Genomic DNA, 54,061 nt, shown 5'->3' with positions numbered 1-54,061 from the left:
GACACTTCGCCATCAACCTCGTCCGCGCCGTCGCCGACAAAAAATCCATCAAGCTCAGGAGAAAGGTCGCTGGGTGGGACGGCCGATACCTCGCTTCAATCCTCGGCTTCTCTTCGCGTTAACCTGGATTCGGAGCCCTGGAACTACCGCCCGCGCCCGCCCACCACGCGCGGCGGGCGGGGCCGGCAGGCACGGATCCCCGGCAGAGCCGCGCCGTGGAGCCGGAACCTCGGTCCAGCCCCTTCCGGAGAGGGGGAGGCCCGGCCCAAGGGACTTGCGTCCCGGCGTCGTCGGCCTGCCGGAGACCCGGGACGGGCGTCAGGCAATCAGCCAGTCATCCGCACCGGCATGGTAGCCCAGGAGCGTGATCGTTCCCTCGCCCCAGTCGAATACGGTGTCGGCATCGACGATGGACATCGCCACCTCGCCCGGCCCCATGCCGACGAACTCGAGAAGATCACGCTCGCTGAAATTGGACACGCGGTCGTTTCCCGTCGTTCCATTGGCAATCTGTATGGTGTCGCTGTCGCCGGAATACGAGGGGTTGGCGGTCAGCCCATAGTAATCATCCCCATTTCCCCCTACGAGGATTTCATCTCCGCTCCCAGAGTTGAAATCATCGTCACCGTCACCACCGACGACGGTCAAATTTTGACGGCTTCCATTGTAATAGAAAATATGATCCTCGTCGCCGTTTACCTCGATCCTTTCAATGCCATGATACAGTACACTCGGCCCGCCAGTGTCGGCCCAAACGTCAGCCGTGGTCCCGACTTGTATCAGAAAGCCGTCGTATTCACGTTCGGGATGATCCTCTCCCCAGAAAATGGTGTAGGTCGGAACGAAGGGTTCGTCGCTGTCGTAGGGATAGCGGACATTGTCGGCAAATCCCTGGTTGTTGATACGCAGGGTATCGTAGCCGTCACCTCCATCGAGCTGGCTGAGGTCCCGCTCCCAGCCGTCGATGTTGCCGATCACGTCGAACAGTATGAGGTCGTCGCCGCTTCCTGCATTCAGCAGGTTGTCGCCGCGACCGGCATCCAGGATGTCATTGCCGCTTCCAGCGAAGAGTTCGTCGTCACCCTCACCGCCGTACAGCTCGTCGTCGTCGTTCCCACCACTCAGATGATCGGCGCCGTCCCCTCCGAAGAGCATGTCCGTACCGTCATGCCCGTACAGTTCGTCGTCACCGGACCCGCCGTCGAGCAGGTCGTCTCCGGCCCGACCGAAGAGCAGGTCGTTTCCGTCTCCTCCCAGGACCACGTCATGTCCTTCCTCGCCGTCGAGGAAGTCGTCGCCGTCGTCGCCGCTCAGGATGTCGTCGCCGATGCCGCCGAACAGCGAGTCCGAGCCGTAGTAGCCGAACAGAACATCATGCCCGGCATTGCCGAAGAGATAATCGTCACCACCGAAGCCGACCATCCGGTCGTCCCCGTCATATCCGAACATATAATCCTGACCGTTGGTACCATTGAGGGTGTCGGCGTTCCCGGTTCCATAAATCGTTGCCATGCGCCACCTCCTTGTTGGATTATGAATATCCGACGAATTTTATTGGCAGTCGGGCTTCCGGCCGCCGTCCCCTATTATCGATCGACCTCAAACGCACGCTCTACCGGTCAATAAGATGCCGTCCCATCTCATAAGATGCGTGCATACCCATTTTTATGTTTCGACTTGGAAATATTCGAACATTCACTTCACTGTTGCCAGGGAAGAGAAGCATTTCATCTGAATACTTGAGTGTGTTTAAAATTCGCTCCCGGCCGCGTGGCGGCGTCACTGCTCGCGGAACGCCCGCCGGAAGCTGTCGGCGAGCGGCTGGACCAGATAGTCCAGAAGCGTCCGCTCGCCGGTCTCGATGAAGGCCTCGACGGGCATGCCCGGCCTCAGCCGGACCGCGTCGAGCATTGCCACCTGGCGGGCGTCGACCTCGATCTCGGCACGGAAGAAGGGCTGGCCCGTGCGCTCGTCGGCGAGCGCGTCGGCCGACACGCGCAGCACCCGGCCGTCGAGATGGGGCGTCGTCCGGCTCTTGTAGGCCGAAAGCGCGATGCGCGCCGGCAGCCCGGGATGGACGATGTCGATGTCGGTCGGGGCGATGCGCGCCTCGACGACCAGCGGGTCGCCCTCGGGAACGAGGTCGAGAATCTCGCCGCCGGGCGGCACGACGCCGCCGAGCGTGTGGTAGCGCAGGTTCAGCACGATCCCGGACTGCGGGGCCACGACCTCCCGCCGGCCGAGCGCCACCGTCGCGGTGGCCAGCCGCTCCTCCACCTCCGCACGCCGCACCCCGGCCTCGCGCAGCTCCAGCGCGGCCTTCTCAACCTGGCTGCGCCGGGCGTTGAGGATCTCCATCTCGGCCTCGGCGATCGCCTCGCGCGCCTGGGCGATGCGGTTGGCGTAGTTGCCCTGCTGGCCGGCCAGCGACGCGGCCTGGCGCTCGAGGGCCAGCAGGCGCGGCTTGCGCTCCAGCCCCTTCTCGACCATGGCGCGCACGCCGGCCACCTCCTCCGCGACGAGCGCCAGCTGGTCGCGGCCGGCGGCGAGCTGGGCGTCGAGGGCCGCGATCTGGGCCTCGAGCTGGGCGATGCGCCGGCCGAGCACGTCGATGCGCCCGGCCAGCGCCTCGCGGCCGCTCTCGAAGATCCGGCGCTGGCCGGCCAGAATCTCGGCCGGGGCGCGGTCCAGCCCGGCCGGGAAGAACAGCTCCGCGCGCCCGTCGCGCTCCGCCTCCAGGCGGGCCTCTTGGGCACGCAGCGCGAAATACTCGCCCTGGAGCAGGCCGTGGAGCGCGCGGGCCTCCAGGTCGTCGAGGCGGACCAGCACCTGCCCGGCCTCGACCCGGTCGCCCTCGCGCACCGGCAGCTCGGCGATGATGCCGCCTTCGAGGTGCTGGATCGTCTTGCGGCTGGTGTCGACCGCGACCACGCCCGGCGCGATCGCCGCGCCGGCCAGCGGCGCGCGCGCGGCCCAGGCGCCGAAACCGCCGAAGCCGAGGGCCAGCGCCGCGACCCCGGCCAGCACCGTGCCGCGCACCGGCGGGCGGTCGGGGAGCCCGCCGGTCATCGCGCACCCTCGCCGGCCGGCCGCGCCGGGACCGGGCGGAGGCTGCGGCGGGTCAGCGCCTCCAGCACCTCCTGGCGCGGCCCGAACCGCTCGACCCGGCCTTCGGCCAGGACCAGCACCTTGTCGACCGCCGCCAGCGTGCTCGGCCGGTGGCCGATCACGACGACGGTGGTCCCGCGTTCGCGCAGCGTGCGGATCGCCCGGTTGAGCGCGACCTCACCTTCGCCGTCGAGGCTGGCGTTCGGCTCGTCGAGCACCACCAGCCGAGGGGCGCCGTAGAGGGCGCGGGCGAGCGCGATGCGCTGGCGCTGCCCGCCCGAGAGCTTCGCGCCGTTCTCGCCCAGCTCGGTCGCGTAGCCGTTCTCGAGCCGCAGGACCATCTCGTGGCAGTTGGCGAGCCGCGCCGCCGCGACCACCGCCTCCGGGTCGACCGGGCCGAGGCGGGCGACGTTCTCGGCGACCGTCCCGGCGAACAGCTCGACGTCCTGGGGCAGATAGCCGAGATGGCGCGCCAGGTCGGCGCGCGGCCAGGCGAACAGGTCGGCGCCGTCCAGGCGGACCGCGCCGCGCGCCGGCGCCTCGACCCCGACCAGCAGGCGGGCGAGCGTCGACTTGCCGGCCGCCGACGGCCCGACGATGCCAAGCGTCTCGCCGGGCGCGAGCGAGAAGGACACGCCGTCGAGCACCGGCCGGCCGCCGGGCGCGAAGGTGAAGGTAATGTCCTCAACCGCGAACCGGCCTTCCGGCGTCGGCAGGGCCATGCCGGCGGGCCGTCGTTCCGGCCGGTCGAAGAAGGCCCGCAGCCGGCGCTTCGCCTCGCGGGCGGCCACGGCCTGGCGCCAGATCGAGATCGCCTGTTCGGCCGGGGCGAGCGCGCGGCCGAGCAGGATCGAGCCCGCGACCATCGCCCCCGCGGTCAGCTCCTGGCCGAGCACCAGCCAGGCGCCGACGCCGAGGATCGCGACCTGGACGAACAGCCGCGAGAACTTGGCCATGCCCAGCACGAGGCCCGCGCGGTCGGCGGCGCGCGTCTGCAACATGACCGCCTGCGCATGGTCCCGCCCCCAGCGCCGGGCCAGCCCGGGCACGAGGCCGAGCGCGTCAACGACCTCGGCGTTGCGGTAGCCGGCCTCGGCGGTGCGCAGCGCGCGCCGGGCGGCGGCCTCGGCCTGGCGGAGCGGGACATGGGTCAGGCGGTCGTTGGCGACGGCGAGCGCGAACAGCACGGCCGCCCCGGCCAGCGCGACATGGCCGAGAACGGGGTGCAGCAGATAGGCGACGGCGAGGTATACGGGCACCCAGGGCAGGTCGAACAGGGCCAGCATGCCCGGCCCGCCGAGGAAGCCGCGCAGCACCGCGAGGTCGCGCAGCGCATCGGCCCGCTCGTCGCCGCGCCGCAGCGCCGCGTCGACCGACCGCGCCAGCGCGCCCGGCGCCACCACCCGCTCGGTCCAGGCGGCGACGCGCACCAGGACGCGGCCGCGCACCACGTCGAGGACGGCGAGCAGCAGCAGCGCGCCGGCGGCGAGCAGGGTCAGGTACACCAGCGTCTCGACCCGGCCGGACGACAGCACCCGGTCGAACACCTGCATCATGTACAGCGCCGACGTCAGCATCAGCAGGTTGACCGCGAGGCTGAACCCGCCGGCCGCGACGAAGGACCCGCGCGCACGGGCCAGCGCCTGCGCGAAGCTCGTCTCGCGGAGATCGGACATGGAGCCCCCTTCCAGCCACTCCGGAAGGAGGCACCGAGGCAAACGCCGCTTCAAGGGTGCAGACGGCGAGGCCCGCGGGCGCAGGTCATCCGTCCGGAGGTGTTAGCGGGCAGTTCGTGACCTTTGGCGATCCGCCGTGTTCCGGCCGGACGGCCCGGGCCCCGCGTCCTAGTCCGCGAACGGGTCGTGCATCAGGATCGTGTCGTCGCGCTCGGGGCTGGTGGAGAGCAGCGTCACCGGAGCCTCGATCAGCTCCTCGATGCGGCGGATGTACTTGATCGCGGTCGCCGGCAGCTCGGCCCAGCTGCGAGCACCGCGCGTGCTCTCGCTCCAGCCCTCGAAGGCCTCGTAGACCGGCTCGACCCGGGCCTGGGCGGACTGGCCGGCCGGCAGGTGGTGCAGCACCTCGCCGTCCAGGCGGTAGCCGGTGCACACCTGCAGCTCCGGCAGGCCGTCGAGCACGTCGAGCTTGGTCAGCGCGATGCCGTGGATGCCGCCGACCTTGATCGCCTGGCGGACCATGACCGCGTCGAACCAGCCGCAGCGCCGCTTGCGGCCGGTCACGGTCCCGAACTCGCGGCCGCGCTCGCCGATCAGCTCGCCGATCTCGTTCGCCTGCTCGGTCGGGAACGGGCCCGAGCCGACGCGGGTCGTGTAGGCCTTGGTGATGCCGAGCACGTAGCCGACGGCGCCGGGACCGGTGCCGCTGCCCGCCGCGGCGCTGCCGGCCATGGTGTTCGACGAGGTCACGTAGGGATAGGTGCCGTGGTCGACGTCGAGCATCGCGCCCTGCGCGCCCTCGAACAGGATGCGCTTGCCGGCGCGGCGGAGCTGGTCCAGCCGCTCCCACACGACCGCCGAATAGGGAAGGATGCGGGGCGCCACCTCGGCCAGGCGCGCCAGCAGGTCGCCGGCGTCGATCTCCGGCGCGCCGTAGCCGCGCAGCAGGGCGTTGTGGTGGTGGAGGAGCTGGCGGACCTTGTCCTCCAGCACGTCCGGGTCGGCGAGGTCGCACAGCCGGATCGCCCGGCGCGCGGCCTTGTCCTCGTAGGCCGGGCCGATGCCGCGGCCGGTCGTGCCGATGCGCTGGGCGCCGCGCGCCTCCTCGCGCGCCTTGTCCACGGCTTGGTGCACGGGCAGGATCAGGGCGGCGTTCTCGGCGACGAGCAGGCTCTCGGGCGTCACCTCGACGCCCTTGGCGCGGATCTGGTCGATCTCGCCCAGCAGCGCCCACGGGTCGACGACGACGCCGTTGCCGATCACGCTCAGCTTGCCCGGGCGCACGACGCCCGAGGGCAGCAGGCTCAGCTTGTAGACGACGTCGCCGATCACCAGCGTATGGCCGGCGTTGTGGCCGCCCTGGAAGCGCACGACCACGTCGGCCCGGCTGGACAGCCAGTCGACGATCTTGCCCTTGCCCTCGTCGCCCCATTGGGCGCCGACCACCGCGACGTTCGCCATCGATCACTCTCCGTAAGGATACCGCCGGGACGCGCCCGGCGGGTCTCGTCTCATTGAAGCTCCGCGACCCGCCCGCCGTCCAGCAGATGGGTGCAGGACAGCCGCCGCGCCTCGGCGGCGGCATCGGCCGCCGGTTCCAGCCCGGCGACGGTGACCCAGCCCTCCGCGCGCAGGCGGTGCCCGTCCGCGGCCGGGGTGCCGAAGGGCAGGAAGACGCGCGCCGACGGCCGGGGGCCGGGGACCGCGCGCAGGACCGTGTCGAGATAGAGGGTGAAGCCGGTCGACGGCTCGCCCTGGGGCGGCCCGCCGGCAAGCCCCCCCAAAGCGCCGGCCCGGTAGCGGCCGCCGCGGCCGAGCTCGCCGCGCACGCCGCGGGCGAACAGGGTGAAGCTGACGCCGGTCTGGTACTCGAAGCCGCGGTGCTCGACCGGGTCGACGGTCAGCTTCAGTTCCGGGTCGGCCGTGCGCAGCAGCCCGATCACCGTCTCCAGGCGGACGTGGTCGGCCTTCGCCGCTTCCGGCAGCGCGATCTTCGAAAGCCGCTCCAGCGCGCGGTCGGCCGGGCCGCTGGCGGCCATCAGCGCCAGCGCCAGCTCGGCGGCCGGGCTGCCGACGGCGGCGACGGCGGACGCGTCCTTGCGGTCGAGGGCCGCGCGCAGGTAGCGCGTCTCCTCCTCGTCGAGCGCCATCGCCCGGCACAGCGAGGGGACCAGGGTCGGCACGGTGAGGTCGACGGAGAGGCCGGCGACGCCGACCGCACGCAGCGCATCGGCGGCGAGCAGCACGACCTCGGCGTCCGCGGCGGGCTGGAAGGCGCCGATCAGCTCGACGCCGACCTGGCCGAACTGGCGCTCGGGGCGGAGCTGGGTGCCCTTCACCCGCAGCACTTGGCCGGCATAGCTGAGCCGCAGGGGACGCGCCTCGTTGCGCAGCCGCGTCGTCGCGATGCGCGCGACCTGGAGCGTGATGTCCGGCCGCAGCGCCAGCATGCTCTGCGAGACCGGGTCCATCAGGCGGAAGCTCTGCGTCGCCATGCCCTTGCCCGAGCCGGACAGCAGGCTCGTCTCGAACTCGATCAGCGGCGGCTTGACCCGCTCGTAGCCGTGGCGCGCGAACGCCGCCACCAGCCGCTCGACGATGCCCGCCTCATGGGCGGCGTCGGGCGGAAGCAGGTCGGGCAGTCCGGCGGGCAGCAGGCCCCGGTCGGTCGTTTCGGTCATGGCCGGCTGCGGCCTCGGCTCGGTGGACATACGGGGCGGTGTGTTAAACGAATAGCCCGGGCAGGGCAACGGAAATAGGCCGCGACGCCGGACGTTGACCCCCGCAGCGATCCACTGCCATACATGCAAAACCGTATGGCCGGGCAGCCGTGGAGCGCATCCGGGATGGATTGGGACGACATGAGGATCGCGCTCGCGATCGCGCGCCACGGCTCGGTCAGCGCCGCCGCCCGGGCGCTGCGCTCGACCCAGCCGACGGTGAGCCGCCGTTTGCAGGCCCTGGAGCGGCGGAGCGGCGTCAGGCTGTTCGACCGGCAGGCGGGCGGCCTGACGCCAACGCCGCTATGCGTCGGCCTGGTCGAGAGCCTGGAGCGCATGGAGGACGGCGCGCTGACGGTCGAGCGGCGGATCGCGGCGCGCGACACCGGCCTGCAGGGCGCGATCACGGTCACCAGCCTCGACTGGCTGGGCGACTGGGTCGTGGCGCCGGTCGCCGCCGGCTTCGGCGCCCGGCATCCCTCGGTCACGGTCGAGCTGCTGAACGACTGGCGGCTGTTCAACCTGTCGCGCCGCGAGGCCGACGTCGCGTTCCGCTTCGGCTCTTCGGGGCAGGAGGACCAGGTGGAGCGCAAGGTCGCGGACGTGGCCTACGGGCTCTATGCGTCGCCCGGCTACCTGGAGGCCCACGGGCCGCCCGATTTCGACGCCGGCTGTGCCGGCCACGCCGTCGCCGCCCTGCACGAGGGGGCCGGGCGCGTCGTGTTCGTGGACTGGCTGAGGGCGCTCGCCCCCGCCGCGCGGACCGTGCTGCGGGCCAACGGCCTGTCGGCGCATCTGGCCGCTGCCGAGGCGGGGCACGCGCTGGCCGTCCTTCCGCGGGTCATGGGCGACGCCCGGCCGCGCCTGGTGCACGTCCCGGCACCGTTGCCGGGCCCGGTGCGGGCCGTCAGGCTGGGCGTGCATGCCGACCTGCGCGCAACGCCCCGCATCCGTGCCTTCATCGACTTCGCGGCCGCCGAACTGAAGGCGCGCGCCGGGGCGCTGAACCCCGGCTGAAGGCCGTTCATACCAAAACGTATACCCCGCATACGGGGCCGACAGATTGCGCCCGGGCGTGCGGCGGCCGAATTCTCGCTGCGAACGCACCGAGCCGAAAGGGCCCCTTCCATGTACGATCCCATCCCCGCCCCTGCCGCCGCCGCGAGGCTGGACGCCGCCATCGACCGGGCGCTCGCCGAGAAGCGCATCGTCGGCACGGTCGTGCTGGTCGCCCGCGACGGCGACGTCGTCCATCGCCGAGCCGCCGGTCTCGCCGACCGCGAGGCCGGCCGGCCGATGACCGAGGACGCCATCTTCCTGCTGGCCTCGGTCGCGAAGCCCATCGTGACCGCCGCGGCGATGCGGCTGGTCGAACGGGGCCTCCTCCGGCTCGACGAGCCCGTGACGAGGTGGCTGCCCGACTTCCGGCCCCGGACCACGGCCGGCACCGCCCCGACCATCACGCCGCACCACCTGCTGACCCATACGGCCGGCCTGTCCTACGACTTCATGGAGCCCGAGGACAGCCCGTACCGCCGGCTCGGCGTCTCGAGCGGGCTGGACCGTCCCGGTCCCAGCCTGGGCGAGAACCTGCGCCGCCTCGCCGCCGCCCCCCTGCTCTACCCGCCCGGGACCGCGTGGGGGTATTCCCTGTCGATCGACGTCCTGGGCGCCGTGATCGCCGAGGCCGCCGGCGTGCCTCTTCCCGAAGCGGTGCGCCGGCTGGTCGGCAATCCCCTGGCCATGGCCGACACCGATTTCGCGGTGGCCGACCCCGCCCGGCTGGTAGCCCATTACGGCGACGGGACGCCCGAGCCCGTCCGCATGGGCGAGGAGCAGGTCGTCGCCTTCAACGGGGCCGCGGTCACCTTCGCGCCCCGGCGCCTGTTCGACCCGCGCGCCTATCCCTCGGGCGGGGCCGGGATGGCCGGCACGGCGGGCGACGTGCTGAAGCTGCTGGACGTCCTGCACGCCCGCGGCGACTTCCTGGAGCGCGAGACGGTGCGGCGGATGACCTCCCTGCAGGTCGGGCCGGAAGCCCGGACGCTGGGGCCGGGCTGGGGCTTCGGCTATGGCGGCGCCGTGCTCGCCGACCCCGCCGCGGCCGCCACGCCGCAGTCGCCGGGAACGATGCAATGGAGCGGCGCCTACGGCCACAGCTGGTTCGTGGACCCCGTCCTCGGCCTCACCGTCGTCGCCCTCACGAACACGACGTTCGAGGGCATGGCCGGCGCGTTCGCGACCGATGTCCGGGACGCCGTCTACGGCACGGGACGGTGAAGGGCATGGCGAGCCATCCCCCCGTCGATCTCGACGCCTACTGCGCGCGCATCGGCCATGACGGATCGCGGGCGCCGACGCTCGCGACCCTGGGCGCCCTGCTGGAGCGTCACGCCGCCGCCATCCCTTTCGAGGCGATCGACGTCCTGCTCGGCCGCGGGGTCGACCTGGCCCCGGCGGCGCTCGAGGCGAAGCTGATCGGCCGGCGCCGCGGCGGCTACTGCTTCGAGCAGAACGGGCTGTTCAAGCGGGTCCTGCGCGCGCTCGGCTTCGAGGTCGAGGGCCTGGCCGCGCGCGTGCGCTGGATGATGCCGCCCCATGCGCCGCCCGGCCCGCGCACGCACATGGCGCTGCGGGTCGCGCTCGCGGGCGAGGCGTGGCTGGTGGACGTCGGCTTCGGCAGCTGCGTCCCGACCTCGCCGCTGCGCCTGCGCGACCGGGAGCCGCAGCAGACCCGGCACGGGGCCTTCCGCCTGACGCCCGACGGCGGCGGGCTGCTGCTGGAGGCGCATATCGGCGGCGAATGGGCACCGGTCTACCGGCTCTACGCGGAACCGCAGCTCGACGTGGATTACGAGGCGCCGAACTGGCTCACCTCCACGCATCCCCGCTCCCTGTTCCGCAACGAGCTGCTGGTCGCGCGGACGACGCCCGAGGCGCGGCTCGCGCTGCTGGGCAACCGCCTGACCATACGCGGGGCGGACGGGGTCGTGGATCGCCGGCTCCTGACGGCCGGGCAGGTCGCGGATTGCCTGGCCGGGACCTTCGGCCTGCCGGTCGAGGACGACTGGCTGCCGCGGATCCGGGAGGTCGTCTCGCGCGGGGACATGGGCGGGGACATGGGCAGGGGCATGGCAGGTCGAGTTTCCCGGGCGGGCACGGGACGGCCGACGCCTCAGACGAGGGCCATGTAGGCGGCGACCAGGACCATGCAGCCGCCGAAGACATAGGCCTGGACCCGCAGCGCCGCGGCGCCGGTGAAACGGCGGAAGACGACCTGCCCGCCATAGATCCACACCCAATGGCACAGCAGGCAGACGAGCAGGAACACGGCAGTGATCCGGGCGACCTGCGCCGGGACGGCAGCGTCCGGGTTCAGGAACTGGGAGAACATCACGAGGATCGTCGAATGGATCTTCGGGTTGAAGCAGACCGAGGCGAAGCCGTCGGCGAAGCCCAGGGGCTGCACGTCGTCCCCGGCGGAGACCGGCCCCGCCTTGAAGAAGCTCCAGGCGAGGTACAGGACATAGGCGATGCCGGCCCATTTCAGGACCGCGTAGACCTGCGGGTTCTGCTCGAACACCTCGCCGAGGCCGAAACCGTAGACGAGGCAGAGGACCAGGTTGCCGGTCTCGAACCCGGCCCAGAACGGCACCGACCCGTGAACGCCGAACCGGCCTCCCGAGGCGGCCAGGATCGTGTTGCCCGGGCCCGGGCTGATCACCATCGGCACCGCGTAGCCCAGAAACAGGGCCAGGATCTCGAACGTCACTCCGGGTACCCTTCCGCAGCCGGCTTCCCGAGCGTATTGGAGCCGATTTCCGAACCGGAACCAAGCGGGCGGTTCTCACGCCGTCGCGCGCGACTCATGCGCCCGGCCCCGCCGCACGGAACCTCGACCGGGGTTCCCGGATTGGTGCCGTAGTCGGCCGACAGAGCGGCGACCGCAGGAGAACGAGCATGACCGAAGAGCGGAACCACGCATTGAGCGACGTCCTGGACCGACTGGAGGGCGCCGCGCACGACGACAGCATCACCGTGCAGGAGGTGGTCGAGAAGCTCGGCCGCAAGTCGTTCGCGGCGCTGATGCTGATCTTCGCGCTGATATCCACCTCGCCGGCCAGCGCGATCCCCGGCATCACGGCGACGGTCGCGGCGATCGTGTTCATCCTGGTCCTGCAGATGATCCTCGGACGGGAATGCATTTGGCTGCCCCGGTTCATCACCCGCCGGCGCATGTCCACGCAGAAGCTGTGCAAGGGGATCGGCTGGCTGCGCCGGCCCGTGGCGTTCGTGGAGCGATTCCTGAAGGCGCGACTGACCTTCCTTCTGCATCGGCCGTGGCTCTACCTGCCGCTGGGCCTGATCCTCGCGCTCACGCTGTTCATGCCGTTCATGGAAGTGATCCCGACCTCGGGGTCCATCGCCTCGGCCGTGATCGCGTTCTTCGCGGCCGGGCTGCTGACCCGGGACGGCGGGCTCGTCCTGTTTTCGCTGATCCTGCTGCTGGCGGTGCCCGTGGCGGTCTGGCAGTTCGGCTTCGCCTCCTGACCCCCCGCCACCGGACCACCGGACCGCGGCCGGACCGCGGCCGGACCGCGGCGGAGGCGACCGGGCGCTGCCCGGTGCGAACCTCCGCCGCGGACCCGCAGGCTCAGAACGTCAGCGCCTTGGCGGTCACGACGCTGGGCAGGGTCGAGACCCTTTCGAGCAGGCCGCCCGCGATCTTCTGGTCGACCGAGACCAGCGCGATCGCCGTCTCGCCCGGCGCCGTGCGGCCGAGATGGAAGGTCGCGATGTTGACGCCCGCCTCGCCCAGCGCGGTGCCGAGCTTGCCGATGAAGCCGGGCTTGTCCTCGTTGCGGATGAACAGCATGTGCGCCGACAGCTCGGCCTCGATCGGCACCTCCTCGATGCCGACGATGCGGGGCTTGTCGCCGCCGAACAGCGTGCCGGTCAGCGAGCGGCTGCGCTGGTCGGTGCCGACGGTCAGGCGGATGACGGTCTGGTAGTCGGCCGTCCCCTCGCGCTTCGTCTCGGAGATGCGGATGTCGCGCTCGCGGGCGATCACCGGGGCGTTGACCATGTTGACGCTGTCGAGCAGCGGGCGCAGCAGGCCCATCAGCACGATTTGCGTCAGCGGCTTCACGTTGAGCTCCGCCACCGCACCCTCGTACTCGATCTCCACCGAGGTCAGGCCGCTCTCGGTGATCTGGCCGGCGAAGCTGCCGAGCTGCTCGGCCAGCTTCATGTAGGGCTTCAGCTTCGGCGCGTCCTCGGCCGACACCGAGGGCGCGTTCAGCGCGTTGGTGACGGCGCCCATGACCAGGAAGTCCGACATCTGCTCGGCCACCTGCAGGGCCACGTTCTCCTGCGCCTCGGTCGTGGAGGCGCCGAGATGCGGCGTGCAGATCACCTGCTCCATGCCGAACAGCGGGTTCTCCTTCGCGGGCTCGACATCGAAGACGTCGAGGGCGGCGCCGGCGACGTGCCCGCTCTCGAGCGCCGCCTTCAGGTCCGCCTCGACGATCAGCCCGCCGCGCGCGCAGTTGATGATGCGCACGCCCGGCCGGCACTTCGCCAGCGTCGCGGCGTTGAGCAGGTTCTTCGTGCTCTCGGTCTTGGGCGTGTGCAGCGTGATGAAGTCGGCGCGCGCCAGCAGCTCGTCCAAGTCCACCTTCTCGACGCCGAGATCGGCGGCCCGGTCCAGCGACAGGAACGGGTCGAACGCCACCACCCTCATCCTCAGGCCGAGCGCGCGCTCGGCGACGATCGAGCCGATGTTGCCGCAACCGACGATGCCGAGCGTCTTGCCGGTCAGCTCGACGCCCATGAAGCGGTTCTTCTCCCACTTGCCGGCGTGGGTCGAGGCGTTGGCCTGCGGGATGTCGCGCGCCAGCGCGAACATCATCGCGACCGCGTGCTCGGCCGTGGTGATCGAGTTGCCGAACGGCGTGTTCATCACGACCACGCCGCGCTGGGTCGCGGCGGGAATGTCGACGTTGTCGACGCCGATGCCGGCGCGCCCGACGACGCGCAGGCGCGGCGCGGCTTCGAGCACGTCCTTCGTGACCTTGGTCGCGGACCGGATCGCGAGGCCGTCGTACTCGCCGATGATCGCCTTCAGCTCGTCCGGCTTCAGGCCGGTCCTGATGTCGACCTCGACGCCGCGCTCCTTGAAGATCTCGACGGCGCGGGGGCTCAGATTGTCGGAAATGAGAACCTTGGGCATGGGTATCGCCTCCAGGCGTGGCGGTGCCGAAGCCGCCGCCGAAGCGGCGGCGGCGGTACCGGGACCGTAAGTCGGGGATGGGAAGCGTCAGGCCGCTTTCGCGATCTCGGCCTTGGCGGCGGCGTAGGCCCAGTCGAGCCAGGGCAGCAGCGCCTCGACGTCGGCGGTGTCGATGGTGGCGCCGCCCCAGATGCGCAGACCCGGCGGCGCGTCGCGGTAGGAGCCGATGTCCTTGGCGACCCCTTCCTTCTCCAGGATCGAGGCCACCTTCTTCGCCAGCTCGGCCCGGGCCTCGGGCGCCAGCCGCGTCACCTCGGGATCGACGAACTCGAGGCAGATCGAGGTGCAGGACCGCGTCGCCGGGTCCTTGGCCAGGAACCCGGCCCAGGGAGAGCGCGCGACCCAGGCCGACACGGCGGCGAGGTTCGCCTCCGAGCGCGCGATCAGCGCGTCGAGGCCGCCGATGGAACGGGCCCAGTTCAGCCCGTCGATCGCGTCCTCGACGGCGATCATGGACGGCGTGTTGATCGTCTCGCCCTTGAAGATGCCTTCGTTCAGCTTGCCGTCCTTGGTCATGCGGAACAGCTTGGGCATCGGCCAGGCGGGCTTGTGGCTTTCGAGGCGGGCGACCGCGCGCGGCCCGAGCACGAGCATGCCGTGCTGCCCCTCGCCGCCGAGCACCTTCTGCCAGGACCAGGTGACGACGTCGAGCTTGTCCCAGGGCAGGTCCATCGCGAACGCGGCCGAGGTCGCGTCGCAGATGGTCAGCCCTTCGCGGTCGTCGGGTATCCAGCCGCCGTCGGGCACCCGCGCGCCCGACGTCGTGCCGTTCCAGGTGAAGACGACGTCATGGGAGAAATCGACCCCGGAGAGGTCGGGCAGTTCGCCGTAGGGCGCCTGGAGCACCGTCGCGTCCTGCAGGCGGAGCTGCTTGACGACGTCGGTGACCCAGTCCTTGCCGAAGCTCTCCCAGGCCAGCATGGTCACCGGGCGGGCGCCGAGCAGCGACCACAGCGCCATCTCGACCGCGCCGGTGTCGGAGGCGGGGACGATGCCGAGACGGTGCGTCGCGGGAAGGCCGAGGATCGAGCGGCTGAGGTCGATCACCTCGGCGAGCTTGGCCTTGCCCTCCTTCGAACGGTGGGAGCGGCCGACGAGGGCGTCGGAGAGCGCCTCGATCGTCCAGCCGGGACGCTTCGCGCAAGGACCAGAGGAAAAATTGGGGGTGCGAGGCCGCGTATTCGGCTTCATAAGCTATTCCTTCCAGAATAGTGCGACCCGGTGGGGGGTCGTGGCCCGCCGCCGATACTAGGTAGCCCCCTAGGAAAGTCAAATTATAAAGAAGTTTATAATCCGGTCGGGCGCTCAACCGCCCGTTTCACCCGCCGGTTCGCAGGCTCCGGCCGCGACCAGCAGCCGCTGGAGCCTGAGCAGCGCGTCGCGGCCCTCGGCCTCGCCGAAACGCTGGCGGTAGGCGTCCGCGAAGTCGGGTGCGGCGAGTGCGCGGCGCAGCACGTCGGCGACGAAGTCGCGGCATCGCCCCGGCGCCAGCGGCACTTTGGCGCAGGTGCGGACGAGGTGGTCGACGCGGTCGGCAAGCGGGCGGCGCACGCCGAGGACGTCGCGGCGCAGGACGTCGAGCAGCGCGTCCTCGACCTCGCGGGCCAGCGCCCCGCCCTGCCCCGGGCCGATGCCGGCCTCCTCCAGCCGGTGCAGGACGCCAGCCAGGGCCGGCACGCCGTCGGCGCGGGACGGGCCGTCCGGCACCAGCTCGCGCATCAGGACGCGCGCGGGCACCCCGCCCTCCAGCAGCGCGCGCAGGCGCCGCCGATTGGCCTCCCCCGGCGTCCGCGCGATCAGGCGCGCGAAACGGTCGAGGCGGTCGGCGGCGAGCCGGGCCGGCGCGAGGGTGGCGTCGAGGCGGTCGCTCTGCAACGCCCGGCCGGCGCGCAGCTCGATCGCCTCGCGGATCTCCTCGTCGCGGGCCAGGGCCGGGCTGTGCTCGGCCATCGACCGGGCAAGGCCGTCGAGGGCGTCCAGCTCCTGGAACAGGTCCTCGCCGGGGCGCAGCTGGGTCGGCCGATGCAGCTCCTCCAGCAGGCGCAGGCGCAGGCCCGTGCGGGTCCTGGGGGCGAGCCCCGCCCCGACCATCGCCGCGAACCGCGCCAGTGCCGCCGCGTCGCCGCCCGGCGGACCGGGCGGCCGGCCGGCGTGCAGCGCGACCAGGGTCGCCAGCACCGCCTCGGCGCGCTGCGCACCCGCCAGCTCGCGCAGGGCGGCGGGCGACCGCACGATCTCGGCCGCGACCGTGTCGAGCAGCCGGTAGTGGCGCACGGCGAGCCCGTCCCCGACCAGATCGCCGATCCGGCCGAGCTTGGCCGTCCAGGTCGGCGCATCGCCCAGATGGGCCGCCAGCGCGCGCATCAGGTGGAAAGGCGCCTGCGCCCCGCAGGACGCCTCGATCCCCGCCGCGACCGCGGCCAGCCCGCGCCCCTCGACCGCGGTGAGCGGCGTCTGCCGCTCTATCGCGCTCAGCCGGGCGAACGCCGCATGGACGAGGTCCATCAGCTCGAGCTGCCGGCGATTCGCCCGCATGCCGGTGCCGGCGACCTGGGACATGGCGGCGCGCTGGACGGCGCCCTCGAGCATGGCGTGATGGGTCGTCAGCTCCCCGGCGCTCCGGGTGGAGTGGAGCAGTTCGACCGGCGTCAGGCGGCGGGGCTCCAGGAACCGCGCGAGATGGACCGCGATGGCGGCGCGGGCCGGCTCGGCGTAGAGGTCGTCGACGGACAGGCAGGGCGCCGCACCCTCGGCCCCGCCGTCCCGGCCGGACACGGCCTCGCCGGCAGCCGCCCGCGGCCAGGCGTGCAGCACCGTCCGCTCGGCGTGGTCGTATTCGGGAAACCGCCAGCACCGGACGACACGCCCGCCACCCTTCGCCCCGTCGCGCAGGACGCCCGCCGCCATGCGCACGAGGCTGTCCGGGTCGCACGCCTCCGCCGCCAGCGTCCAGCCGTCCCCGTCCCGGGTGTGGAGCTCGTAGACGACGGAGATCTCGGGTGTCGGAAATTCGGCCATGCCGCCGGTCGTCTGGTCCCCATTTCACAAGAGTCCAGTACACATCAGGTCGAGAAGGCAGTAAATGGCTAAATGACCAGTAAAACTTCTCGCATATGCGAGACGTCAGGCGTCCGGGGTCTCGGGGCGGCGGCGCGCGACTATGTGATCGAGGGTCATGGTCAGCACCGGCTCGCCGTCCTGATTGAGACCGGTATAGGCGAACCGGATGCGGCCGCGGTCTTCGCGGCTCCTCGACGGTTCGACCGACACCACCTCGACCGCGACGCGCAGGGTGTCGCCGGGACGGACGGGCCGCAGCCAGCGCATCTCGCCCGCGGTCCCGCCGAGATTGCAGGCGGCAAGGACGCCGGTATCCATGAACAGGCGGAACACGAGGGCCATGGTCTGGAAGCCGCTGGCGATCAGCCCGCCATAGAGCGAGTTCTCCGCCGCGACCTTGTCCCGGTGGAAGGGCTGCGGGTCGTAGGTGAGCGCGAAGTCGACGATCTGGGCTTCCGTCAAGGTCGTGCCCGGTGTCTCGAACCGGTCGCCGGCCCGAAAATCCTCGAAGTACCGCTGCTGCATATCCCCGCCCTCTTCAACCCGTCGCGATCGAGACACGCCAGCCTGCCCGCGGATGCCCGCCGGAGCAAGTCCATGCCCGGCCCCATGCTCCGGCCCCATGTCCCGGCGGGGTGCTGGCCAGTGGGCATATCCTGCCCGAGAGCGCCCGGGCGCCGATCCTATCGGGTAGCATCCGCCGTGGCGACCAGCTAGCCGGAGGCAGCCCTATGAGCACGCACGGGACCGCCAACTCCGTCACGGGAACGGAGGGCAACGACGACCTGGCCGGCACCGCCGGCACCGACCGCATCTACGGGCTGGCCGGCAACGACGTGATCCGGGGGCTGGCGGGCGCGGACGCCCTCTGGGGCGGGCCGGGCCGGGACCTGCTCCACGGCCAGGAGGACGACGACTACCTGTCCGGCGGCCCGGGCGCCGACATCGCCAATAGCGGCCTCGGCGACGACATGGTGGCGGGCTGGGCCGACGGCGACGTGCTGCTCGGCTTCGGCGGCGACGACTGGGTGATCGGCTATGACGGGGACGACTTCGTCGACGGCGGTCCCGGCGACGACCGGCTCGACGGCGGGTCCGGCGACGACGCGGTGTTCGGACGGGCCGGCGACGACCGGCTGATCGCGGGCGACGGCGATGACCGGCTGTACGGGGACGGGCCCGGCCTCCGACTGTTCGAAACCCTCGTCGGACCGGAACTGGATCCGATCGCCGATCCGTTCCTGCAGAACTTCGTGCTGGACCAGGAGATCGCGGTCGGCACCGAGGTGATCGCCACCGCCGATTTCCTCACCAGCCCCGGCTCCGGGGTCGGACGTAGCGTCAACCTGTACGATCCCGAAACAGGCTCCTTGAGGACCACCATCGAGTTCCCTGGCGGTCCGAACCTCCAGGTGAACGACATATCGCTCGCGGTGGATGGCGCCACCCTGGCCATCGGCGTCAACTATTCCGAGTTCGGAGCACCGGCCGACTACGGCAGGGTATTTCTGTACGACGGCCTGACCGGGGAACTGCGGCAGACGATCGAGATGCCCGCCGGGATCGAGGCACGCTACTTCGCGACCGACGTCGCGGTCTCCGGCGACCGCGTCCTGGTCGGCTCGCCGAACGAAGGAGACACCGGTCGCGCCTATCTCTTCGATGCTTCTTCCGGCGAACTGGTGCGGACGATCGAGCACCCGGCACCGGATCCGGACTACAGCAACTTCTTCCCCGGTAACTTCGGCGCGGCCGTGGCCCTGAGCGGGGAGCGCATCGTGATCGGCGACCAGCAGAGCAGCGTCGGCGAACCGCAGGGCTTCGGTGCCGTCTACGTCTTCGATGCCGAAGGCGAGAACCTGCTGGAGATCCTGACCGAGTCCGATCCGGCCTCGGGCAGCGGCTTCGGCGCCCAGGTGGCCGTGGAAGGGACCACGGTCGCAGTGTCGTCCGGCGGCTCGCTCGGGCCGGTGCCGGCGGCGATCCACCTCTACCGCACGGAGGAGGCCGCGGGCGACGATTTCCTGTATGCAGGCGCCGGCGACGACCTGCTCCTGGGCGGCGGCGGCGGCGACCTGCTGTTCGGCGCCGACGGCAACGACACGCTCGACGGCGGGGACGGCGGCGACTGGATCGCCGGCGGGCGGGGCGACGACGAGCTGACCGGCGGCGGCGGCGGGGACGGCTTTACCTTCGGCCCGGACTGGGGCCGGGACGAGATCACCGACCTCTCCGAGGGCGACCGCGTGTTCTTCCGCGGCGCGGGCATCGACGCCCTGGCCGATCTCGGCCTCGGGGACGTCGACGGCGACGCGGTGCTGAGCCTCGGCGCCAATACGCTGACGCTGCGCGGCGTCGCCGCGGCCGGCCTCCAGGAGGACTGGTTCTTCTTCGCCTGAGCCGACGCGCGCGCAGACCCGGGCGGCTCAGACCTGGGCGGCTCAGACCTGGATCGAGCCTTCCAGGTACAGCACCGCCTGCCCGGAGACCAGGACCCGGTCGCCCGCGAGCCGGCAGTCGAGCGTGCCGCCGCGGGGAGACACCTGGCGCGCGTGCAGTTCCGTCCGGCCGAGCCGCCGCGCCCAGTAGGGCGCGAGGGTGCAATGCGAGGAGCCGGTCACGGGATCTTCCGTGATGCCCATGGACGGCGAGAAGAAGCGCGAGACGAAGTCGACGCCCTCCTCGTCGCCAGGCGCGGTCACGATGATGCCGTACCAGCCGGTCTCGGCCAGCCGGCCCTCGTTGGGAACGATGGAGCGGACGGCGGCGGCGTCGGGGACGACCAGCATGTAGTCGCGCGACAGACGCGCCTCGACCCCCTCCGGGAGATCCAGCGCGGCCAGCAGCTTCGCATCGACCGGCGCCTCCTCGCCGGGCCGGGCCGGGAGGTCCAGCGTGTAGCGGTCGCCCTCGCGGGTGACGGTGAGCGTACCGGCCTTGCGGGTGGAGAAACGGAGCCGGTCGCCCCCGACCCCCAGGACGCCCGCCAGCACGTAGGCGGTCGCCAGCGTGGCGTGGCCGCACAGGTCGACCTCCTCGTTCGGGGCGAACCAGCGCAGTTCCCAGCCGTCGCCCTGCGGCACGACGTAGGCGGTCTCGGACAGGTTGTTCTCGACCGCGATCGCCAGCAGCACGTCGTCCGGCAGCCACTCCCGGAGCGGGACGACCGCCGCGGGATTGCCGGTGAAGAGCCTGTCGGTGAAGGCGTCGACCTGGTAGATCGGAAGGCGCATCGGCCCTGTCCCCCGTGACTGGCCGCCCTCAGTCGAGCGGCGTATCGGTGAAGTCGAAGCACTGCGCGTGCCGCATCAGGCCGGCCCTCTCGTAGAAGCCGACCGCGCCGGGAGCGGAGAGCAGGATGCAGCGGACACCGGGCCCTCCCGCCTCGCGCCGGACCACGCGCAGCAATCCCCTGCCGACACCGCGCCCCTGCCACGCGCGGTCGACGGCAAGGTCGGAAAGGTAGCAGCAATAGCTGAAATCGGTGACCGCCCGCGCGACGCCCACCAGCAGCCCGGCCGCGCGCGCCGTCACGATCAGGCCGGCGTTCGCGAGCATGGCCTCGATCCGCAGCCGGTCGCCGACGGGCCGACGCTCCGCCAGGCCCGAGCGCTCGAGCAGGTCGATGAAGGCGTCGGCGTCGAGGCTGGGCTCACGCCCATAGGCGACGGTCACTGCCGGTTCCCGGTCCATCGATCCCCACATCGGTTGTCAGGGGCGCCAAAACGGCTTGGCGATCTCCCGCGCGACATCCTCGCCCGAAAGGCCGATGTCGTCGAGCAGGTGCGCATCGAGCCGCGCGAGCATCGTGCGCTGGCGCCGCCGCTCGAGCCAGACCTGCAGAAGGGTACCGAACAGGTTCCGGCTTCCCACCCTGCCGACGGCACGCGTCCGAGGGCTCATGTGAATTGTACGCATACAATCCTCCTTCACTCCGGCCCATTGGGGCCTTCGTTATGGTAACAATTTGTTTAACGCTTGCCGATGGTGGTGTTCAATCCCTACATTGTCACCATGACAAGTTGGAGACCCGAGATCGCCGGCCATCCCGGCCCGCGCTACCGCGCGATCGCCGACGCGATCGCGGAGGACGTCGCCGCGGGACGGCTGGCGCCCGGTACCCGGCTGCCGACCCATCGCGACCTCGCCTGGCGGCTCGGCGTGACGGTCGGCACCGTGACCCGCGCCTATGCGGAGGCCGAGCGGCGCGGCCTGATCGGCGGCGAGGTCGGACGGGGCACCTTCGTGCGCGGGCAGGCGCCGACGCCCCGGCGCCAGGAGGTCGAAGACCGTGCGACGCCGGAGATCCTCGACCTTTCCATCGACCAGCCGTCGCTCGGCCTGCTGGCGGAACCGGTCGAGCGCACGCTGCGTCGGCTCGCCGGCGAGATGCAGGTCGAGCGGACCCTGCGCTACCACGCCCATGCCGGCATGCGCGCCCAGCGCGAGGCGGGCGCGCGCTGGCTGGCGCGGGCCGGCATCTCGGCCGCGGCCGAGCGCGTCATCGTGACGAGCGGCGGGCAGAGCGGGATCTCGCTCGGCCTGCTGGCGGTCGCGGCGGCCGGCGACACGGTGCTGGTCGAGAGCCTGACCTATCCGGGGGTGAAGGCCCTGGCGGGGACGTTCGGGCTGCGCCTGCAGCCGGTCGCGACCGACGGGGACGGGCTGGTGCCCGACGCGTTCGAGGCGGCGTGCAGGGCCCACCGGCCGCGGGCATTGTACGTGATGCCCAACCTGCACAATCCGACGCTCGCCACGATGCCGGAGGAGCGCCGCCGCCGGATCGCCGGCATCGCCCGCGAGCACGAGGTTACGATCGTCGAGGACGACGTCTTCGGCTGCATGCTGGACGACCCGCCGCCGGCCCTGGCGGCGCTCGCACCCGGGCAGACCATCCACGTCACCAGCCTGTCGAAGTCGCTGGCGCCCGGGCTCAGGATCGGGTTCCTGACCGCGCCGGAGGCCCTGGTGGCACGGGTCGAACAGGTGATGCGGTCGCTGTCCTGGATGGCGTCCCCGCTGGCCGGGGAGGTAGCGCGGACCTGGATCGAGGACGGCACCGCCGAACGGGTGGCGGAGGCGCAACGCCGGGAGACGCAGGCCCGCCAGGCGCTCGCGGCGGAGATCCTCGGCCCCATAGCGGAGGGCACGCCTGCCACCGCCCCCCATCTGTGGCTCGGCCTGCCCGAACCGTGGCGGCGCGAGGAGTTCGGACGCGCGCTGCTGCGCCGTGGCGTGAAGGCGGCGATGGCGGACGCCTTCGTGGTCGGCCGGTCGCCCGCCCCCCACGCGGTCAGGGTCAACGTGACCGCTCCCGCCAGCCGGGCCGAACTCGCCCGCGGCCTCGAGGTGGTCGCGGAGCTGCTGGCCCGACCCGACATGCTGATGCTGTCGGTGGTGTGACTACGCCCGGGGGCCGGCGTGACTAGGCCAGGAGACGGAGCGTGGCGGCCGCGGCGAACCAGAGGGCGAGCCAGCCCAGAACGCTCAGCGCGACCAGCACCAACAGATTGGTGAGCGCCGGCCGCGGACCGCGGCAGCCGAGGGCGAGGAGGCATTCTTTCAGCAGGCGTCTCAGCCCGGCGTCACGTATTCGCTGCATCTAGCTCTTGGGGCGGAGCGGCTCGGGGATTCGGCGCACGTCCATGCGGTTCACGACCAGCCGAGACTAGCCGCGCGGCATAGTCCGTCCAAGCCGCGCAAAGGGTCTGCACCGGCGGCCCACGCGCCTGCACCACTGCCACGCGACCCACCCCGTCCGCACGCGCACGGGGTGCAACCACCCCTTCCGTTCGGATAGGCGCGCCCTGCGCCGGTGCCGTGCACCTCGCGGGACAGGATCGTCAGAACAGGTGCCGCCGGTGGAACCGGGGGCACGTCGCTCCGTTTCCCTCGCAGTCCATCGGGCGCAGTCGATCGGGCGGCGCGGCCCGTGCAGGAGGGGACCATGGAGAACCGCGAGATCTGGACCACCGCCCAGCGGTTCGTCCGACTTTACGGGCAGGCGGCGATCTTCGAGGCGATGCGGCTCGCCCACCGTCCCAACGACGAGCGCGCCGGCACGTCGCGCCCGGAGGACTGGCGCCTGGTCGCGTTCGCGGCCAGCCAGATCCTCGAGAGCGTCGAGCCGCACCAGAGACCGCACTGAGCGTCAGGACACCTCGGTCTCGGAGACGCTGATCCCGCCGGCGACGTCGTTCGAAAGCGCCCACAGCGCGGCCTGGGTCCGGTTCGACACGTTCAGCTTGCGCAGAAGGCGTTTCATGTAGATCCGCACGGTCGCGGCGCTGATGCCGAGGGTCGAGGCGATCTGGCGGTTGTTCTTGCCTACGCGCAGGGCGGACAGGACCGCCAGTTCCTGGCGCGTGAAGCTGCGGCCGAGGCGGCCGTCGCCGAGCACGGGGCGGTAGCGCTGGTTGGGCACGAGGTGCCGGGCGAGGCTGCTGGGAAACACCTTCTCGCCGAGCAGGACCAGGCGGACGGAGTGGAGCAGTGCTTCGGATGAGACCGACTTCAGCAGGTATCCCGCCGCGCCCGCCTGCAGCATGGTCGTGAGGGCCGACATGCGGAAGTTCTCGGTCAGGACCAGTATCGGCACGCCGAACTCGGTAACCATGTCGCGCACGCGCTCGGTGCTTTCACGGTGGTCGCCGGGATCCGCGATCACGAGCCTCGGAGCCGGGCGGCCGAGCAGCTTGAGGCGCCCGGCGTCGATCTCGTCCGCATCGGCGGTCACGGCCGCGCCGTGCTCGACCAGTATGCGCTTCAATCCCTCCCGGAACAGCCGGTTCGCATCCACCAGGGCGATCGGCGTGCCTTCGAGGTCGGTCCCGTCCTGAATCATCTCTGGCATTCCCCGGCGGCTGGCACGGTTCGTCTACGTTCCGAACGTGCGGTCGCCAAGAACTTACCTGAATTTTCATGTAATTACGCAGGACCGGAAAGGTGTTATGCCGCTTAAGAGGTACGATATCGACCGTTCAGCCATTGCCGGCTCCGGCCGGGCACCGGGCGGCTCCACGGTGTAACAAAAAGAAGACATCGGCATGCCCGACGCTCCAGCCGGGCGCAGGCGTCGATACCGGCCGAGGCCTCAGTCCCGGCCGAAGGTCACCGGGGGTTCCCAGCCGCGGCGCTCGCAGATCGCGAGGAACCGCTCCAGCGTCTCGGGCGTGAAGGCTTCGTCGGCCACGTCGCTGATCCGGTCCATCGTGCTGCGCCACAAGGCCTGGTCCATGCCGGTGACCATCAGCTCGTCGCGGATCGCGAAGTGAAGGACCTCGCGCCGGCGGGATGCGACGGCACGGCGGACCGCCTGGTCCTGTCCGCTTCCGAACGCCCCCGCGATCTCGTTCTCGATATAGGCGAGATAGTCGCGCCGATCCTTCAAGGTCACCTCGATCAGGCGGGAGATCAGGCAGTCCGCGAGGATCGCCGCGCGGTCCTCGCGGTCGATGGTGTCGTCGATGTCGTCGCGGATGCGGGTGCGAAGCGCGGCTTGGGCGAGCGTCGGCATGGGGCGGATCCGTTCGGTGGTCACCGCCGGGATTGTGGCCGAAATTGGTTAACGAACCTACTGCCGGTTCCATGCCCCATAAACCATTCCTTCACCGCCGGCGGCTACAGCATGCCTCCCACCTCCCGCAGCACGTCCCGGAGACGGGACCCGAACAGGGCAGCCCATGCTTCCGCTCGCCGGTATCGTCATCATCTTCGTCATGGTCTTCGGCGGCTACATCCTCGCCGGAGGCAAGATGAGCATCATCGTCGGCGCCCTGCCGTTCGAGATGATGATGATCGGGGGTGCGGCGCTCGGCGCGTTCCTGATCTCCAACGGGGCGGCGGTCCTGAAGGGGGCGGCGGCCGGGCTGAAACAGGTCGTCTCGGGACCGAAATGGAACCGGGACGACTACCGCGACCTGCTGTGCCTGATGTTCGTCCTGACCAGGACGATGAAGTCCAAGGGCATGATCGCGATCGAGCCCCATATCGAGAAGCCCCACGACAGCGACATCTTCAAGCGCTATCCGAAGATCCTCGGCGACCACTTCGCCCTCGACTTCATCTGCGACATGCTGCGCATGGTCTCGATGTCGATGGACGACCCGCACCAGGTGTCCGAGGCGATGGAGCGTCAGCTCAAGAAGCATCACGGCGAGGCGCTGCGCCCGGGCGACAGCCTGCAGTCCATGGCCGACGGCCTGCCCGCGCTCGGCATCGTCGCCGCCGTCCTCGGCGTCATCAAGACGATGGCCAGCATCGACCAGCCGCCGGCCGTGCTGGGCAAGCTGATCGGCGGGGCGCTGGTCGGCACGTTCCTCGGCGTGTTCCTGTCCTACGGCCTCGTCGGGCCCTTCGCCTCGCGCTACCGGCAGATCGTCGACGAGGACGCGCAGTTCTACGCGGTGATCCGCGACGCCATCGTCTCCCACCTCAACGGCAACGCGCCGCAGGTCTCGGTCGAGGTCGCGCGCGGCAACGTGCCGAGCCCGATCCAGCCGAGCTTCGGCGATCTGGAGGACGCCCTGAACCAGGCGACGGCGTCATGAGTGCCGCGCCCGAGGGCGGCAACCGCCGGCCGATCATCATCAAGAGGGTCGAGGAGGCGCATGGCGGCCATCACGGCGGCGCCTGGAAGGTCGCCTATGCCGACTTCGTGACGGCGATGATGGCGTTCTTCCTGCTGCTGTGGCTGCTCGGCGCCACGACGGAGGAGCAGCGCAGCGGCATCGCCGACTATTTCAGCCCGACGACGGCGGCCTCGGTGTCCATGAGCGGCTCGGGCGGCGTGATGGGCGGCCTGACCATCTCCGTCGACGGGCCGATGGCCAGCAGCGGCTCGCTGGTGGCCGCCCCGGGCGTGCCCTCCGGCCTCGCGCGCGAGCTGGGCGGCGACCCCGACGCCATCGAGGCCGGCCAGACCGACGGCACGTCGCGGCTGAGCCGCAGGGCCGATCACGAGGCGGCCTCGGCGGGAGCCGACCAGGACGGCGCGCGGGAAGCCGCGGCCAGGGAGGAGGAGATCGAGCGGGAGCGCTTCCGGGAGGCGGAGCGGGAACTGCGCGAGGCGCTGGCCGGGCTGCCGGAACTCGACGGGCTGTCGGAGAGCGTGCGCATCGACCACACGCCGGAGGGACTGCGCATCCAGATCGTCGACCATGCCCGCTACTCCATGTTCCCGAGCGGCAGCGCCCAGATGCCCGGACGCACGGCCGAACTGCTGGCGCTGGTGACGCGCGCGATCGCCGACCTGCCGAACAGGGTGTCGATCCGCGGCCACACGGACGCGCGCCCGTTCCCGGCCGGCTCGGGCCGGGACAACTGGATCCTCTCGGCCGAGCGCGCGAACGCGACCCGGCTCGCCATGATCGCCGCCGGGCTGGCACCCACCCGCCTAGCCAACGTCGTCGGTCTCGCCGATACCGAGCCGCTGGTCGCCGACCAGCCGCTCGACCCGCAGAACCGGCGCCTGTCGATCATCCTGCTGGCGGCGCGGCGCGAAGGCTGAGGAGCCATGCGGGCCGGCAGGCCGCTTCCCCCTTGCCGATCCGCCCCGCACCGCCCTACCCTGCCTTCCCCTCGCTGCAGTGCGGCAGCGGACCGGAAAGCATGGAGACAGGCATGAGCGGTTGCATCGTCGGTTGGGCGCATTCGAAGTTCGGCAAGCACGAAGGCGTCGGCGTCGAGGAGCTGATCACCGGCGTCGCGGCCGAGGCGATCCGGCATGCAGGGCTCGAACCCGCGGACATCGACGCGATCTATGTCGGCACCATGAACGGCGGCTTCGTGCGCCAGGACTTCCCCTCCTCCCTGGCGCTGCAGACCGACCCGGCGCTGCGCTTCAAGCCGTCGACCCGGGTCGAGAACGCCTGCGCGACCGGCTCGGCCGCGATCCACCAGGGGCTGAACGCGATCGCCGCGCGCAAGGCGCGCCGGGTGCTGGTCGTCGGCGTCGAGAAGATGACCGAGGTCTCGGGCCAGCAGGTCGGCGAGCTGCTGATCCGCGCCAGCTACGTGCGCGAGGAAGGCGAGATCGAGGGCGGCTTCGCCGGCGTCTTCGGCCGCATCACCCAGACCTATTTCCAGCGCTACGGCGACAAGTCGGACGCGCTCGCGCGGATCGCCGCCAAGAACCATCGCAACGGCGCGGTCAACCCGCTGGCGCATTTCCAGAAGGACCTCGGCTACGAGTTCTGCCGGACCGTCTCGGACAAGAACCCGCTGGTCGCGGGCCCGCTGCGCCGCACCGACTGCTCGCTCGTCTCCGACGGGGCGGCGGCTGTGGTGCTGGCCGACCTCGACACGGCGCTGGCGCTGCCGCGCGCCGTCGCCTTCCGCGCGGCCGAGCAGGTGAACGACCTGCTGCCGATGTCCAAGCGCGACATCCTCCATTTCGAAGGGGCGGAGCTGGCCTGGAAGCGCGCGCTGGCCAATGCCCGGCTCGGCCTGTCGGACCTGGGCATGGTCGAGACGCACGACTGCTTCACCTCGGCCGAGCTGATCGAGTACGAGGCGATGGGCCTGACCCCGCGCGGCCAGGGCCACGTGGCGATCGAGGAGGGCTGGACCGAGAAGGACGGCAAGCTGCCGGTCAATCCCTCGGGCGGGCTGAAGGCGAAGGGCCATCCGGTCGGGGCCACCGGCGTCTCGATGCACGTGATGGCGGCGATGCAGGTGACCGGGACGGCCGGGCCGATCCAGGTCCGCGACGCGAAGCTCGCAGGCGTGTTCAACATGGGCGGGGCCGCCGTCGCGAACTACGTCAGCATCCTGGAGGCCCTGCGCTGACGAAGGGAGGCCCCGGCGAGCCATGCTGACGCCAGCCGCGAGCTACGACGAGCTGACCCGCCGCTTCGCGTGGCGGGTCCCCGGCCGCTACAACATCGGCGTCGACGCCTGCGACCGCCACGCGGCCGACCCGGACCGGGTGGCACTGGTGTTCGAGGGCGAGGACGGCGCGGTCCGGAAATACACCTTCCTGGAGCTGATGCGCCTATCCAACCGGCTCGCCAACGTCCTCGACGCCCAGGGCGTGCGGCGCGGCGACCGCCTGGCCGTGCTGCTGCCCCAGGCGCCCGAGACGGCGGTGGCGCATCTCGCCGGGTTCAAGGCCGGCCTGATCACGGTGCCGCTGTTCACGCTGTTCGGCGAGGAGGCGCTGGAGTACCGGCTGGCCGACAGCGGGGCGCGGGCGCTGGTCACCGACGCGGCCGGCGCCGCCCGGATCGCGGCGATCCGCGACCGGCTGCCCGACCTGCGCACGGTGCTGTGCATCGACGGCGCGCCGGCGGGCACGCGGGACTTCCACACCCTGCTCGACGCGGCGTCCGACGCCTTCCGCCCGGTCGACACCGCGGCCGACGACCCGGCGGTGATCATCTATACCTCCGGCACGACCGGCAACCCGAAGGGCGCGCTCCACGCCCATCGGGTGCTGCTCGGCCATCTGCCGGGCGTGGAGATGCCGCACGAATTCTTTCCCCAACCCGGCGACCTGTTCTGGACGCCCGCGGACTGGGCCTGGATCGGCGGGCTGTTCGACGTGCTGATGCCGGCCTGGCATCACGGCGCGCCGGTGCTGGCGCACCGGTTCCGCAAGTTCGACCCCGAGCGCGCGGCCGACCTGATGGCGCGCCACGGCGTGCGCAACACCTTCCTGCCGCCGACGGCGCTGAAGCTGATGCGCCAGGCCGACATCGGCCATCCCGGGCTGCGCCTGCGCAGCATCGGCAGCGGCGGCGAAACGCTGGGAGGCGAGCTGCTGGACTGGGGCCGGCGTGTCTTCGGGCTCACGATCAACGAGTTCTACGGCCAGACCGAGTGCAACCTCGTGGTGGCCAACTGCGCGGGACTGATGGAGGTGCGGCCGGGCTCCATGGGCCGGCCGGTCCCCGGCCACGAGGTCGCCGTCGTCGACCCGGAGGGCAATCCCCTGCCCGTCGGCGAGACCGGCGCGATCGCCGTCCGCCGCCCGGACCCGGTGATGTTCCTGGGATACTGGAACCGCCCCGAGGCGACGGCGGAGAAGTTCGCGGGCGACTGGCTGCTGACCGGCGACCTCGGCCGCCGCGACGAGGACGGGTACCTCTGGTATGTCGGCCGGGACGACGACGTCATCACCTCGGCCGGCTACCGGATCGGTCCCGGCGAGATCGAGGAATGCCTGATGCGCCACCCGGCGGTGGCGCTGGCCGGCGTCGTCGGCGTGCCCGACCCGATCCGCACCGAGCGGGTCAAGGCCTTCGTCGTGCTGCGCCCCGGCCGGAGCGGCGACGAGGCGCTCGCCCGAGAGATCCAGGACTTCGTGAAGACGCGCCTCGCCGCCCACGAATACCCGCGCGAGGTCGAGTTCGTCGACGAGTTGCCGATGACCGCGACCGGCAAGATCATGCGCCGCGCGCTGAGGGCCCGGTCGGGCGGTTAGGCTTTGAGCGCCGCGAGATCAGTCCGGGCCGCCGTCTTGCGGAGCAATTCCAATCTTCCGCGCGAATTCCGAGACGTCCCGACGGAATGCCGGAACGGCATCCTCCGCAACGGCGACGTTCTCGACGGCGCGGGCGTAGTCGTAACCGTCATAAGCATGCCGAAAGATGTGCCGGAAGCTGCGCAGCCTCTGCAGAGCCTGCGCGGTTCCGGCAGCGATCACGGCGGGTCGGACACCCTCGACGGCCGTTCCCGCCCGGCGGACCAGATCGGCATGATAGGCGGGGCCGGTGGGCAGTCCTCCATCGATCGCCTGGACGATACGCTCCAATGCCGACTCCATCGCCCCGTAGCAGTTGTGAATCAGCAGGCCGATGGCCGCTTCACGGTCCTCCCGGATATCCGGATCGAGAACAGCCGCGCCGTCCGCCAGGGAGCGGGCGCGACGCGAGGCTGCATGCACGTAGCGCGCGGCTGCATCCAGGTCGCGGCGAATGTCAGCCCAGAACGCCGGGTTCACGTCCGTGCTCCTCGACGCGCCGGCGCAACGACGGCGACATGAACCGCTCCGGAACCACCTCCGCGACGAAACCCGCGCCGGCCAAAGCCGCCTCTATCTCGGCCGCCATGTCGAGATCGCGGCCGGGCGGCACGGCCAGAAGTGCAAGATCGACATCGGAACGCTCGTGGAAGCCGCCCTCGGCCAGGGAACCGAAGACCACGAGCCGCCCGCCCACCCGCTCGGCCAGAAGGGCAGCCTGCCGGACGGCCCGGACGGCGGCATCGCGGCGTTCGGCCAGCCGGCTCGCCCGAAGCTCGTCGAAGCGGGGATAGGACGACGTCGGCATGCCTGCGATCTCGTTGCGATTCGAGCCCAGCATGGGCAGACGGGCGGGCTCCTGTCAATGAACCCGCCGCGACGCCTCGGCCGGGGCCCCCGACCTCGGACCCCGGACCCTGCGCAAGAGGGGGCACTGGGACAATTGCGGACAGGCTTGTTATCATTGTGCAACGCAACATGTTGAAGGGGTCGCACGAACCCGCACCGCCTTCCGGAGACAGTCCACGATGCCTCGTTCCCAGTCCCCTTCCGCCTTCCTCCCCTTCGACATATGGCGCAACGTCTGGCGCTGGAGCGAGATGATGACCGCCTCAGCGATCACCATCGGCATCCGGAGCACCGGGATCGCGGCCGGGCTCGTGGACCCGCGCCGCACCGACGCGCGCGAGAACGCGCGGATGGTGACGGAGAAGATGCAGGCCGCCTCCCAGAGCGCGGTCGCGGCCTCCGAAGCCGTGGTGGAGATGCAGCGGCAGGTCGCGGACGCCTGGATGAGGCATTGGGGAGCGATCACGAAGGCATCGACCACCCCGGGGGTCGCCGCACCGACCTTGTGGACGCTGCCGATGGCGCTGGCCGTCGCGGGAGTGGCGGCCACCGAGAGCATGATGGGTCCCTATCACAGCCGCAGCACCGCGAACGCGAAGCGCCTCGGCCGCAAGTTCATGGCCCAGGCGCAGCCCCGGCCGTCCGGTGGAGGCCGACGTCACGCTGGGCGAGGCTGATCGCCGCGGCAAGCGCGAGCAGCCCGGCGGACGACCATAGCCCCGCCGACAGGGCCCCGCCGGCAAGGTCGGTCACCAGCCCGGTCGCAACCGGCCCCGCCATCTGGCCCAGCCCGAACGCGACCGTGGCGGCGGCGATGCCGCCCGGCCAGGCGGGCTGCGGCAGGTTGCGCCGCACGAAGGCGGTGGTGGCGGCGACGACGGCGAAGAAGGCGCTGCCGAAACAGGCGGAGGAGACGAACAGGACCATGGCCCCCTCCGCCACCAGCGGCAACACCGCGCCGGCAAGCGTGACGCCGGTCAGGGCGGCGATGGCCCTGCCGCCGCCCAGCGAGCCGATCGGCCGCGACCACAGCCAGGGCGACGCCATGACCGCAAGCCCGAGCACGCCCCAGAAGGCCGCCTGCTGGACGGCACCGCCTCCCGCGTCCCGGACCCAGGCGATCATGAAGGTCATGTAGGCGATGTAACCGGCCCCGAAGGCGCCGTAGCCGACGAGCATCGGCGCCATTGCGAGCAACGGGACCGCCGGCGCCCGGCCTGCCCGCCCGGACGCCGCGGCGGGCGGGCCGAGCGGCAGGAAGAGAGCCGCGGCGGGGAGGACGCAGGCCAGGGCCAGCACGGCCCACGCCTCGCGCCACGCGCCGGCGCCGTACCCGTGCAGGACGAGCGGCGCCACTAGGCCCGACACCAGTATCCCGAGACCCGGCCCCGCGTAGAAGAGGCCCAGCAGGAACCCTGCCCGTTCGGGTCGGGAGCCGGCCAGGGCCGCGGCCATGGCGCCGCCGGCGACGAAGGCGAGCGCCGATCCGGCGCCCGCCAACAGCCTGGCCGCCGACAGCAGCGCGAAATCCGCGGTCGCCGCCGACAGCCCGAGCCCGGCGAGACAGGCGAGCATGCCGACGCGGACCGCGACGCCGGGCGCCAGCCGGCGCGCCACCCAAGGCGAGGCCAGCGCACCCGCGAGATAGCCGGCGGCGTTCGCCGTGTTCATGAACCCGGCCTCGACATAGGTCCACCCCAGGCTCGCCTGCATGTCGGGCAGCACGAGAGCATAGGCGAAGCGCGCGACCCCGAGCCCGACGGCCGGCGCCAGGGCCAGGACGAGAATCAGGCGCGCAGTGCCGTCGGTCGCCATCATGGCCGCTTCCAAAGTTCATCCTACGAACTCAGGCTACCATCGCTGGGTTCGTTCGGCAAACTCTGCTAGGATGCCGGCATGGAAAAACCCGAGAAGCCGCACCCCGGCGAGGCCCGTCATGCGGCCGTGCCCCTGGCCGAATGCACGCTGGCCCGCGCCGTGTCGGTGATCGGCGACGCCTGGGTGCTGCTGATCCTGCGCGAAGCGGTCTACGGCGTGGGCCGCTTCGAGGAGATGCGGGACGACCTCGGCATCCCCCGGGCGGTGCTGAGCGACCGGCTCCGCCGCCTCGTCGAGGCCGGGCTGCTGGCGCGCGTCGCCTACCGGGAGCCGGGCCGGCGCACGCATCACGCCTACGAACTGACCGCCAGGGGGCGCGCGCTGCTGCCGGCGCTCGCGGCGCTGCGGGAATGGGCGGAGGAGCATCTGCCCGGCGGTCCGTCGCCGCTGAAACTCCGGCACCACTGCGGCGCCCAAATCCATGCCCGGCTGGTCTGCGACCATGGCCATGTGGTAGGCCCGGAAGAGATAGAAACGGTCGTCGAACGTTCTGATGGCGCAACAGGGTAACCCAGGTGCAGCAGTCGTGGAAAAACCGGGTCTGATTCGCGGGTGCTCACATACTGTGATATTCAGTAAAACTGTATTTATTTAAAATCGATATGTTTATTTCTTGAAATATGCAGGCCGCGCGACCTTTCACCGGATCGGTGAGACTATCCGTCCGGAACTTCCACTTGAATTATGCCCTCCCCTAACCACCCAATATTGATCGTTGCAGCCTCCGACACCCACGGCCACCGGAGGACGGAAAGCCGAAGCCGGTTCGCGCGGTCGTATCCCATTCGCCCGCCCGTACTGCCCGGGCTCATGTCCATTCCAGCCGAGGAGGCATTCCAGAGGGACGAGGAGTGTAGACATGAGCGCAGTCACCCAGCTTTTCGAAGACGCGGCGATACCGGGCCGGACGGGACGCCTCGACGGCATCCGCCCGCAGTTCCCGAGCCTCGCGGAGACGGCTCCCCCGCTCGACCGGGTCGCCGACATGATCGCGGCGGCGTCCTTCCAGGACCTCGCCGTCGAGTTCGACCGGAACGACCGCATCCTGTGGTGCGACTTCCGGTTCAAGAACCGGCCCTGCTTCACGGAAGCCATGCTCCACGACTTCGCCCGCGTGCGCGTCCTGATGCAGAGCGTCCACGCCGCGGTCCCGGAGATCGCCTCGCCGGTGCGCTACGTGGCCCTGCGCTCGCCGATGCCGGGAACGTGGAACCTCGGCGGCGACCTCAACCTGTTCGCGGAGCTGATCCGGCTGCGCGACCGCGAGAGGCTGACGCGCTACGCGATCGCGGCGGCGGAGTCCGGCTACCACTACACGACCAGCTTCGGCCTGCCGCTGACGACGGTCTCGCTGGTCCAGGGCGACGCGCTCGGCGGCGGCTTCGAGGCGGCGCTGTCGAGCAACCTGCTGATCGCCGAGCGCAGCGCGAAGTTCGGGCTGCCCGAGATCCTGTTCAACATGTTCCCGGGGATGGGTGCGTACACGTTCCTGGCGCGGCGCATCGGCGCGGGCTTGGCGGAACGGATGATCACCAGCGGCAGCGTCTACGGGGCGGAAGAGCTGCATGCGATGGGCGTCATCGACGTCCTGGCGGAGGACGGCGGGGCGGTGGACGCGTTCCACGAGCATATCGGCCGCGCCGGCAGCCGGTTCGCCGCGCATCGCGCGATCCAGGACGTCCGCCGGATCGTCAATCCCATAACCCTGCGCGAGATGCACGAGGTCGCGCATGTCTGGGTCGACCTCGCGCTGCGGCTCGAGGATGCCGACCTCAGGAAGATGGCGAGGCTCGTCGCGGCGCAGGACAGGAGGCGCGCCCGGCAGGCCTCATCCTGACCGGCCGGCGGGATGCCGGGGCGTGCCGTCCTCGCCCGGGCGCGGGACGGCGGCCCCGGCCCCGCCCCCGGCCCCTACCCGGTCCCGCAGCGCCGAGACGAGACGCTCGAACTCGCCGGCGATGCGTTCGGAATGATCGTGGCCGGAGCTGCGCAGCTCGGCTCCGGACAGGTCGCGCAACGCCAGCAGCGCACGGCACAGGCGCACGCCGCCGATGTTGCCGGCCGTGCTGCGCAGGGTATGGGCGCTCTCGCGCAGCGCCCGCATGTCGCCCGCGGCGGCGGCGGCGCGGATGTGCTCGACCGCGGTCCGGGCCTCGCGCTCGAAGGCGACGACGACCTCAGCCAGGAAGGTGGGATCTCCGCCGAGCGCCAGCAGCGCGTCCATGCGCCCCGGGTCGAGGACCGGCACCGCCGCCCCCTCGCCGAAGCGGGGATGGGCCGAGATCGGCGTCACCACGGGCGACGCGATCCCCGGCGGCGGCCGGACGCCGGCCCCGCCCAGGCCGGGAAGCGCGCCGCTCCCGGCCGTCGGCACGCAGGCGGCGCGGAGCACGGCGAGCAGGTCGGCGGGCTCGATCGGCTTGGTGAGGATCGCATCCATGCCCGCCTCGCGGCACAGGCGCGCCGTCTCGGACGTCGCATCCGCCGTCAGGGCGATGATCGGCAGGTGCGGCTCGCTCAGATGGGCCATGCGATAGAGCTTCGTCGCCTCGTAGCCGCTCACTTCCGGCATGTTGATGTCCATCAGGACGACGTCGAACCCGCCCGCGTCGAGCGCGTCCAGCGCCTCCTCGCCGTCATGGGCGAAGACGGGCTCGTGGCCGCCCATCTCCAGGATGCGGCCGATGATCATGCGGTTGGCGTCGTTGTCCTCGGCGACCAGGACGCGCAGGCTGCGGCCGGCGGGCTCCTCGCCCGCGTCCCTCGGGAGGGGTGCGGCGTCCGCCGCCTGCTCCGCGAGCCGGGCGAAGGCGGCTGCCAGGGCCGCGGCGGACGCGGGCCAGGCGATCTCGTTCGGCCGGGCGGGTTCCCGCGCGCCGGACGGCATCGCGACGAGGACGAGCGGGGGCTCGCCGCCGCGCAGCAGGCCGTCGGCGAGTGCCCGGGCTGGCCCGGAGCCGGCGGTGCCGTCGATCACCACGAAGGGGCGCGGCAAGGGATCGGGCCGCGCGGCCAGCGCCGAGCCGACGGCATCGGGGGTGAGCTGGCGCAGGCGGCCGCCCTCGGCCGCGATCGCCGGCCGCAATTCGTCGGCGAAGCCGGGATCCGCGGATACCGCGAACAGGGTGCGCCCCGCAAAGCCGGGCAGGTCGGCCGGCTCGCCGGCCAGCACCTCGAAGGGCAGCTCCGCCTCGAAGGTGCTGCCGGCGCCGGGCCGGCTCCGGATCCGGATGGTGCCCCCCATCATGTCGACGAGATGGCGCACGATCGCGAGGCCGAGCCCGGTTCCGCCGTAGCGGCGCGTCACGGCGCCGTCGGCCTGCGTGAACATCTCGAAGATCCGCTCCTGCGCCTCGGGGGCGATGCCGATGCCCTCGTCGCGCACCCTGACCAGCAGCCGTGCCTCGGCCGGGTCGAGCCGGACCAGGCCGACCGAGATCTCGACGACGCCGCGGTCGGTGAACTTGATGGCGTTGGCGGCGAGGTTCACGACGATCTGGCGGAGCTGGTACGGCAGGCCGCGGACCCGATGCGGCACCGCCGGGTCGATGCGGGTCCGGAAGTCCAGCCCCTTGGCCACGGCCTGCGAGCGGACGAGCTGGGCTGCGGACAGGATCACGTCGTGGGGATCGAACGCCTCGCGCTCGGGCTGGAGGCGCCCGGCCTCGATGCGCGAGAAGTCCAGGATGTCGCTGATCAGCCCCAGCAGCGTCTGCGCGGACGAACGCATGGTCGCGAGCATGTCGCGCTGGCCGTCGTCGAGCGGCGTGCGTTCGAGCAGCGCGTTGAGGCCGAGCACGCTGTTGAGCGGCGTGCGCAGCTCGTGGCTCATCACGGCCAGGAAGCGGCCCTTGGCGGCGTTGGCCGCCTCCGCCTGCGCCTTCGCCTGGGTCAGGCGGCGCAGCAGCGTCGTGACGTAGGCGGGCAGCAGCACGAGGCCGGCCAGCAGCCCGCCCGACAGGACGGGGTTCGCCTGCCAGAAGGGCGTCGTCAGGACGACCGCGCCGAAGCCGAGCACGCTCAGCGAGGTCGATATCACGAGCGGCTTCACGCCGTAGCGGAAGCCGTTGCCGAAGGTGACCCAGAGATAGACCGGATACCAGGCCGCCGTCAGCGCGCCGCCGAAATGCAGGAACAGCGACAGCGAAGCGTTGTCCAGCACGGCGCCCAGCGTACGCCGCACGCCCCCGCCCGGCCGTCTCAGCACGTCCGCCAGCAGTATCCAGGCCAGGACCGTGCCGACGCCGGCGACGCGCATCGCCGTCTCCAGCCCCGCGGCACCCGGGTCGAGCACGCGCAGCACGGCGACATAGCCTATGACGCAGGACCCGAACGCGACCCGCAGCACGCTCTGCCCGAGTTCGTTGTCGCGCCGCTCGGCCGCCCGGCGCGCGGCGCCGGTGCCCCCGCCGGGCGCGGAGAGGACCGCGACCGCCGTGACCGACAGCGCCAGCGCCGCCAGCAGGACGAGGTCGACGGGGGAGATGCCGGCGAGGACGCCGCCCGACGCGGCATGGAGCTGGCCCGCGGACCAGGAAAGGAGCGACAGCGCGGCGCAGGCGGACAGCCCGAGCAGCATCGCCCCCGCGCGAAGACGCTTCGGCCTTCCGGCGGCGACGTCCGTATCCCCGTCGTTCATGCCGGCGCCGGCCCCCGGGCCATCGACCGCTCGGCCGGGAAGCGGATCGTCACGGTCGTACCCTCTCCCTTGGTGCTGTCGACGCGGAGAGTGCCGGAATGCAGCTCCATCAGCCCGGTTGCGAGCGGCAGCCCAAGCCCCGTGCCGGAATGCCGGCGGGTCCATGGGCTCGCCACCTGGCCGAACCGGGTCAGCGCCACCCTCACCTCGTCCTCGTCCATCCCGATGCCGCGGTCGGAGACCCCGATGGTCACGCAGCCCTCGACCACCTCGGCGGCGATCGTGACGGCCGAGCCGGCCGGGCTGAACTTCACGGCGTTGCCGACGAGGTTGAGCAGGACCTGGCGCAGCTTCTGCCGGTCCGCCCGGAGCTGGGGCAGGTCCTCCGCCAGGACCGTCCGCAGGGCGACGCCGGCCTGCCGCGCCTGGTCGTGGACGATCGAGATCACGTCGGCGACGGCCTGCGCGGGATCGACCGCCGCCTCCTCCAGCTCGAGCCGCCCCGCCTCGATCTTCGCGACGTCCAGGACGTCGTTGATGATCTCGAGGAGGTGCTCGGCGCTGCGCCGGATGTCGCCCGCATACTCGACGTAGCGGTCGATCCCCGCCGGGCCGAGCATCTCGTGCGCGATCACCTCGGAGAAGCCGATGATCGCGTTGAGCGGCGTGCGCAGCTCGTGGCTCATGTTGGCCAGGAACTCGGTCTTGGCGTGGTTGGCGGCCTCGGCGAGGCGCATCGCGTCGACCAGCTCCACCTCCGTCCGCTTGCGTTCGGTGATGTCGAACGAGACCGTGACGACGATGGCGTCGGCCCCGGTCTGCTGCGGCAGGACCGACTTGCCGGTGAGGAGCACGCGCTCGGCGCCCGAAGGGTCGAGGACCACCTCCTCGAAGCTGAGCGGGCGTTCCAGGCCGGCAACGAGGTCGGCGTCGATGGCGGCCCAGGCCCCGCCCCGCTCCGGCCCGCACGCCTCGACCGGCACGCGGCCGATCAGGTCGGCGATCTCCCGGCCCAGCGAGCGGGCGAAATGGCGGTTCGCGAAGACGAAGCGCCCGTCGCGGTCGGTGGCGCTGATCATCACGGGGATCGCGTCTATCACGCGGATCAGCCGCTCGTGGCTGCGCTGCAGGGCCTCGCGGTGACGCCGCTCCTCCAGCGCGATCCGCCGCTCCAGACGGAAGGCGCGGCGCTTCAGCATCTGCTGCTGGCGCCGGAGCGTCAGCAGGTTGCGCGAGCGCGCGGCGAACTCGCTCGGGTCGACCGGGCTCAGCAGGAAGTCCGTCGCCCCCGCCTCCAGCGCCCGGTAGCGCAGCAGCTTGTCCTCGTAGGCCGTGATCACGATGACCGGCACGTCGTCGCAGCAGGCGATGGTCCGCACGTTGCGGATGAACGCCGCGCCGTCCAGCTCCGGCATGATGAAGTCGGTGATGACCAGGTCGGGCGGATCGGTCGGGAAGGAGGCGAGCGCATCGCGCGGCCGCTCGAAGGTCCGAACCTGGACCCCGGCCCCCAGGGATCCCGCAAGGCGGCCGAGTATCTTCAGGTTGGTTATCTGGTCATCGACGATGGCAACGGTCTGTGGCTTCACGGATCCCATTCCCGGCAGCAATTCGAGCGGCAGGAGACGCAGGGCTAGAGGTGACTGGTGCCGGCTGCCTTCCGAGCAGGATGAACGGACAGGATTAACCGATTGTGAAACGGAGCGTACCTCAGATGGCGAGCCAAGGCGATGCCATTCGGAAGGCGCAACCGCGTACGTGCCGGCACCACTCTTGCGTGAGCAGGGGCTCTCGCCTTACCCTGCCCCGCCTTCGCCACGCCAGGAGCCGCAATGAAGTACGCCATCGTTCCGGTGACGCCGCTGCAGCAGAACTGTACCGTACTCTGGTGCGAGGAGACCATGCTCGGCGCGGTCGTCGACCCGGGCGGGGACGTCGACCGGATCGCGTCCGTGGTCGAGAGGTCGGGGGCTCGCATCGAGCGCATCCTGCTGACCCACGGACACTTCGACCATGCGGGCGGCGTCCTCGACCTCGCGGAGCGGTTCGGCGTGCCCGTCGATGGCCCGCACCGCGAGGACGAGTTCCTGCTCGAGACGCTGCGCGAGGACGCGGCGATGTTCGGCCTCCAGGCGCGCGGCCCGGTCCGGCCCGACCGCTGGCTCGACCAGGGGGACGTCGTGACCGTCGGCAAGATCGAGTTCGCGGTGCACCATTGCCCGGGCCACACACCCGGCCACGTCGTCTTCCATCATGCGCCGTCACGCTTCGCGCTGGTCGGCGACGTGCTGTTCCGGGGATCGGTCGGCCGCACGGACCTGCCGCGCGGCAGCCACGAGACGCTGATCCGCTCCATCCGCGAGCGGCTGCTCCCGCTCGGCGACGAGACGGGCTTCATCCCCGGCCACGGCCCGACGTCGAGCATCGGCCTGGAGCGGCTGACGAACCCGTTCCTGCAGGGCTGAAGCGCGCATCCGTCGCCCACGCCGGCCACACCCGTCCCCGGCGCATGGCAGGGCCACCGGACCGGCATTTGAACCACCCCTGCCCGCGCTCACATGCTGAGGGATGAAGAGCAGAGCCGGCTTCGGGGCGATCGCGCGCGCGCTCCGGAATCCCAACTACGGCGCCTACACGGCCGGAAGCAGCATCTCCCTGATCGGGACGTGGATGCAGCGGATCGCGGTCGGCTGGCTCGCTTGGGAGCTGACCGGCTCGGGCGCCTGGCTCGGCGCGGTCGCGTTCGCGGACCTCTTTCCCACGATCGTGGTCGGCCCGCTGGCCGGCGTTCTCGCCGACCGGTGGGACCAGCTCCGCGTGATCCGCATCGGGCAGGTGCTCGGCCTGCTGCAGGCGCTGGCCCTGTTCGCGCTGACGGCGACGGGTACCATCACGATCGGCATGCTGCTCGCCCTGACGCTGTTCCTCGGCATCGTCGCGGGCATGAACCAGCCCGCCCGCCTGGCGCTGATCCCCAGCCTGGTCCCGCGCGAGGACCTTTCCGCCGCGGTCGCGATCAACTCCATCATCTTCAACGCCGCGCGGTTCATCGGCCCGGCCGCGGCCGGCGCGCTGATCGTGACCGGCGGGACCGCGAGCGCCTTCGCGGTCAACGCCGCCACCTTCGTGCTGTTCCTGGTCGCGCTGACCAGGGTCCGGCTGCCGCCGGCGCCGCGCCCGCCGAAAGCCGCGGCCGGGATAACGGCGGAGATCGCGGAGGGTGTTCGCTACGTCGCCGGCCATGCCGGCATGGCGCCGATGATGCTGCTCCTGCTGGCGACCTGCCTGTTCGTCAGGCCGGTGATCGAGCTGCTGCCGGGCTTCGCCGCCGACGTCTTCGGCGCCGGCGCCGCCGGGCTGGCGCTGCTCACCTCCACGGTCGGCGCGGGAGCGGTGCTCGGCGGCCTGTGGCTCGCCGGGCGCGGCGACACCGCGGGCCTGACGCGGCTGGCCCTCGCCAACACGGCGCTGCTGGCGCTGGCGGTGCTACTGTTCGTCGCGACCGACAGGCTGTGGGTGGCGGTCCCGGCGCTGCTGGCGGCGGGCGGCGGGATGGTGGTCGCGGGCGTCGGCACCCAGACGCTGATCCAGCTCTCGATCCATCCCGGCATGCGCGGGCGCGTCATGAGCCTCTACGGCCTGACCTTCCGCGCCGGGCCCGCGGTGGGAGCGCTCGCGATGGGCGTGATCTCGGAGGAGACCGGCCTGCGCTGGCCGGTGGCCGTCGGCGCCCTGCTGACGCTGTCCGCCTGCCTCGCCGCCTGGTCCCGCCGCAAACGCATGGCGGCCGCGCTGGAAGGCGTTCCGGGCGGCAGCGTCGCGGACTGACCCGATCAGCGGGTTTCCCGATCCACGTCGACGGGCTTTTTAAAAACCACCAGTTCAGCCGCGACGGGTCCGATCCGGCCTCGTCATCGAGACTGGCTCTCATCCTCCTCGGAAGGGTGCCCCGAAGGCCTGACCTCCCGATACGTCCCGAACCCCTTCTCGACCACCCGCATGTCCGGTGCCTTGGGCTTCACCAGGAGCTGCCCGGTCTTGGGGTCCCGGAACGTCCCGCTCCGCAATGTTTCGACCAAATGTGCGCTCTTGCGCATTGGATCCTCCGTCGGGAGCTTTGACGGCCCGGTTCAATCTAGACAGGAGGGCTATTGCAGTCCATTAGCATGCAATGGCAATTGGTACAATCCGGCTGCTCGGCTTTTCATCGCCGCCCTGCTCTCACGCGGCCGCGGCGAGTACGGCGGCCGTGTCGTGGAAGCCCCTGAACGAGACGATCCGGCCGCCCTTCACCCGGACCACATGGGCGAAGTCGGTCTCGTAGGGGCGGCCGGTGGCGGCGACCCGCGCGCGTTCCCTGCCGAGGACGACGACGGTGTCCTCCTCGACGATGAACTGGCGGGGAACGAGGCTGAAATCGTCGAGCGCGTCCGCGACGAGGCGCATCCAGCGGGCGACCTCGTCCCGGCCGCGCCAGGCGCCGCCCCAGGAAAGCCGGCCGGTGGGGTCGGGAGAGACCCATTCGACATCGTCGGCAAGCAGGGCGATGACGCCGTCGACGTCCTTCGCGGCGACCGCCTGGAACCCCTGCTGGACGATCGAGAGCGTGTCCTCGCTGCTTGCGGATACCGTCATGGCGGCCTCCCCGGCGTATCGGTCCGCACACACAACAGCCGGGAACGCGCGACGGCTCAGAGGATCGCGAGCACCGCCTCGGGAGGGCGGCCGAGCGCGGCGCGGTCGCCGTTGACGACGATCGGCCGCTCGATCACGGCCGGGTTGGCGGCCATGCCCTCGACCAGGGCGTCGTCCGGCAGGGAGAGGTCGAGGCCGGCCTCGGCCGCCTCCTTGCGCCGGACCAGGTCGCGCGCCAGCAGGCCGAGCCTTGCCAGCAGGCCGCGGATCTCCTCGGCCGTCGGCGGGGTCTTCAGGTACTCGACGACGCGCGGCTCGATCCCGCGGGACGTCAGCAGGTCCAGCGTCTGGCGCGACTTGCTGCAGCGGGGGTTGTGGTAGATCGTGACGGTCATCTCGCGAACGGCTCCGCTGGGAGGTGCGTCGCGCCGCGGCGCGACGCACCCGGGCGACGTCACTTCGGCAGCGAGCCCTGGACGCCTTCGACGTAGTAGTTCATCGACAGGATGGCCTCGTCGGCCGCGGCCTCGCCCGCCGGGACCACGGTCTCCCCGTCCTGGTTCTTGAACGGCCCGGCGAAGGGATGGCGCTTGCCGGACTTGATGTCGTCGATCGCCTGCTGGCCGAGGGCGCGGACGTCCTCGGGCAGGGCCGGGTTGAAGGGCGCCATCTCGACCATGCCGCTCGCGAGGCCGCCCCAGGTGTCGGTCGGCTTCCAGGTGCCGTCGAACACCTGCTGGACGCGGTCGACGTAGTAGCCGTCCCACACCTCGACCACTGCGGTCATGTGCGACTTCGGCCCGAAGCGGGTCATGTCCGAGGACTGGCCGATCGCCCACACGCCGCGCTCCTGCGCGACCTGGATCGGCGCCGGGCTGTCGGTGTGCTGGGTGATGACGTCCGCCCCCTGGTCGATCAGGGCCTTGGCGGCATCGGCTTCCTTGCCGGGATCGTACCAGCTGTTGACCCAGATCACCCGCACCTGGGCCTGCGGGTTCACCTCGCGCATGGCCAGGGTGAAGGCGTTGATGCCGTTCACGACCTCGGGGATCGGGAAGGAGCCGATGTAGCCGATGATGTTCGACTTCGTCATCTTGCCGGCCAGCGTGCCGGCCACGGTGCGGCCCTCGTAGAAGCGGCCGGAATAGGTCGCGACGTTGTCGGCCCGCTTGTAGCCGGTCGCGTGCTCGAACTTCACGTTCGGGAAGCGCTGCGCGACCTTGATCGTCGGGTTCATGAAGCCGAAGGAGGTCGTGTAGATCAGGCCGTGGCCGGCCTGGGCGAGCTGCTGGACGACGCGCTCGCAGTCCGGTCCTTCCGGCACGTTCTCGACGAAGGTCGTGCTGACGCGGTCGCCGTACTTCGCCTCGACAGCCTTGCGGCCGACGTCGTGCTGGTAGGTGTAGCCGTGGTCGCTGACCGGCCCGACATAGACGAAGCCGATCTTCAGCGGGTCGGCGGCGAAGGCGCGGCCGCTTCCGAAAGGCAGGGTGGCGGCGCCGCCGAGAGCGGCCGCGCCGAGCGCGAAGTGTCGACGGGTGATGCGCATGGGAAAGCCTCGCAGTTTCTGGTTAGCGGTTCAGGCGGCGGGGTGGAAAGTCTTGCCGATACAGGCGGGAGCGTTCAGACGGATGCGGACCTGATCGCGGGAGATCAGCACGAGCACGAGGATCGTGGCAAGATAGGGAAGCATCGACAGGAACTGCGACGGCACGGCGAAGCCGGCGCCCTGGACGTGGAGCTGGGCGATCGTGACGCCGCCGAACAGATAGGCGCCCGCCAGCACGCGGCCCGGCTTCCAGGTCGCGAAGACGACGAGCGCCAGCGCGATCCAGCCCCGTCCCGCCACCATGTCCTCGGCCCACATCGGCGTATAGGCCAGCGACAGGTAGGCGCCGCCCAGGCCGCACATCGCGCCGCCGAACAGCGTCGCCAGCAGGCGGATCGTCAGCACGGGATAGCCGATGGCGTGGGCCGCGTCGTGGTTCTCGCCCACGGCGCGCAGGATCAGGCCCTTGCGCGTGCGGTACAGGAACCAGTGGACGACGCCGACCATCACGAGGCTGAGATAGATCAGCGCGTCGTGCCCGAAGACGAGGGCCCCCACCACCGGCAGGTCGCTCAGGCCCGGAACGTCGAGGCGCGGCAGGCGGTCGAGGGGGATGCCGACATAGGACTGCCCGATCAGCGCCGACAGTCCGATCCCGAACAGGGTCAGGGCGAGGCCGGTCGCGACCTGGTTGGCGAGCAGGCCGAGCGTCAGGACCGCGAACAGCAGCGCCAGGAAGGCCCCGCCGGCGGCCGCAGCACCGATGCCGAGGACGGCGCTGCCGGTCGCCATGGTGACGACGAAGCCGGCCACGGCACCGACCAGCATCATGCCCTCGACGCCCAGGTTGAGCACGCCCGACTTCTCGGTCACGAGCTCGCCGGTCGCGGCGAACAGCAGCGGGGTCGCCGCCGTCATCACGGCGAGCAGGATGGGAACCACGGCCTCGATCACGGCACGGCCTCCCGGACGCCGCCCGCGGCGCCCCATCTCACGCGGTAGCGGATCAGCACGTCGCTCGCCAGCAGGAAGAACAGCAGCATACCCTGGAAGACGCCGGTCACCGCCACCGGGAGCTGCATCGTGATCTGCGCCGACTCGCCGCCGATGTAGGACAGGGCCACCAGCGCCGCCGCGGGCAGGATGCCCGCGGGATGCAGGCGTCCGAGGAAGGCGACGATGATCGCGGTGAAGCCGTAGCCCGGCGAGATCGAGGGCACGAGCTGCCCGATCGGCCCGGCCGCCTCGACGACGCCGGCCAGCCCCGCCAGCGCCCCGGAGGCGAGCAGGCAGAACCAGACCAGGCGGTTGCGGTCGAAGCCCGCGTAGCTCGCCGCCGCCGGGGTCAGGCCCAGCACCTTTATCTGGAAGCCGACGAAGGTCCGCGCGAGCAGGAACCAGCCCGCGGCCACGGCGACGAGCGCGAGCGGGAAGCCCAGATGCAGCCGCGTGCCGTCCAGCAGCGACGGCAGCAGCGCTTCGGGGTTGAACATGCGGGACTGCGGGAAGTTGAACCCGTCGGGGTCGCGCCACGGCCCATGGACAAGCCAGTTCAGCAGCAGGCCGGCGACGTAGACCAGCATCAGGCTGGTCAGGATCTCGCTGGCGTTGAAGCGCGTCCGCAGGAAGGCGGGGATCGCCGCCCAGGCCATGCCGCCGAGCGCGCCCGCGACCAGCATCAGGGGCATCAGCCACGGCCCTTCGGCCCCGTAGGCCGCGAGCGCCAGACCGCCGCCCAGCACGGCCCCCATGGTGAGCTGCCCCTCCGCTCCGATGTTCCAGACATTGGCGCGAAAGCCGATCGCGAGCCCGACCGCGATGAGGGCGAGCGGCGTCGTCTTGACCGCGAGCTCCGCCAGCCCGAACCGGGTCGAGACCGGCTCGACGAAATAGGCGTACAGCGCGTCGAGCGGGTCGAAACCCATGCCGGCGAACAGCGCCATGCCGCAGACGAGCGTCAGCGCGACCGCCAGCACGGGAGTGAGCCAGACCATGGCCGTCGAGGGTTCGCCCCTGGGAACGAGCCTAGGCAGCATCGGCGGCCTCCCCGTCCCGGTCGAACAGGCCGCCCATCAGCAGGCCGATCTGCTCGACCGAGGTCTCGCCGGCCGGCTGGGCGGAGGAAAGGCGGCCGTGGAACATTACGGCGATGCGGTCGCACAGCACGAACAGCTCGTCCAGGTCCTGGGAGACGATCAGCACCGCGGTCCCGGACCGCGCAAGGTCGAGCAGCGCCTGATGGATGGCGGCGGCGGCCCCGGCGTCCACACCCCAGGTCGGGGCGGCCGCGACGAGCAGGCCGGGCCGCTCCAGGATCTCGCGGCCGATGATGAACTTCTGCAGGTTGCCGCCCGACAGGCTGCGCGCCTCCGCCCGATGGCCGCGGGCGACGACGCCGAAGGCCCGGATGATGCGGTCGGCGAAGGCCCGCGCGCCGGCCCGGTCGACGAGGCCGCCGCGCACGAGGCCGCGGTGCGCGCCGCCGAGGATCGCGTTCTCGGCGAGGCTCATCTCCGGCACGGCGCCGCGGCCCAGCCGCTCCTCCGGCACGACGGCGAGGCCGAGCCGCCGGCGCTCGCGCGGGCCGAGGCGGCCGGCCGGCACGCCGTCGATCGTCACCATGCCGGGATCGGCCGCCAGCGCCTCCCCCGACAGCGCGGCCATCAGCTCCGCCTGACCGTTGCCGGCCACGCCGGCGATGCCCACGATCTCGCCGGCCCGAACCGAGAAGCCGACGTCCTTCAGCACCGTCGCGAACGGGTCGCCGGAGGTGGTCGAGAGGTGGCGCACCTCCAGCCGCGGCGCATCGCCGACCGGCGCCGCGCCGCCGCGCTCGGGCACGCGCAGGTCGCCGCCGATCATCAGTTCCGCCAGTTCGCGCGCACTCGTCCCGCGCGGGTCGCATTCGGCGACGACGCGGCCGCCGCGCAGCACGGTGGCGCGCGTGCACAGCGCGCGGATCTCCTCGAGCTTGTGGCTGATGTAGAGGATCGTGACGCCCTCGGCCGCGAGGCGGCGCAGCGTCTCGAACAGGGAGGACACCTCCTGCGGGGTCAGGACCGAGGTCGGCTCGTCCATGATCAGGAGGCGCGGCTCCTGCAGCAGGCAGCGCACGATCTCGACCCGCTGGCGCTCGCCGACCGAGAGCGCGTGGACGTGGCGCCGGGGGTCGAGGCCGAGCCCGTAGCGCGCGGACACCTCCGCGATCCTGGCCTCCAGGACGGCCGGCGGCATCGGCCGGTCGAGGCCCAGGGCCACGTTCTCCGCCGTGGTCAGGCTTTCGAACAGGGAGAAGTGCTGGAAGACCATGCCGATGCCGAGCCGGCGCGCCGCCGCCGGGTTCGCGATAGAGACCGGCCGGCCCTCCCAGCGCACCGTCCCGCCGTCGGCCGCGAGCACGCCATAGACGATCTTGACCAGCGTGCTCTTGCCCGCGCCGTTCTCGCCCAGCAGGGCGTGAATCTCCCCGGGCATCAGGGTCAGGTCGATCCGGTCGTTGGCGAGGCACCCGGGGAACCCCTTGGTGATGCCGCGCACTTCCAGCCTGGGGGTATCCCGGTCGGATGCTGGCGCGGAAGGGGTGGGCACCTCGGACGGCTCCTGTAGGTTCCGAAAGGACGGTCAATATACCGGCCCGGGCGAGAAAGCAAAAGCTACGCCACGCCCGGCCTGCGGCGTTTGCGCGACCGGGGGTCAAGGGCCGCCCGGACGGCGGGCACCGCCCTGCCCGCGCAGTGGCCTGCCCGCCCATTGCGCGGGCAGGACGGTGCAATGCGGTTGACCTCGCCGCGGGCTCGGCTAGGCTCGCCGCTGGCCTGCGGGAAGAAGGACAGGAGAATGCAAACGCCAATCCGCATCTGCGTCGCCGGCGTCACCGGCTGGGTCGGGACCGAGCTGGTGCGCGCGATCGGGGCCGCGCCGGACCTGGAGCTGGCGGGCGCCGTGTCGCGCCGGGCCGCCGGCCAGCGGATCGGCGGCGTCACCGTCCGGGCGAGCCTGGAGGAGGCGCTGGAGGCGCCGGCCGACGTCGTGATCGACTACACCAGGCCGGACGCCGTGAAGGGGCACGTGCTGCTCGCGGTCGAGCGCGGCGTCGCGGTCGTCGTCGGCACCTCGGGCCTGTCGGCCGCGGACTACGATGAGATCGACGCGGCGGCCCGGAGCCGCGGCGTCGGCGTGGTCGCGGCCGGGAACTTCTCGCTGACCGCGACCCTGATGCAGCGCTTCGCCCTGCTCGCCGCCCCCCATGTCGGCGACGTCGAGATCGTCGACTATGCCGGCCCGGGCAAGCCCGACGTGCCGAGCGGCACCGCGCGCGAGCTCGCCGAGCGGCTGGAGGCGGCGCGCATGCCCGGCGGCGACACCACGCTGCCGGTCGACCGGCTGAGCGGCCCGGTCGAGACGCGCGGCGCCGCGATCGGCGGCACCCGGGTGCATTCGGTCCGGCTTCCGAGCTACGTGCTGTCCTGCGAGGCGATCTTCGGCATGCCCGGCGAGCGGCTGGTCATCCGCCACGACGCCGGTTCCAGCGCCGACCCCTATGTCGGCGGCACCCTGCTCGCCGTGCGCCGCGTCGGCGGCATCACGGGCCTAGTTCGCGGGCTCGACACGCTGATGTTCGGGCCGGAAGGAGCCGCCCGCTAGTCCCGCGCGACGGTGACCGGCACGTAGGCATAGGGCAGCTGGACGTAGTGCAGGACGTCGGTGCCGGGGTTCTCCGGCAGGTGCGGCGACAGCAGGCGCGACAGGTTGAGGCCGACGCCGACATAGAGGTTGCGCCGGCGCGGGTCGGCCCCTCCCGCCGGCCCGGCGTCGGAATAGCCGCGGGCATAGTAGCCGAGATGGAGCTCCAGGTTGCGGAGCAATGGATTCTCGATCGCCGCGAAGCCCTCGGCCTTGAGGGCGAGGAGGTATCTCAGCCGGTCGTAGTCCGTGAAGGCGTCGACCTGATGATCGCCGGCCGCGAACGGGTCGTATTCCACGCGGAAGTCGAGCTTGCGGGCGAGATCGTCGTCGCGCCACAGCAGCCAGGCGGCGCCGGCCCCCACCGTATTGAACAGGAAGTCCTGGACGGAGAAGCCGTAGACGTCGCTGAAGGCGTCGCCGACCTCGACCAGGCCCATGATGCCGAAAGACGACAGCGCGCCCATGCGCGCCGCCTCCGCCTCGGCGTGGCCCCAGCGTTCGTACTGGCGGGAGAACAGGTGGCCGAGCGCGTACCCCGTCCAGGCGTGGCCCAGCTTGTCCGCGCCGCCCTCGGTCGTGGCGCGCCCGAACCAGCCTTCGTCCTGGAGGCGCGGCCCGCTCTCGCCCCATTCCCAGGACCACACGCCCCAGCCGAGCGCCACCGACGCGCCGGCGAGGTTGAGCGCCACGACCTTGTCGCGCGGGGACCAGCCGCCGCCCGCCGCGGCCCGGGGCTGCGCGGCGGGAGCGGCGCAGCCCGCCAGGACGGCGGCGGCGGCGAGCACGGCGGCGAGCGATGCCGCGGGCGCGCGCGCCAAAGGTCAGTCAGCGGCGGTCGTAGGACGGGCTCGCGCCGTAGGCGGCCTCCCGGCCGCGGATCGGATTGCCGTCCTGGTCGTACAGCACGGCGGCGCTGTCGCGCGCGGACTTGCCGCTCAGCCTCTCGCCGATCAGCTCGTCCGGGTCGGGCGACGTCCCGGCCATGGCTCCGGGACGGGAGTCCGAGACGTGCCGGTGGTGACGGTCCCGGTCGGCGCGCCACTCGCCCATACCGCCCGACGAGCCGTCCCGCCGGCTCGCGATGTAGTAGCCGGCACCGAACGCCGCGACGGCGACCAGCATGCTGGTCAGTCCGAAGCCGCCCATGTGGATACCGCGGGAACTACGCATGGTTCTTCTCCTTCTGCCATTCGAAATGCCGGCCTCAGCCGTTCACGACCGTGCCGCCGTTGGGATGCAGGGTCTGGCCGCTGATGTAGGAGGAATCGCCCGAGGCCAGGAATACGTAGCAGGGCGCCACCTCGTCGGGCTGGCCCGGCCGCTTCATCGGCACGTTGGCGCCGAACTCCGCCACCTTCTCCGGCGGGAAGGTGGACGGGATCAACGGCGTCCAGATCGGGCCCGGCGCCACGGCGTTGACCCGTATGCCGCGCTCCGCCAGCGCCATCGAGAGGGAACGCGTGAAGGCGACGATCGCGCCCTTGGTCGAGCTGTAGTCGACCAGCATCGGGTTGCCCTTGTAGGCGGTGACGGAGGTCGTGTTGACGATCGCGCCGCCCTCGCCCAGATGCGGCAGCGCCGCGTGCGCCATGTAGAAATAGGCGTGGATATTGGTCCTGAAGGTCTGTTCCCACTGCTCGGGCGTGACGTCCTCGAAGTTCTGCTGGGGATGCTGCTCGGCCGCGTTGTTGACGAGGACGTCGAGGCGCCCGAACTCGTCGACCGTGCGCCGGACCACCTCGCTGCAGAAACCCGGCTCGCCGAGGTCGCCGCGCAGGGCCAGGCAGCGGCGGCCTTCCTGCTCGACGAAACGGCGGGTCTCCTCCGCGTCCTCGTCCTCCTCCAGGTAGACGATCGCGACGTCGGCGCCCTCGCGCGCGAACAGCACCGCGACCGAACGGCCGATGCCGCTGTCGCCGCCCGTGACGATCGCGACCTTGCCCTCGAGCTTTCCCGAGCCCCGATACTCCGGGCGGCGTTCCTGGGGCTTGGGATCCATGGGTCCTTCGCGGCCGGGACGCGTGTCCTGCTGCTGCGGAGGGAGTGTCTGGTCGCTCGGCATGGCCGCGGTGTCCTCGGTTGTCGCTTCCCGTCGGACAACAGCGCCGCTCCCCGGGCGTTGCGCCGCGATCTTTGACCGGCGGCGGCGTTGTCTCGATGGCCGAGACACTCATCCGGTCTCACCGAGACACTCATCCAGGTCTCGATGACCGAGACACTCACCCCGGAGGACGAGACGCCATGGCCGACGACCGCGACGAGATGCCGCCGCCGGGACCGAACGACTTCTATCCCGACATCCGCTCCGCCGGCCCCGAGGAGCAGCGGGCCGAATCGCTGGGCCGGATCGCGGCCGCGCTGGAAGGCCTCCTGGCCGAGATCCGCGAGATCCGCGCGCATCTCGGCGCACCGCGTCCGGGCAGCGGCGAGGCGCCGCCGGGCCCTGGCGGCGGCGAAGCGCCGGAATGGCCGCCGCGCGGCTGAGCGATGTTCGAGGTGACGTTCCTCGGCACCGCCGCGGCGGTGCCCACGGTGGAGCGCGGGCTGCCCGCCCTGCTCGTCGATTTCGCCCGGCACCGTTTCCTGGTGGATTGCGGCGAGGGGACCCAGCGCCAGATCCTGCGTTCGGGCCTGGGCCTGCGCCGGTTGGACAAGGTGCTGCTGACGCACGGCCACCTCGATCACCTGCTCGGCCTCGGCGGGCTCGCGGGCACGCTCGGCCTGCTCCGCGCGTCGCCCCGCCTGTCGATCTTCGCCGGCCCGCACGCGCTCCGCCTGGCCGCGATCCTGCTGGAGCAGGTGGTCTGGCCGGGCGCCAGGCCGCCGATCCGGCTGGACTTCGTGCCGGTCGAGCCCGGCTGCTTCTACGAGAGCGGACAACTGCGCGTGCACGCCTTTCCCGTGCGCCACGCGGCACCGGACAGCTACGGCTTCCTGTTCGAGCGGCGCGCGTCCCGACCGGTTCTGGAGGAGCGCATGGAGGCCATGGGTGTCCCCCTCGGCCCGGAGCGCAGCCGGCTCGCGGGCGGGCATCCCGTGCTCCTCGCGGACGGGCGTCGGGTGGTGCCGGACGACGTGCTGGGGCCCGAGCGCCCGGGTTGCCGCGTCGCCGTGGTCGGCGACGCCGAGAGCGTCGACGACCTCATCGAGCCGGTGCGCGGAGCCGACCTGCTGATCATCGAGGGGACGTTCCTCGATGCGGACGCGCAGGCCGCGCGCGAGCGCAGCCACCTGACCATCGGCGATGCGGCCCGCCTCGCGCGCGAGGCGGGCGTCGGCAGGCTGTGGCTGAACCACCTGTCGCCGCGCTACTCGGCGCAGGCGATCGCCGACGCCGCGGCGGCGGCCTTTCCCGGAGCGAGGGTCGCCTCGGATTTCGATCGGGTCACGGTGCCGGATTGAGGCGGCCGCGGCTGCGGAACCCTCAGGCTCCGGCCGACCGCCGGGGTGCGGGAGGACGGCGGTCGCCGAGGTCGCGGGCGATCTGGAGATAGCCGATCAGGTCCTTCAGCGAGAGCACGCCGACGAGCCGCCCGCCGTCGACGACCAGGAGGCGGCTGAGCCCGGACTGGCGCATGCGGTCCAGCGCCACGCCGACATCCTCGCCGGAGGTGATCGTGTTCTCCTCGGTCGCCGGGCGCATCAGGCCTTCGACCACGGCACGCCCCCATTCCTCGCGCGGGACCTCCTTCACGTCGTCGATCACGACCCAGCCGAGCAGGCGATCGCCGGACACGACGGGAAAGCTCTTGTAGTAGTGGCGGTAGACGTAGTCCGACACCAGCCGGTCCACCGTCGTGCCGGGATCGACGGCGACCGGTTCGCGGCGCATGAAGGCCGAGACCGGCCGGCCCGAAAGCACCTCGCGGGCCACCGTCTGCTGCAGCGCCATGGACGAGGCCCCGCGCACGAACATGCCGATCAGGAACCACCACATGCCCGCGAGGAAACTGCCCTGCAGCACGTTCATCAGGCCGAGCACGATCAGCAGGACGCCGAAGCCCGAGCCGAGCAGCGAGGCGATGCGGGTCGCCCATACGATGTCCCGCTTCCAGCCCCACAACGCCGCCCGCAGCATCCGCCCGCCATCGAGCGGGTAGGCCGGCACGAGGTTGAACGTCGCCAGCAGCAGGTTGATCGTCGCCAGATAGCCGGCGACCACGCCCAGCAGGTCGCCGGCCCCCTGCCCGGCCCCCTGCCCGGCCCCCTGCCCGACCCCGGCCCCGATCGCCTGGGCCGACAGCCACAGCAGGCCCGCGAGCGCGAAGCTCATCACCGGCCCGGCGAGCGCGACCAGGAATTCGGAGGAAGGGCTGCGGGGCTCCTCGCGCAGCTCGGCCACGCCGCCGAACAGGAACAGGGTTATGGAGCGGATCGGGAGGTCGTAGCGCCGTGCGACCAGCGCATGGGCGAGCTCGTGCAGGAGGATCGAGGCCGCGAGGCCGATCAGGCCGATGACACCCATCGACCAATAGATGCCGGGCGACAGCCCCGGACGCATCTGCGGGAAGAAGCCGACCGCCAGGCTCCAGGTCACCAGGACGGCCAGCAGCAGCCAACTCGCATCCAGCCGGATGTCGAAACCGAAGACCTTGAACAGCGTGACCGGCTGCGTGAACACCTCGCATCCTCCCCCGTCGCGGCGGACGCGCGACGGAATGGCGCAAATGTCCCCTCAACCCGGCGGTCCGCGGAGGGTTCCCCGCGGAAGCCGACGCCGCCGGGTCAGGCCGAGCGGCGCTGCGCCTGACGGCGCTCGGGCTCGCCCTTGCCTGCCACCACGTCCTCGGTGATGACCACGGCCTCGACGTCGGTCAGGCCGGGCAGCTCGAACATGGTGTCGAGCAGCACGCCTTCGAGGATGGAGCGCAGGCCCCGCGCACCGGTCTTGCGCTCGATCGCCTTGTGGGCGACGGCGCGCAGCGCCCCGGGTTCGAACTCCAGGCGCACGCCCTCGATCGAGAACAGCGTCTCGTACTGGCGGACCAGCGCGTTCTTCGGCTCCGTCAGGACCCGGACCAGCGCGTCCTCGTCCAGATCCTCCAGGGTCGCGACCACGGGGATGCGGCCGACGAATTCCGGGATCATGCCGAACTTCAGCAGATCCTCGGGCTCGACCTCCTTCAGCAGTTCGCCCGTGCGCCGCTCGTCGGGGCCGCGCACCTCGGCGCCGAAGCCGATGGAGGTGCCCTTCTGGCGCTGGGCGATAACGCGGTCCAGCCCGGCGAAGGCGCCGCCGCAGATGAACAGGATGTTGGAAGTGTCGATCTGGATGAAGCTCTCGCCGGGATGCTTGCGCCCGCCCTGGCGGGGCACCGAGCAGACCGTCCCCTCGATGATCTTCAGCAGCGCCTGCTGCACGCCCTCGCCCGATACGTCGCGCGTGATCGACGGGCTGTCGCCCTTGCGGGTGATCTTGTCGATCTCGTCGATGTAGACGATGCCGCGCTGCGCCTTGTCGACGTCGAAATCGGCCGCCTGGAGCAGCTTCAGCACGATGTTCTCGACATCCTCGCCGACGTAGCCCGCCTCGGTCAGCGTCGTCGCGTCGGCGACGGCGAAAGGCACGTCGATGATGCGGGCGAGGGTCGAGGCCAGCAGCGTCTTGCCGGAGCCGGTCGGCCCGAGCAGCAGGACGTTGCTCTTGGCGATCTCGACGTCGCCGCGGCCGGCGGACGCGTTCTGCGCCAGGCGCTTGTAGTGGTTGTGCACCGCGACCGAGAGGATCTTCTTGGCATAGGCCTGGCCAACCACGTACTCGTCGAGGGTGGCTGCGATGTCCCGGGGCGTCGGGATGCTGCCGATGCCGGCCGTCTTGTGCTGAACGTCGTCGTGGATGATGTCCATGCAGACGTCCACGCATTCGTTGCAGATGAAGACGGTCGGCCCCGCAATCAGCTTTGCCACCTCGCGCTGGCTCTTGCCGCAGAAGGAGCAATACAGGGTCTGGTTCGGCTGGTTCTGGGTCATGTCCAAGCTGTGGCGTCGTCCTGATGCGGTGTCGCGCCCTGGGGCGCGGCGGCGGTGCGGCACGCTGGAGCAGCGTATACCCACAATGTAAGCTGTCGCACGCGAAGTTAACAGTTCCTAGGCAGTGACGAAGCTCATTACTGCCTACCGCCATCGCGCCGAGCCGGCCGCCGACAGGCCATATGGTCGTTCCCCTTCCCGCCGGCCACGGGAAAAAGACGCAAGGCGCGAATGCCAGCCTCCCGGCCGGCGGGCCCGCTCACCAGATGTCGCGCGCCAGCTCGTCGCCGCGCTCGGCGAGCCCTGCCAGCCGCCGCCGGGCCTCGGCCTCGCCGGTCCACCGGCCCTCGACGGCGGCGGCCAGCCCGTCCGCCGTGGTCGGAAAGCCGCTCCCGTCCCGCTCTCCCGAGCGCACCGGATGGGCATGGCCATCCCTCAGCTCGACCACCGACCAGCGCCCGGCGCATTCGACGAGCGCGAAGCTGCCGTTCTCTTCGACGATGCGTACCCGATCCATGACTGCTCGAGATCCCCTG

At 71.4% G+C, this 54,061-nt stretch carries 52 protein-coding genes; 19 read left to right on the top strand and 33 right to left on the bottom strand.

The window, feature by feature from the left end; genetic code table 11:
- Nucleotides 1–318: 318 nt before the first annotated feature.
- The 5 genes from VGO20_RS15540 to VGO20_RS15520 form a co-directional block, all read right to left on the bottom strand.
- Nucleotides 319–1,512 carry a calcium-binding protein gene (locus VGO20_RS15540; RefSeq protein ID WP_327503282.1) on the bottom strand — a complete coding sequence of 398 codons (1,194 nt, stop codon included), beginning with the start codon at nt 1,510–1,512 and terminating at the stop codon, nt 319–321.
- A gap of 267 nt (nt 1,513–1,779) precedes the next feature.
- On the bottom strand, nt 1,780–3,069 hold the full coding sequence (locus VGO20_RS15535) for an HlyD family type I secretion periplasmic adaptor subunit (protein WP_327503281.1): 1,290 nt from the start codon (nt 3,067–3,069) through the stop codon (nt 1,780–1,782).
- Nucleotides 3,066–4,784 carry a type I secretion system permease/ATPase gene (locus VGO20_RS15530; protein WP_327503280.1) on the bottom strand — a complete coding sequence of 573 codons (1,719 nt, stop codon included), beginning with the start codon at nt 4,782–4,784 and terminating at the stop codon, nt 3,066–3,068. Before VGO20_RS15530 ends, VGO20_RS15535 begins: the two co-directional genes overlap by 4 nt.
- A 168-nt stretch (nt 4,785–4,952) precedes the next feature.
- Nucleotides 4,953–6,245 carry an adenylosuccinate synthase gene (locus VGO20_RS15525; protein WP_327503279.1) on the bottom strand — a complete coding sequence of 431 codons (1,293 nt, stop codon included), beginning with the start codon at nt 6,243–6,245 and terminating at the stop codon, nt 4,953–4,955.
- 50 nt (nt 6,246–6,295) lie between these two features.
- Nucleotides 6,296–7,465 carry an ATP phosphoribosyltransferase regulatory subunit gene (locus tag VGO20_RS15520; RefSeq protein WP_327503278.1) on the bottom strand — a complete coding sequence of 390 codons (1,170 nt, stop codon included), beginning with the start codon at nt 7,463–7,465 and terminating at the stop codon, nt 6,296–6,298.
- Between the two features lie 165 nt (nt 7,466–7,630).
- Between VGO20_RS15520 and VGO20_RS15515 the strand changes: the two genes are divergently transcribed.
- From VGO20_RS15515 to VGO20_RS15505, 3 genes are all read left to right on the top strand, one after another.
- Nucleotides 7,631–8,521: a LysR family transcriptional regulator gene (locus VGO20_RS15515; RefSeq protein WP_327503277.1), complete on the top strand. Its 891-nt coding sequence runs from the start codon at nt 7,631–7,633 to the stop codon at nt 8,519–8,521.
- A 111-nt stretch (nt 8,522–8,632) separates the two neighbouring features.
- Nucleotides 8,633–9,784 carry a serine hydrolase domain-containing protein gene (locus VGO20_RS15510; RefSeq protein WP_327503276.1) on the top strand — a complete coding sequence of 384 codons (1,152 nt, stop codon included), beginning with the start codon at nt 8,633–8,635 and terminating at the stop codon, nt 9,782–9,784.
- Between the two features lie 5 nt (nt 9,785–9,789).
- Nucleotides 9,790–10,698 (top strand): arylamine N-acetyltransferase family protein, encoded by a 909-nt coding sequence (locus VGO20_RS15505; RefSeq protein ID WP_327503275.1) that lies wholly within the window; start codon nt 9,790–9,792, stop codon nt 10,696–10,698.
- Here VGO20_RS15505 and VGO20_RS15500 read toward each other — a convergent pair.
- Nucleotides 10,680–11,276: a LysE family translocator gene (locus VGO20_RS15500; protein WP_327503274.1), complete on the bottom strand. Its 597-nt coding sequence runs from the start codon at nt 11,274–11,276 to the stop codon at nt 10,680–10,682. The genes VGO20_RS15505 and VGO20_RS15500 overlap by 19 nt on opposite strands.
- Nucleotides 11,277–11,464: 188 nt before the next feature.
- Between VGO20_RS15500 and VGO20_RS15495 the strand changes: the two genes are divergently transcribed.
- Nucleotides 11,465–12,055, top strand: coding sequence for an exopolysaccharide biosynthesis protein (locus VGO20_RS15495; RefSeq protein WP_327503273.1), 591 nt, complete (start codon nt 11,465–11,467; stop codon nt 12,053–12,055).
- Between the two features lie 103 nt (nt 12,056–12,158).
- Here the strand turns inward: VGO20_RS15495 and serA are convergent, their stop codons facing one another.
- From serA to VGO20_RS15475, 4 genes are all read right to left on the bottom strand, one after another.
- Nucleotides 12,159–13,736, bottom strand: a complete 1,578-nt coding sequence (gene serA / locus VGO20_RS15490) for a phosphoglycerate dehydrogenase (RefSeq protein ID WP_327503272.1) — start codon at nt 13,734–13,736, stop codon at nt 12,159–12,161.
- An 87-nt stretch (nt 13,737–13,823) separates the two neighbouring features.
- Nucleotides 13,824–14,987: a phosphoserine transaminase gene (locus VGO20_RS15485; RefSeq protein WP_327503271.1), complete on the bottom strand. Its 1,164-nt coding sequence runs from the start codon at nt 14,985–14,987 to the stop codon at nt 13,824–13,826.
- A gap of 114 nt (nt 14,988–15,101) precedes the next feature.
- A complete protein-coding gene (locus VGO20_RS15480; protein ID WP_327503270.1) occupies nt 15,102–16,814 on the bottom strand; it encodes a hypothetical protein in 1,713 nt (570 codons plus the stop codon).
- Nucleotides 16,815–16,919: 105 nt separating this feature from the next.
- Nucleotides 16,920–17,381, bottom strand: a complete 462-nt coding sequence (locus VGO20_RS15475) for a MaoC family dehydratase (RefSeq protein ID WP_327503269.1) — start codon at nt 17,379–17,381, stop codon at nt 16,920–16,922.
- Nucleotides 17,382–17,587: 206 nt separating this feature from the next.
- Here VGO20_RS15475 and VGO20_RS15470 point away from each other — a divergent pair, with 206 nt between their 5' ends.
- On the top strand, nt 17,588–19,255 hold the full coding sequence (locus tag VGO20_RS15470) for a hypothetical protein (protein WP_327503268.1): 1,668 nt from the start codon (nt 17,588–17,590) through the stop codon (nt 19,253–19,255).
- 42 nt (nt 19,256–19,297) lie between these two features.
- Here VGO20_RS15470 and VGO20_RS15465 read toward each other — a convergent pair whose 3' ends face one another.
- The 3 genes from VGO20_RS15465 to VGO20_RS15455 are packed head-to-tail and all read right to left on the bottom strand — an operon-like array spanning nt 19,298 to nt 20,774.
- Complete coding sequence (locus tag VGO20_RS15465) at nt 19,298–20,089, bottom strand: PhzF family phenazine biosynthesis protein (protein WP_327503267.1); 792 nt, start codon at nt 20,087–20,089, stop codon at nt 19,298–19,300.
- A 28-nt stretch (nt 20,090–20,117) separates the two neighbouring features.
- Complete coding sequence (locus VGO20_RS15460) at nt 20,118–20,531, bottom strand: GNAT family N-acetyltransferase (protein ID WP_327503266.1); 414 nt, start codon at nt 20,529–20,531, stop codon at nt 20,118–20,120.
- A 36-nt stretch (nt 20,532–20,567) separates the two neighbouring features.
- A complete protein-coding gene (locus VGO20_RS15455; protein WP_327503265.1) occupies nt 20,568–20,774 on the bottom strand; it encodes a DUF1127 domain-containing protein in 207 nt (68 codons plus the stop codon).
- A 96-nt stretch (nt 20,775–20,870) separates the two neighbouring features.
- On the opposite strand from VGO20_RS15455, the gene ehuR reads away from it, so the two are divergent.
- Entirely contained in the window at nt 20,871–22,259 is a 1,389-nt protein-coding gene (gene ehuR, locus VGO20_RS15450; RefSeq protein WP_327503264.1) for a MocR-like ectoine utilization transcription factor EhuR, read from the top strand.
- A gap of 22 nt (nt 22,260–22,281) precedes the next feature.
- Here the strand turns inward: ehuR and VGO20_RS15445 are convergent, their stop codons facing one another.
- Nucleotides 22,282–22,458 carry a hypothetical protein gene (locus tag VGO20_RS15445; RefSeq protein WP_327503263.1) on the bottom strand — a complete coding sequence of 59 codons (177 nt, stop codon included), beginning with the start codon at nt 22,456–22,458 and terminating at the stop codon, nt 22,282–22,284.
- 345 nt (nt 22,459–22,803) lie between these two features.
- On the opposite strand from VGO20_RS15445, the gene VGO20_RS15440 reads away from it, so the two are divergent.
- Entirely contained in the window at nt 22,804–23,004 is a 201-nt protein-coding gene (locus VGO20_RS15440; RefSeq protein ID WP_327503262.1) for a hypothetical protein, read from the top strand.
- 3 nt (nt 23,005–23,007) lie between these two features.
- Here VGO20_RS15440 and VGO20_RS15435 read toward each other — a convergent pair whose 3' ends face one another.
- Nucleotides 23,008–23,700: a response regulator transcription factor gene (locus tag VGO20_RS15435; RefSeq protein ID WP_327503261.1), complete on the bottom strand. Its 693-nt coding sequence runs from the start codon at nt 23,698–23,700 to the stop codon at nt 23,008–23,010.
- A 249-nt stretch (nt 23,701–23,949) separates the two neighbouring features.
- Nucleotides 23,950–24,372, bottom strand: coding sequence for a hypothetical protein (locus VGO20_RS15430; protein ID WP_327503260.1), 423 nt, complete (start codon nt 24,370–24,372; stop codon nt 23,950–23,952).
- A gap of 166 nt (nt 24,373–24,538) precedes the next feature.
- Here VGO20_RS15430 and motA point away from each other — a divergent pair, with 166 nt between their 5' ends.
- The 4 genes from motA (at nt 24,539) to VGO20_RS15410 (ending at nt 29,280) form a co-directional block, all read left to right on the top strand.
- Complete coding sequence (gene motA / locus VGO20_RS15425; protein WP_327503259.1) at nt 24,539–25,405, top strand: flagellar motor stator protein MotA; 867 nt, start codon at nt 24,539–24,541, stop codon at nt 25,403–25,405.
- On the top strand, nt 25,402–26,364 hold the full coding sequence (locus tag VGO20_RS15420; protein ID WP_327503258.1) for a flagellar motor protein MotB: 963 nt from the start codon (nt 25,402–25,404) through the stop codon (nt 26,362–26,364). The genes motA and VGO20_RS15420 overlap by 4 nt, the downstream gene beginning before the upstream one ends.
- A gap of 113 nt (nt 26,365–26,477) precedes the next feature.
- The gene (locus VGO20_RS15415) at nt 26,478–27,644 is read left to right on the top strand and encodes an acetyl-CoA acetyltransferase (RefSeq protein ID WP_327503257.1); all 1,167 of its coding nucleotides are present in this window, start codon (nt 26,478–26,480) and stop codon (nt 27,642–27,644) included.
- Between the two features lie 22 nt (nt 27,645–27,666).
- Nucleotides 27,667–29,280 (top strand): acyl-CoA synthetase, encoded by a 1,614-nt coding sequence (locus VGO20_RS15410; RefSeq protein WP_327503256.1) that lies wholly within the window; start codon nt 27,667–27,669, stop codon nt 29,278–29,280.
- Between the two features lie 18 nt (nt 29,281–29,298).
- Here the strand turns inward: VGO20_RS15410 and VGO20_RS15405 are convergent, their stop codons facing one another.
- On the bottom strand, nt 29,299–29,799 hold the full coding sequence (locus VGO20_RS15405) for a ribonuclease toxin HepT-like protein (RefSeq protein WP_327503255.1): 501 nt from the start codon (nt 29,797–29,799) through the stop codon (nt 29,299–29,301).
- Nucleotides 29,777–30,160 carry a nucleotidyltransferase family protein gene (locus VGO20_RS15400; RefSeq protein WP_327503254.1) on the bottom strand — a complete coding sequence of 128 codons (384 nt, stop codon included), beginning with the start codon at nt 30,158–30,160 and terminating at the stop codon, nt 29,777–29,779. Before VGO20_RS15400 ends, VGO20_RS15405 begins: the two co-directional genes overlap by 23 nt.
- A 187-nt stretch (nt 30,161–30,347) precedes the next feature.
- On the opposite strand from VGO20_RS15400, the gene VGO20_RS15395 reads away from it, so the two are divergent.
- Complete coding sequence (locus VGO20_RS15395; RefSeq protein ID WP_327503253.1) at nt 30,348–30,845, top strand: hypothetical protein; 498 nt, start codon at nt 30,348–30,350, stop codon at nt 30,843–30,845.
- On the opposite strand, the gene VGO20_RS15390 is transcribed toward VGO20_RS15395, so the two are convergent.
- Complete coding sequence (locus tag VGO20_RS15390; protein ID WP_327503252.1) at nt 30,784–31,986, bottom strand: YbfB/YjiJ family MFS transporter; 1,203 nt, start codon at nt 31,984–31,986, stop codon at nt 30,784–30,786. The two genes, VGO20_RS15395 and VGO20_RS15390, sit on opposite strands and share 62 nt — an antisense overlap.
- A gap of 78 nt (nt 31,987–32,064) precedes the next feature.
- Between VGO20_RS15390 and VGO20_RS15385 the strand changes: the two genes are divergently transcribed.
- Both VGO20_RS15385 and VGO20_RS15380 read left to right on the top strand, forming a co-directional pair.
- Nucleotides 32,065–32,556 (top strand): winged helix-turn-helix transcriptional regulator, encoded by a 492-nt coding sequence (locus VGO20_RS15385; RefSeq protein WP_327503251.1) that lies wholly within the window; start codon nt 32,065–32,067, stop codon nt 32,554–32,556.
- 349 nt (nt 32,557–32,905) lie between these two features.
- Entirely contained in the window at nt 32,906–33,883 is a 978-nt protein-coding gene (locus VGO20_RS15380) for a crotonase/enoyl-CoA hydratase family protein (RefSeq protein WP_327503250.1), read from the top strand.
- Here the strand turns inward: VGO20_RS15380 and VGO20_RS15375 are convergent.
- Nucleotides 33,875–36,685: an ATP-binding protein gene (locus VGO20_RS15375; protein WP_327503249.1), complete on the bottom strand. Its 2,811-nt coding sequence runs from the start codon at nt 36,683–36,685 to the stop codon at nt 33,875–33,877. The genes VGO20_RS15380 and VGO20_RS15375 overlap by 9 nt on opposite strands.
- On the bottom strand, nt 36,682–38,274 hold the full coding sequence (locus VGO20_RS15370; protein ID WP_327503248.1) for an ATP-binding protein: 1,593 nt from the start codon (nt 38,272–38,274) through the stop codon (nt 36,682–36,684). The genes VGO20_RS15375 and VGO20_RS15370 overlap by 4 nt, the downstream gene beginning before the upstream one ends.
- 243 nt (nt 38,275–38,517) lie before the next feature.
- Between VGO20_RS15370 and VGO20_RS15365 the strand changes: the two genes are divergently transcribed.
- On the top strand, nt 38,518–39,150 hold the full coding sequence (locus VGO20_RS15365; protein WP_327503247.1) for an MBL fold metallo-hydrolase: 633 nt from the start codon (nt 38,518–38,520) through the stop codon (nt 39,148–39,150).
- Nucleotides 39,151–39,253: 103 nt separating this feature from the next.
- Complete coding sequence (locus tag VGO20_RS15360) at nt 39,254–40,513, top strand: MFS transporter (protein ID WP_327503246.1); 1,260 nt, start codon at nt 39,254–39,256, stop codon at nt 40,511–40,513.
- 393 nt (nt 40,514–40,906) lie between these two features.
- Here the strand turns inward: VGO20_RS15360 and VGO20_RS15355 are convergent, their stop codons facing one another.
- The 6 genes from VGO20_RS15355 to VGO20_RS15330 are packed head-to-tail and all read right to left on the bottom strand — an operon-like array spanning nt 40,907 to nt 46,457.
- On the bottom strand, nt 40,907–41,320 hold the full coding sequence (locus tag VGO20_RS15355) for a nuclear transport factor 2 family protein (RefSeq protein ID WP_327503245.1): 414 nt from the start codon (nt 41,318–41,320) through the stop codon (nt 40,907–40,909).
- 56 nt (nt 41,321–41,376) lie between these two features.
- Entirely contained in the window at nt 41,377–41,715 is a 339-nt protein-coding gene (gene arsC / locus VGO20_RS15350; RefSeq protein ID WP_327503244.1) for an arsenate reductase (glutaredoxin), read from the bottom strand.
- Between the two features lie 59 nt (nt 41,716–41,774).
- Nucleotides 41,775–42,869, bottom strand: coding sequence for a BMP family ABC transporter substrate-binding protein (locus VGO20_RS15345; protein WP_327503243.1), 1,095 nt, complete (start codon nt 42,867–42,869; stop codon nt 41,775–41,777).
- A gap of 30 nt (nt 42,870–42,899) precedes the next feature.
- A complete protein-coding gene (locus tag VGO20_RS15340) occupies nt 42,900–43,787 on the bottom strand; it encodes an ABC transporter permease (RefSeq protein WP_327503284.1) in 888 nt (295 codons plus the stop codon).
- Nucleotides 43,788–43,819: 32 nt separating this feature from the next.
- Nucleotides 43,820–44,905 (bottom strand): ABC transporter permease, encoded by a 1,086-nt coding sequence (locus VGO20_RS15335; protein ID WP_327503242.1) that lies wholly within the window; start codon nt 44,903–44,905, stop codon nt 43,820–43,822.
- Nucleotides 44,895–46,457, bottom strand: coding sequence for an ABC transporter ATP-binding protein (locus VGO20_RS15330; protein ID WP_327503241.1), 1,563 nt, complete (start codon nt 46,455–46,457; stop codon nt 44,895–44,897). The genes VGO20_RS15335 and VGO20_RS15330 overlap by 11 nt, the downstream gene beginning before the upstream one ends.
- Before the next feature lie 249 nt (nt 46,458–46,706).
- On the opposite strand from VGO20_RS15330, the gene dapB reads away from it, so the two are divergent.
- A complete protein-coding gene (gene dapB, locus VGO20_RS15325; RefSeq protein WP_327503240.1) occupies nt 46,707–47,513 on the top strand; it encodes a 4-hydroxy-tetrahydrodipicolinate reductase in 807 nt (268 codons plus the stop codon).
- On the opposite strand, the gene VGO20_RS15320 is transcribed toward dapB, so the two are convergent.
- The 3 genes from VGO20_RS15320 to VGO20_RS15310 are packed head-to-tail and all read right to left on the bottom strand — an operon-like array spanning nt 47,510 to nt 49,617.
- Nucleotides 47,510–48,373, bottom strand: coding sequence for a DUF2279 domain-containing protein (locus VGO20_RS15320; RefSeq protein WP_327503239.1), 864 nt, complete (start codon nt 48,371–48,373; stop codon nt 47,510–47,512). The two genes, dapB and VGO20_RS15320, sit on opposite strands and share 4 nt — an antisense overlap.
- A 7-nt stretch (nt 48,374–48,380) precedes the next feature.
- Complete coding sequence (locus VGO20_RS15315; protein WP_327503238.1) at nt 48,381–48,725, bottom strand: hypothetical protein; 345 nt, start codon at nt 48,723–48,725, stop codon at nt 48,381–48,383.
- A gap of 34 nt (nt 48,726–48,759) precedes the next feature.
- Nucleotides 48,760–49,617, bottom strand: coding sequence for an SDR family oxidoreductase (locus tag VGO20_RS15310; RefSeq protein ID WP_327503237.1), 858 nt, complete (start codon nt 49,615–49,617; stop codon nt 48,760–48,762).
- Nucleotides 49,618–49,796: 179 nt separating this feature from the next.
- On the opposite strand from VGO20_RS15310, the gene VGO20_RS15305 reads away from it, so the two are divergent.
- Together VGO20_RS15305 and VGO20_RS15300 are read left to right on the top strand one after the other, a co-directional pair.
- Nucleotides 49,797–50,039 (top strand): hypothetical protein, encoded by a 243-nt coding sequence (locus tag VGO20_RS15305; protein ID WP_327503236.1) that lies wholly within the window; start codon nt 49,797–49,799, stop codon nt 50,037–50,039.
- A gap of 3 nt (nt 50,040–50,042) precedes the next feature.
- Nucleotides 50,043–50,957 carry an MBL fold metallo-hydrolase gene (locus VGO20_RS15300; protein WP_327503235.1) on the top strand — a complete coding sequence of 305 codons (915 nt, stop codon included), beginning with the start codon at nt 50,043–50,045 and terminating at the stop codon, nt 50,955–50,957.
- Nucleotides 50,958–50,979: 22 nt separating this feature from the next.
- On the opposite strand, the gene VGO20_RS15295 is transcribed toward VGO20_RS15300, so the two are convergent.
- From VGO20_RS15295 to VGO20_RS15285, 3 genes are all read right to left on the bottom strand, one after another.
- Nucleotides 50,980–52,176, bottom strand: coding sequence for a site-2 protease family protein (locus VGO20_RS15295; protein WP_327503234.1), 1,197 nt, complete (start codon nt 52,174–52,176; stop codon nt 50,980–50,982).
- Nucleotides 52,177–52,280: 104 nt separating this feature from the next.
- Nucleotides 52,281–53,525, bottom strand: a complete 1,245-nt coding sequence (gene clpX, locus VGO20_RS15290) for an ATP-dependent Clp protease ATP-binding subunit ClpX (protein WP_327503283.1) — start codon at nt 53,523–53,525, stop codon at nt 52,281–52,283.
- 259 nt (nt 53,526–53,784) lie between these two features.
- The gene (locus tag VGO20_RS15285) at nt 53,785–54,042 is read right to left on the bottom strand and encodes a hypothetical protein (RefSeq protein WP_327503233.1); all 258 of its coding nucleotides are present in this window, start codon (nt 54,040–54,042) and stop codon (nt 53,785–53,787) included.
- Between the last annotated feature and the right edge of the window lie 19 nt (nt 54,043–54,061).

Origin of the sequence: Arenibaculum sp. (assembly GCF_035998295.1) — a bacterium.
In the GTDB taxonomy this organism is placed as follows: Bacteria; Pseudomonadota; Alphaproteobacteria; order Azospirillales; family Azospirillaceae; genus DASYHS01.
This window is presented reverse-complemented; position numbering and strand designations above follow the sequence as displayed.

What these genes read in the sequence shown, in the direction of transcription:
- VGO20_RS15540 (WP_327503282.1), bottom strand. Translation starts at nt 1,512, where the DNA reads ATGGCAACGATTTATGGAACCGGGAACGCCGACACCCTCAATGGTACC.
- VGO20_RS15535 (WP_327503281.1), bottom strand. Translation starts at nt 3,069, where the DNA reads ATGACCGGCGGGCTCCCCGACCGCCCGCCGGTGCGCGGCACGGTGCTG.
- VGO20_RS15530 (WP_327503280.1), bottom strand. Translation starts at nt 4,784, where the DNA reads ATGTCCGATCTCCGCGAGACGAGCTTCGCGCAGGCGCTGGCCCGTGCG.
- VGO20_RS15525 (WP_327503279.1), bottom strand. Translation starts at nt 6,245, where the DNA reads ATGGCGAACGTCGCGGTGGTCGGCGCCCAATGGGGCGACGAGGGCAAG.
- VGO20_RS15520 (WP_327503278.1), bottom strand. Translation starts at nt 7,465, where the DNA reads ATGACCGAAACGACCGACCGGGGCCTGCTGCCCGCCGGACTGCCCGAC.
- VGO20_RS15515 (WP_327503277.1), top strand. Translation starts at nt 7,631, where the DNA reads ATGGATTGGGACGACATGAGGATCGCGCTCGCGATCGCGCGCCACGGC.
- VGO20_RS15510 (WP_327503276.1), top strand. Translation starts at nt 8,633, where the DNA reads ATGTACGATCCCATCCCCGCCCCTGCCGCCGCCGCGAGGCTGGACGCC.
- VGO20_RS15505 (WP_327503275.1), top strand. Translation starts at nt 9,790, where the DNA reads ATGGCGAGCCATCCCCCCGTCGATCTCGACGCCTACTGCGCGCGCATC.
- VGO20_RS15495 (WP_327503273.1), top strand. Translation starts at nt 11,465, where the DNA reads ATGACCGAAGAGCGGAACCACGCATTGAGCGACGTCCTGGACCGACTG.
- serA (WP_327503272.1), bottom strand. Translation starts at nt 13,736, where the DNA reads ATGCCCAAGGTTCTCATTTCCGACAATCTGAGCCCCCGCGCCGTCGAG.
- VGO20_RS15485 (WP_327503271.1), bottom strand. Translation starts at nt 14,987, where the DNA reads ATGAAGCCGAATACGCGGCCTCGCACCCCCAATTTTTCCTCTGGTCCT.
- VGO20_RS15480 (WP_327503270.1), bottom strand. Translation starts at nt 16,814, where the DNA reads ATGGCCGAATTTCCGACACCCGAGATCTCCGTCGTCTACGAGCTCCAC.
- VGO20_RS15475 (WP_327503269.1), bottom strand. Translation starts at nt 17,381, where the DNA reads ATGCAGCAGCGGTACTTCGAGGATTTTCGGGCCGGCGACCGGTTCGAG.
- VGO20_RS15470 (WP_327503268.1), top strand. Translation starts at nt 17,588, where the DNA reads ATGAGCACGCACGGGACCGCCAACTCCGTCACGGGAACGGAGGGCAAC.
- VGO20_RS15465 (WP_327503267.1), bottom strand. Translation starts at nt 20,089, where the DNA reads ATGCGCCTTCCGATCTACCAGGTCGACGCCTTCACCGACAGGCTCTTC.
- VGO20_RS15455 (WP_327503265.1), bottom strand. Translation starts at nt 20,774, where the DNA reads ATGCGTACAATTCACATGAGCCCTCGGACGCGTGCCGTCGGCAGGGTG.
- ehuR (WP_327503264.1), top strand. Translation starts at nt 20,871, where the DNA reads ATGACAAGTTGGAGACCCGAGATCGCCGGCCATCCCGGCCCGCGCTAC.
- VGO20_RS15445 (WP_327503263.1), bottom strand. Translation starts at nt 22,458, where the DNA reads ATGCAGCGAATACGTGACGCCGGGCTGAGACGCCTGCTGAAAGAATGC.
- VGO20_RS15440 (WP_327503262.1), top strand. Translation starts at nt 22,804, where the DNA reads ATGGAGAACCGCGAGATCTGGACCACCGCCCAGCGGTTCGTCCGACTT.
- VGO20_RS15435 (WP_327503261.1), bottom strand. Translation starts at nt 23,700, where the DNA reads ATGATTCAGGACGGGACCGACCTCGAAGGCACGCCGATCGCCCTGGTG.
- VGO20_RS15430 (WP_327503260.1), bottom strand. Translation starts at nt 24,372, where the DNA reads ATGCCGACGCTCGCCCAAGCCGCGCTTCGCACCCGCATCCGCGACGAC.
- motA (WP_327503259.1), top strand. Translation starts at nt 24,539, where the DNA reads ATGCTTCCGCTCGCCGGTATCGTCATCATCTTCGTCATGGTCTTCGGC.
- VGO20_RS15420 (WP_327503258.1), top strand. Translation starts at nt 25,402, where the DNA reads ATGAGTGCCGCGCCCGAGGGCGGCAACCGCCGGCCGATCATCATCAAG.
- VGO20_RS15415 (WP_327503257.1), top strand. Translation starts at nt 26,478, where the DNA reads ATGAGCGGTTGCATCGTCGGTTGGGCGCATTCGAAGTTCGGCAAGCAC.
- VGO20_RS15410 (WP_327503256.1), top strand. Translation starts at nt 27,667, where the DNA reads ATGCTGACGCCAGCCGCGAGCTACGACGAGCTGACCCGCCGCTTCGCG.
- VGO20_RS15400 (WP_327503254.1), bottom strand. Translation starts at nt 30,160, where the DNA reads ATGCTGGGCTCGAATCGCAACGAGATCGCAGGCATGCCGACGTCGTCC.
- VGO20_RS15395 (WP_327503253.1), top strand. Translation starts at nt 30,348, where the DNA reads ATGCCTCGTTCCCAGTCCCCTTCCGCCTTCCTCCCCTTCGACATATGG.
- VGO20_RS15390 (WP_327503252.1), bottom strand. Translation starts at nt 31,986, where the DNA reads ATGATGGCGACCGACGGCACTGCGCGCCTGATTCTCGTCCTGGCCCTG.
- VGO20_RS15385 (WP_327503251.1), top strand. Translation starts at nt 32,065, where the DNA reads ATGGAAAAACCCGAGAAGCCGCACCCCGGCGAGGCCCGTCATGCGGCC.
- VGO20_RS15380 (WP_327503250.1), top strand. Translation starts at nt 32,906, where the DNA reads ATGAGCGCAGTCACCCAGCTTTTCGAAGACGCGGCGATACCGGGCCGG.
- VGO20_RS15375 (WP_327503249.1), bottom strand. Translation starts at nt 36,685, where the DNA reads ATGAACGACGGGGATACGGACGTCGCCGCCGGAAGGCCGAAGCGTCTT.
- VGO20_RS15365 (WP_327503247.1), top strand. Translation starts at nt 38,518, where the DNA reads ATGAAGTACGCCATCGTTCCGGTGACGCCGCTGCAGCAGAACTGTACC.
- VGO20_RS15360 (WP_327503246.1), top strand. Translation starts at nt 39,254, where the DNA reads ATGAAGAGCAGAGCCGGCTTCGGGGCGATCGCGCGCGCGCTCCGGAAT.
- VGO20_RS15355 (WP_327503245.1), bottom strand. Translation starts at nt 41,320, where the DNA reads ATGACGGTATCCGCAAGCAGCGAGGACACGCTCTCGATCGTCCAGCAG.
- arsC (WP_327503244.1), bottom strand. Translation starts at nt 41,715, where the DNA reads ATGACCGTCACGATCTACCACAACCCCCGCTGCAGCAAGTCGCGCCAG.
- VGO20_RS15345 (WP_327503243.1), bottom strand. Translation starts at nt 42,869, where the DNA reads ATGCGCATCACCCGTCGACACTTCGCGCTCGGCGCGGCCGCTCTCGGC.
- VGO20_RS15340 (WP_327503284.1), bottom strand. Translation starts at nt 43,787, where the DNA reads ATGACGGCGGCGACCCCGCTGCTGTTCGCCGCGACCGGCGAGCTCGTG.
- VGO20_RS15335 (WP_327503242.1), bottom strand. Translation starts at nt 44,905, where the DNA reads ATGCTGCCTAGGCTCGTTCCCAGGGGCGAACCCTCGACGGCCATGGTC.
- dapB (WP_327503240.1), top strand. Translation starts at nt 46,707, where the DNA reads ATGCAAACGCCAATCCGCATCTGCGTCGCCGGCGTCACCGGCTGGGTC.
- VGO20_RS15315 (WP_327503238.1), bottom strand. Translation starts at nt 48,725, where the DNA reads ATGCGTAGTTCCCGCGGTATCCACATGGGCGGCTTCGGACTGACCAGC.
- VGO20_RS15310 (WP_327503237.1), bottom strand. Translation starts at nt 49,617, where the DNA reads ATGCCGAGCGACCAGACACTCCCTCCGCAGCAGCAGGACACGCGTCCC.
- VGO20_RS15305 (WP_327503236.1), top strand. Translation starts at nt 49,797, where the DNA reads ATGGCCGACGACCGCGACGAGATGCCGCCGCCGGGACCGAACGACTTC.
- VGO20_RS15300 (WP_327503235.1), top strand. Translation starts at nt 50,043, where the DNA reads ATGTTCGAGGTGACGTTCCTCGGCACCGCCGCGGCGGTGCCCACGGTG.
- clpX (WP_327503283.1), bottom strand. Translation starts at nt 53,525, where the DNA reads ATGACCCAGAACCAGCCGAACCAGACCCTGTATTGCTCCTTCTGCGGC.
- VGO20_RS15285 (WP_327503233.1), bottom strand. Translation starts at nt 54,042, where the DNA reads ATGGATCGGGTACGCATCGTCGAAGAGAACGGCAGCTTCGCGCTCGTC.